Raw genomic sequence first — 57,671 nt, 5'->3', positions numbered from 1 at the left:
CAGTGGGGCACCAGCCATCGCTGATCGCGGCTGATCCCGCATCCGAGAAATTGAAAGCCCCGGCGAGACCGTCTCGCCGGGGCTTTCGTTCATCCATCCACGAACCCAAAGGACGATCTTACGCAGAGCAGCAGAGGAGCAGAGAGGAAAAGAAGAACTGATCGGGCTCACACAGAGTGATCAGAGTCAGCGGAGTACGTAACGGCTTCACTGTTGACTTCGTTAACTCTGTGTGATGCCTTTTAGTTGTCAGTTCCTCTGCGTCTCTGCTGCTATGCGTGAGGCTCCGGCTCAGTTCGCGGCGGGACGGATGGTGGCGGCATCCACCGGATTGCCTTCCAGGTCCAGAACGGTGACTGGAGCGATCGCGCGAACCCGCTCCAGAATCTGCGTCGCGTCGCCCACCACCACGATGGTGGCGCGATCGGGGTTCAGGTACTGGCGCGCTACCCGCTGCACGTCCGCCGCCGTTACGGCCGCGATGCGCTGCGGATACTCCGTCACCGACGACGCGGGCAGCCCCAGCAGCCGCGCCCCGGCAATGCGTCCCGCCACCTGCCCCGACGTCTCGAGCGTGTTGGGGAACGACGAAACCAGGAAGCTCTTGGCCTGGTCCAGCTCCGCCTGCGGCACGGCCTCGTCGCGGATGCGGCGCAGCTGCGTCACCAGCTCCGAAAGCGCGCTGTCCGTCACCGCCGTGCGCACCTCGGTGTTTGCGCGATAGTCGCCGCCGCCCAGCAGACGGGCGTAGCGCGAACGCGAGCTGTACGTCCACCCGTGCTCGCCGCGAAGGACGCGCTCCAGCCGCGACTCGCCGCTGGCGCCCAAGATCATGTTGAGCACCTGTGCGGCGTAGTAGTCCGGGCTGTTCGCGGACAGCCCCGGATTGCCCACCAGGATGGAGCTCTGCACCGAGCCGGGACGGTTCACCAGCAGAATCTCCGCGCGCTCGTGCGCCGGCGGGACGGGAAAGGTGTCCGTCGGGGCCGCGCCGCCGGTCCACGCGCCGAACGCCGCGCGGGCCATCTGCTCCGCCCGCGCCGGCGTCACGTCGCCGGAGACCACGAGCATGGCGTTGGCGGGAACGAAGTGCCTGCGGTGCCACGCGGCCAGGTCCTCACGGGTGATGGCCGTCACCGAGGCCGGGGTGGCGCGCCGCCCGTACGGATGCTGGGCGCCGAACAGCCGCTCCTCGAAGGTGCGGCTGGCCAGGTAGCCGGAGTTGCCCTGCGCCGCGCGAAGCCCGGCCAGCTGCTGCGCCCGCACCGTCTGCAGCTCCTGCTCGGCGAACGCCGGGTGCAGCGCCACGTCGCTCAGCAGCTCGAACGCCATCTGCAGCTGGTCGCTCAGCATGCTGGCGGACACGGTCAGGTTGTCCTGGTCCGCGCCTGCACCCAGCACCCCGCCGACGCCCTCCACCTGCTCGGCGATCTGCGTGGCGCTGCGCGTGGCCGTTCCCTTGTCCAGCATGGACGCGACGATGGAGGCCGTGCCCAGCCGCTGCGCGGGGTCCGCGCCGGTGCCGGAGCGGATGTACAGATCCAGGTTCACCAGCGGAAGCGAGTGGTTTTCCACCACCAGCAGCCGCATGCCGTTGGGAAGCGTGCGCTCCGTGAACGGCGGAAACTGGATGGGCCGCGCCGGAAGCGCCGGCGGCGGCGTGGTCTGCTGCGCGGCGGCGGGCAGCGCCGTCCCCGCCAGGACGATCGCCAGCGCGGCCGCGCGGTGCATCATGGATGTCGTCACGGAGGTCCTCACTGGGTGCGGCCGGGGAGGGTGATCACCACCGCGCGGTTCTGCGGGGTGAGGTACTGGCGCGCCACACGGTTCACGTCGGCCACGGACACCGCCAGGTAGCGGTCCAGGTCGGTGCGCAGCGCGGCCGGATCATCAAAGTACAGGGCGTAGCGCTGCAGCGTTTCGGCCTTGCCCATGGCCGTCTGCAGGGTGCGGACGAACCGCGCGCGGTACTGGTTGCGGGCGCGGGAAAGCTCCGCCTCGGTCACGCCTTCGCGGACGATGCGGGCGATTTCCTCGTCCGTGATCGTTTCCAGACGGGCGGCGTCCACGCCGGGGTTGGCGCGCACGTGCACCAGAAAGACGCCCGGGCCGCGGCGCGTGTCGGACTGCGTGACGGCGAAGGCGGCCGCGCGCTCCGTGCGCACCAGCCGCTGGTTGAGCCGCGAACTGCGCCCGCCGCCCAGGATGACGCTCAGCAGGTCCAGCGCGTAGCTGTCCTTGTCGCCCACGGCCACCGAGCCGTATGCCGCCATGAAGGCGGGGAGGGTGGCGTTGGGATCGCTGATGGTGTCGCGCCGGGGCAGCCCCGAGAACGGCTGCGGACACTCCGGGCGGGGCGGCGTTTCCACCCGCGGAATGCCGCCGAAGTACTGCTGCACCATCTGCCGCGCCGCCGCCGGATCAAAGTCGCCGACCAGCGTCAGGGTGGCGTTGTTGGGCGCGTAGTAGGTGCGAAAGAACTGCTGCACGTCTTCAATGCGCGCGGCGTTCAGGTCATCCATGCTGCCGATGACCTCATGCGCGTACGGAAAGCAGCCTTCGGTGCTGTACAGGCCGGTGGAGGTGGCGGCCAGCAGCGAGCGGGTGTACGGGGCGTTGTCCACCCGCAGGCGCCGCTCTTCCTTGACGATTTCCTGCTGGTTGGCGAGCTGCGCGGGCTCGACCTTGAGCGAGCGCATGCGGTCGCTTTCCAGCCACAGCGCCAGGTTGAGCCGGTTGGGCGGCACGACCTGGTAGTAGTTGGTGCGGTCTTCGGCGGTGGACGCGTTGAGCCCGGTGGCGCCGGCGCCCTGCAGCAGGCGCGAGTGGTCGCCCTTGGGCGCGTTGGCCGAGCCCTCGAACATCATGTGCTCGAAGAGGTGGGCAAAGCCGGTGCGGCCCTGCCGCTCGTTCCGGCTGCCGACGTCGTACCAGAGGTTGACGGCGACGACGGGCGTGTTGCGGTCCGGCGCCAGCACGACGCGCAGGCCGTTCTCCAGCCGGTACGTCTCAAAGGGGAAGTTGACGGACGACGCGCTCTGGGCGGCCGCGGAAGTCGCGGCGCCCATCAGCACGAGCGCCGCCGCGAGCCCGCGGACGGGGGATGGAATCATGCAGCCTCCATCGGAGTGAGCCGCGGCGGGCGCGCCGAGAACCGGCGGGGCCCGTGGGCGCGGCGGATGTCCCGCCCGTCTCCGTCCACAGCCGGATCATGAGAGACCGGTGGCGGACGGAGATCGCGGGGAGAAAAACAAGTTGGGGCGGGATGCGTGTGCGATCAAGCCCGCCCGGCCAGGGGCGCGTGCTCCGCGAGCGCGGCGCGGTAGATGATGGCGGTGCGCGCGGCCATCCGTTCCGCCGTAAACCGGCCCCGCACTCTGGCCCGTCCCGCGCGGCTCCATCGCGCCAGCGCGGCCGGATCCGCCAGCGCGCCGCCGATCGCCCGCGCCAGCGCGCTCGCGTCCCCCGCGGGCACAAGACGCCCCGTCCGCCCCTCGCGCACGGCCTCCGCCGTCCCGCACACGTCCGTGCCGATCACCGGCACCCCCGCCGCCATCGCCTCCAGCGCGACCAGGGGCAATCCCTCGAACAGCGAGGGCAGGATGCACAGCTCCGCCGCGCCCATCAGTTCCGGCACGTCGTCGCGCGATCCCGTGATCCGCACCGCGTCGCTGATCCCCATCCGCCTCGCGCTCTCTTCCATCGAGGCGCGCAGCGGGCCATCGCCCACCCACACGAAGCGGGCGCGCGGCTCCGCGGCCATGATCGCGGGGACGGCGTCCATCAGGTGCGCGTGCCCCTTCTGCTCGGTGAAGCGCGCCACGGTCAGCAGAATGCGCGCGTCCGCCGGCAGATCCAGCTCCGCCCGCATCTCGTCCGCCGAGCGTCGCGGGGGGCGGGGACGCGCGATGCCGTTGTGGACCACGCGCAGCACGCGGGGCGGAAAGCCGGCCGCGGCGTAGCTGTCCCGCGCCGCGCGCGATACGCAGATGATGCGGGCGCAGCGGGCGGCGACGGCGGCGTGCTCACCCCTCTGCTTGTCGTCGGTGATGACGTAGGGCAGGTGCTCCGTGCGGATGACGGGAATGCCGGCGAGCGGCCCCGTGTACACCGCGTGGTGCCCCTCCCAGCCGACGCCCGCGTGCACGTGCAGCAGGCCGACATCGTTCGACCGCATCCACTCGGCGAAGGGCTGTTCGTCCCACGCGGCGCGGACGGTGATGGCGGCCGCGTTGATCCCCGCCGCCGCGGCGCGCGCGAGCAGCCGGTCGCCTTCCGCGGAGGGCGGGCAGACGAGCGAGACCCGGTGCGTGCGGCGCAGCGCGCGGGCCAGCGTGAGCATGTGCCGCCCGACGCCCGAGGGCTCCAGGCTGTCGGTGATGAGGCAGACGTGGGGGTGCATTCCGTCCGTGTGAGAGAGATGTCCGGGCCGCGCCCTGCCGCAGACACCGCGCCACGCGCCGCCATTCGTGCGCGTGGCCGGGCCTGGTGCGCGGGAAAGCCTGGGAACTGCCGTTTCACACGGAGGTCACGGAGGATGCACGGAGGTCACGGAGGAACAGCAACAGAAAAGATCACGCAGAGCAGCAGAGGAAGAGCAAGAACAACATCAACAATGCTTTGATTTGTTCTCTGCTTCTCTGCTGCTCTGCGTGAGGCTCTCCTTTCTTCTTTTCCTCCGTGACCTCCGTGTCTCCTCCGTGACCTCCGTGTGAAACGGCAGTTCCTTTCGACGGATTATGTACGTGCGCTGGCGTCAGATGGGCGGGCGCGGAACACGAGGCGTACAAACCTTGTGCACAGTGACAGTGGGGGCACACCGCTTGCCTCGCGCCCACCCTCCAGTCTGCGGACGAGCGGAGCGGCGACCCTGCCATTCCGGCCCCGGCCGCACGCGCCCCCGGCCCCAAGACCACGCATGCAGAAGGCTTCCACCGGCCCTTCCGGCGATCGCCCATCCAGCTCTGACCTGCTCTGCTTTTCGCACCTGCGCTGGGATTTCGTCACCCAGCGGCCGCAGCACCTGCTGAGCCGGTTTGCCCGGGAACGGCGCGTGTTCTACTGGGAAGAGCCGGTCTACGACACCGGCGAGGCCTGGCTGGACGTAAGCCCGCGCGCCGACGGGCTGACGGTGGTGATTCCGCACCTGCCGTGGCGCGATCCGGAAGCCAACGACGCCGCGCAGCGCGTGCTGCTGGACGCCTTCATGGACGAGCAGGGGATCGGGGCGCACGTGGCCTGGTTCTACACGCCCATGGCGCTCGGCTTCGCGGGGCACCTGTCGCCGCTGGCCACGGTCTACGACTGCATGGACGAGCTTTCGGCCTTTCTCTACGCGCCACCGGAACTGCTGGAGCGCGAGGCGGAGCTGCTGCGGCGCGCGGACCTGGTGTTTACCGGCGGGCCCAGCCTGTACGAGGCCAAGCACGGCCGCCATCCCTCCGTCCACCTCTTTCCCAGCAGCATCGACACGGCGCACTTCGGCCGCGCGCGGGGATTGAAGGATGCCGATCCGGCGGACCAGGCGGGGATCGCGCATCCGCGCATCGGCTTCTTCGGCGTGCTGGACGAACGGTTCGATCCGGAGCTGGTGCGCGACATCGCCGCGGCACGGCCCGAGTGGCAGCTGGTGCTCATCGGGCCCGTGGTGAAGATCGACGAGGACGCGCTCCCGAAGGCGGAGAACATCCACTACCTGGGCGGCAAGTCGTACGGCGAGCTTCCCGAGTACCTGGCCGGGTGGGACGTGGCGGCGCTCTTCTTTGCCATCAACGAATCCACGCGCTTCATCAGCCCCACCAAGACGCCGGAGTACCTGGCCGCCGGCCGCCCCGTGGTGTCGTCGCCCATCGTGGACGTGGAGCGCACCTGGGCGCGCGACGCCATGGTGCGCATCGCCGCGGACGCGGACGCCTGGGTGCGCGCCATCGAATCGCTGCTGGAGATGGACGGCGCGGAGCGCGAGGCGTGGCTGGAACGGGTGGATCGCGCCCTCGCCCGCAGTTCGTGGGACCAGACGTATCACGAGATGCGCGCGCTGCTGGACGGCGCCGCGGAAGGCAGGGAGTGGGATGCGTCCGCCGATGGGGTGGAGCAGGAGAGCGGGCTCGCGGCGGCGGCGGGGGACTGAGATGTTCGATTATCTGATCGTAGGCGCCGGGTTCGCCGGCAGCGTGCTGGCGGAGCGGCTGGCCGTGGGCGCGGGCAAGCGCGTGCTGGTGGTGGACAAGCGCAACCACATCGGCGGCAACGCGTACGACCATTACAACGACGACGGCATCCTCGTCCACCGCTACGGGCCGCACATCTTTCACACCAACGCGCGCGAGGTGTGGGAGTACCTGAGCCGCTTTACCGAGTGGCGCCCGTACGAACACCGCGTGCGCGCCAGCGTGGACGGCATGCTGGTGCCCATGCCCATCAACCTGGACACCATCAACGCACTCTACGGGCTCTCGCTCACCAGCTTTGAGCTGGACGAGTTCTTTCGCTCCGTCGCCGAGCCGCGGGAGGAGATCGTCACCTCCGAGGACGTGGTGGTGAGCAAGGTGGGGCGCGAGCTGTACGAAAAATTCTTTCGCAACTACACGCGCAAGCAGTGGGGGATGGACCCGTCGGAGCTGGACGCGCAGGTCACCGCGCGAGTGCCCACGCGCACCAACCGCGACGACCGGTACTTTCTGGATACGTACCAGGCCATGCCGCTGCACGGCTACACCCGCATGTTCGAGAACATGCTTTCGCATCCCAACATCAAGGTGATGCTGAACACGGACTACCGGGAGGTCGAGGGGCTGATTCCGTACGGCGAGGTGATCTACACCGGGCCGGTGGATGAGTACTTCGACTGCCGCTTCGGAAAGCTGCCGTACCGGTCGCTCACCTTCCGCCACGAGACGGTCAACACCGAGTGGCACCAGACGGCGCCGGTGGTCAACTATCCCAACGAGCATCCGTACACGCGCTGCACCGAGTTCAAGTACCTGACGGGGCAGCAGCATCCGCGTACGAGCATCGTATTCGAGTACCCGGGCGACGAGGGCGACCCGTACTATCCGGTACCGCGGCCGGAAAACGCGGAACTGTACCGCCGCTACAAGGAGCTTGCGGACGAGACGGAGGGCGTGTGGTTCGTGGGGCGCTTGGCTACGTACCGGTACTACAACATGGACCAGGTGGTGGCGCAGGCGCTGACCACGTTCCGCAAGATCATGGGGACCAAGGTGCCGGGCCGCCCGCCGTCCGTTACCGCCCGCCGCGCCATCGCCGACCAGCCCCTCGCCGGCTCCGCGGGCGACTGAGCGCTTCCGGTCGATGAACGTCGGTAAACCAACGGGACCCGCCGCGCGAGATTCGCGCGGCGGGTGTCGTGCTTTCAGGGGGATGATGTCGGCGCGTTCCTCGGGCTTGGTGCGGTCCTCCGGCGGGAGGCCCCTCCCCGCTCCCCTCCCGGCCTCCCGGCCGACGCAGAAGCGCGGAGAGGGGAGAACGGCGGGACGGTTCGTTTCGGATGGTGCCGTGCGTTGGAGAGGCCCCCTCTCCCCGGCCCTCTCCCCCGCTCCGCGGGAGAAAGGGAGACCTCATCATGGGCGCCGGCCTGCGGCTTGTTTCCGCGATCCGGAGGCAGTTGAAGCCCCGAACCGGATGCGCCAGCAGCCGGTGTCGGGGGTTCCCGCTGTTTGAGCAGCGGATTCATTCGCTCCAGAGACTCGCGGCTGCACCCTAATCCGCCTCCCAGAACCGATCTCTCCGCCCGCCCCAACCCTCCCCCAGTCTTTTTTGGGGGAGGGTGGGCCGGTGGTGCCGGCCCGGGTGGGGGCCGCCCGTGAAGCCCGCCATCTGCCCCGAATCGATTCGCTCGCCTTTCACCATCCACTCCGTCCGAAACTCCGCGGTGCGCGCGCGGGTACGTCCATTGCTTTGATGATGATCGATCGCTGATTTCCCGCAGTCCCGCAGGATCAATGAAAACGCATCTCCTTCGCCGCGCCGCCGCGGCTGCCCTGCTGGTGACGGCCGCCGGCACGTCGTCCGCCGCCGCGCTGGACGCGCAGACGCGCCCCGGCACGCGCACCCCGGCGACAACGGGCCGCGCACCCGCCGCGCGTCCTCCCGCGACGGGCCGCGCTCCGGCGCGTACCCCGGCGGACACGCGCCCGGCCGCCGCGCCGCGCACGCAGGCCCGCAACCCGCTGGCCCGCGTACGCTCGGCCGCCATGGACCGCGGCGGCTACGCGGTGGTGGTGGACCTGGACGCCAACCAGCTGTACTTCGCCAAGGGCCGGCGCGCGCTCTGGTCCGCCCCGGTGGCCACCGGAACCGGCCTGCGCGTGGAGCACGACCGCGGCGAGTGGGACTTCGCCACGCCCAACGGCGCGTTTCACGTGGCGTACAAGGAGCGCGAGCCGGACTGGATCGCCCCCGACTGGTACTTCGTGGAGAACGGGCTGCGCGTGCCGGCCGCCAACGCCTCCGCGCGCCGCTTTACCCGCGGGCTGGGCGCGGCCGCGGTGTACATCGGCCAAGGGCTGGCAATCCATGGAACCGACAAGCCGGAACTGCTGGGGCAGCGCGTGTCGCACGGCTGCATCCGGCTGAGCAACGAGGACGCGCTTCGCCTGTTTCACAACGTGCAGGTGGGGACGGAGATCATCCTGGTGGGCGGGCGCGATCCGCAGCCCGCGCCCGCGCGCCGCGCCGCATCCACCCCGTCGCGCCGCGGCGACCGCACCGGCCCGCCGCCGCGCGATCCGTGGATCGTGGAGATGGAGCGCGAAGATACGGACGCGCTGCTGGGCAGGCTGGATGAGGAGCTGTTCACCGCTGCGGCCGTGAGCGGCGCGGAATCACGCTGGCACCAGACGGCGAGCGTTCTGCTGTTCCGTGGCGTAAAGGATGAGGACGAGGCCGCGCTGGCCGGGCTGATCACCCGCTACGCACGGATGGGTTCGGGCGCGCTGCGCGATGAGTACGCCACCTACGTGACGGACGCGTACGCGCAGGGGCCGCTGCGCACCCTCTCGGCGATGAGCCGCCTGGACCGCGCGAGCCGCGACCGCGCATCGGCCGCCATCGTGGAGGGCTCGCTGGCGCTGTACCCGGGCGACATGAACGCGGCCTCGGCGCCGTGGCCCACGCGCCGCGCCCCGCGCACCGCCGTCCGCCGCGCCGACCAGCGCACATGGGACGCGCTGCAGTCCGCGGAGAACGCATACCGCACCCGCCACGGCCTGGCCGTCCGCGCCCGCGAGTAGCCGCCGCGGATCATCATCATCGACAAGGAGCCCTCTCCGCTGGACGGAGGGGGCTCCTTCTGCTTCACCGATGCGGATCGTCATCCCCCGAATCCGTTCGGCTGATGACGGGTGGTGTAGCAGGCGTGCGCCTCCCGGAGCCTGTCACCGTTCTTGCTTGATCGCGGCCCGGGGAACGTGGGTGGACACACCGGGTGAGGGGGCGCATGGCGCAGATGAACGGGATGGCGGGGCAGGCGGGCGCGGCGGCACGCAGCGCGGCGCGGGAGGCCGCGCCCTGGGTGGAGCGGCTGGCGCGCATCGGGTACGCGGCGCGCGGTGCGGTCTACGTGATCCTGGGGATCATCGCGGGGCAGGCGGCACTGGGAAAGCGCGGCGTGACGGACCAGCGCGGCGTGTTCGCGGAAATCCTGAGCCGGCCGGGCGGCAAGTTCATGCTGGGGATCGTGGCGCTGGGGCTGCTGGGATACGCGTTGTGGCGCTTCGTGGCGGCGACGATGAATCCGGAGGGCGACGGCGCCGGAAAGCGCGCCGCGTTCGCCGTGAGCGCGGTCATCCACACGGGGCTGGCGATCTCCGCGGCGCGGATGGCCATGTCGTCCACGTCCGGCGGGGGCGGCAACGGCGCCACTTCGCTGACGGCAAAGGTGATGGATGCGCCCGGCGGGCAGTGGCTGGTGGCGCTCGCCGGACTGATCATCGCGGGGTTCGGCGTCCAGCAGTTGATCCACGCGTGGAAGGCGGAGTTGGACAAGCGGCTGGACCTGTCGCGCCTGGAGTCCAACACGCGGCAGGCGGCGATCGCCGCGGCGCGCGCGGGGCTGGCGGCGCGCGGTGTGGTGTTCGTGGTGATGGGCTTTTTTCTGGTCCAGGCCGCGCTGCACCGCAATCCCGGCGAATCGCGCGGGATGGATGGCGCGCTGGAGGCTCTGCACGGCACGGCGTATGGCCCGTGGGTGCTGGGACTGGTGGCGCTGGGATTGATCGGCTTCGGCGTGACGCAGTTTCTGAACGCGCGCTACCGCCGCATCCAGCCCGCCTGACCGCCGGCGGAGGAACGGAGCCCCGACACGACGCCTGCGTGCGACGTGTCGGGGTTTTCGTCGTTCTGATTTCCCGGCGGGCGGCGCTGTACTGCTGCTGGCGGTACTCGGGAGAGTGCCGCGCGGTTGGAGAGGCCCCCTCTACCCGGCCCTCTCCCCGTGCAAACAGACGCACGGAGAGGGGAACTGCGACTCATCTCGTTTCGGATGGTTTGGCTCGGCCGCGGGCACCCCTCTCCCCCCGGCCCCCTCTCCCGCAAGCGGGAGAGGGGGAGACCTCAGCGCGGGGCGGAGTACACCGCGACTGGCACGCTGCGTGGCAGTTGAAGCCCCGAACCGGACGCGCCAGCGGCCGGGTGTCGGGGTTCCCGCTGTTGGAGCGGCGGATTCATTCGCTCCCGATACCCGCCGCCCTGCCCATCTCCATCGCCTGCACCGAACCATCCGCCCCGCCCAACCCTCCCCCAGTCTTTTTTGGGGGAGGGTGGGCCGGTGGTGCCGGCCCGGGTGGGGGCCGCCGTGAAGCCCGCCCGTCCTACCCGATCTCATCAACGTAACTGTCGATGCTCCCATCAACCCACCCCGTTCGCGTGCGGCGCCCGTCGGCGGCGTAGGCTGTTTCCCGACACACGCGTCGGCGGCGGGCGATTAGCTTTGTCGGGGAAGCGACCCCGCGTCAGCGGTGCCGGCGATGGCAGGAAGCGGCTGATGGCCGCGTGGATAGCGAGTTGCGGTTCATCATCCCCATGCCCGCCGGGGAAAATTGGCGCCGCGGCGTCACGCTGGTCATGCGGTGACGGGAAATCACAAAGACAGGAGCAACATCATGTCGACCAGAATCCGCGTGCTGCTGGCGGACGACCACGCGGTGCTCCGCAGCGGCCTCGAGGCGCTGCTCGCGCTGGAGGACGACGTGGAAGTGGTGGGACAGGCCGGAACCGGGGAGGAAGCGGTGGAAAAGACCCGCCTTCTGCGCCCCGACGTGGTGGTGATGGACCTTGCCATGCCGGAGATGGACGGGCTGGAGGCCACGCGCCGCATCGCCGCGCTCGCGCTGGAAACGCACGTGCTGGTGTTGACGTCTCAGACGGAAGAAGAGTACCTGGTGCCGGTGCTTGAGGCGGGCGCCAGCGGCTTCGTGCGCAAGACGAGCGCGGACGTGGATCTGCTGCAGGCGATCCGCACGGTGGCGGGAGGCGAGGTGTTTCTGTATCCCAGCGCCACGCGGGTTCTGCTGAGCAAGTACCAGCAGGCCCGCGAGCCGCAGAACCCCGGCCCGCTGGCCAAGCTGAGCGACCGCGAGCGCGAGGTGCTCACCCTGACGGCCGAGGGCTACAGCTCCGCCGAGGTGGGCAAGAAGCTGTTTCTCTCCCCCAAGACCGTCGACACGTACCGCGCCCGCATGATGCAGAAGCTCGGCCTTTCACACCGCGCCGAACTCGTGCGCCTCGCGCTGGAAACGGGGATGCTCAAGACCAACTGACGCGATTCAGGGTCGGTGGATGACGGAAAACGGGGCGCTGCGCAAACCGATGCGCGGCGCCCCGTTCTCTATTCTCGACGGCCGGAAGGCCTCCGCGACATCTCCCAACCTTCCGCCACGCCGACCCGTGCTGTCACTCGACGGCCCGCCGCCGCAGTCCACGAAGGTGGACTTTGCGCCGTTGTTGCCGCGACTTCGGTCGCCTCGGAGCTCGCCCATCCGACGAGATCTACAGACGCGATCAGATGAACGTCATCAATCACCGATGCTTATCCCGACAGCTCAGCGAAGCTCATCCAACAGGGAAGAAGACGCGCATCTCGACAGCTCAACGATGACGGTCAGAGCACCTGGCCGAGCACGTCCACCGGCGTGACGATCCCGAGCAGCATCCCGTGATCCACCACCAGCAGCTGATTCACCCGCCCGCGCAGAAACCGGCGCACCACCTCCGCCAGCGGCTCGTCTGAGCCGACGGTGTCGCCAACGGGACCCATCACGTCGCGCACCCGCAGCACATCCGCGCGTGCCGCGGTCCGCTCGTCCTCGTCCGATCGCGAATCGTCGCCCTCCACGAGAACGAGGGCACGGTCCGCGCCGAACGCCATGCGCGTAACGTCCGCCTGCGTGGCCAAGCCCAGCACCTTGCCCGCGGGATCCAGCACCGGCGCGGAGCGGATGCCGGAATCCAGCAGCGTCTGCGCGAGTTCGCGTACCGTCATCTCGGGAACGACGGTCACCATCTGCATCTGCATCACGTCGCGGACGCGGCCCGCCCGCAGTGCCCGCGCGGTCATCGCGTTCATCTCGCCTGCCTTCTCCCGCCACTCGTGCGCGGACCGCATGCCCGCCGCTGCTGATCACAAGGTGGCGGACCGCGTCCGTCCGCGGAGCCGGGAGCCCGCCGGGGACCGTGTGGGGAGGAACCCGCGCCCGCCGCCGCCATCCGCCCCGGCGCCTGTCCGCCGCGCGCCTCTATCCGCCTGCCTCGCCCCGGTTTAGCTTTTCGGTTCACCTTTTCGCCACCGCCCATCCGAATGTCATCGTCTCCGGAACCGGCTTCGCCGCTGGACCCCGCGCTGGTGCGGCTGCTGCAGGTAGTGGCCGTCGCCGCGAACGAATCCACCAGCCTGGAGGGCGCGCTGCGCACCTGCCTGGCCGCCGTCTGCGAGCACACCGGGTGGCGCGCCGGCCATGCACTGATGGTACAGCCCGGCGGCGCGCTGGCCGCCGCGGACGTGTGGCACTGCACGGATGCGGCGCGTCTTGAGCGGTTCCGCACCGCGCTGCGCGACACACCGGTGGCAGAAGAGGGTGGGCTGGCCGGCCACGTGGCGCGGACGGGCCAGCCCGCGTGGATGGAGGACGTGGCGAACCTGCCGGGCGCGGTGGGCGCCGCCGCGGCCGGGGCGGGGATCCGCGCGGCGGCCGCGTTCCCCGTGCGCGTGGGGCAGGAAACCGCGGGGGTGCTGGAGTTCTTCAGCGAGCAGCCGCTGATGCCGCGCCCCGCGCTGCTGGACGCGATGGTGGCCGTGGGCGCGCAGGTGGGGCGCGTGATCGAGCGGGCGCGCGCGGAGGCGGCGCTGCGCCTGTCGGAGGCCAAGTTCGCCGGCATCATCTCCATCTCCTCCGACGCCATCGTTTCGGTGGATGAGGAGCAGCGCATCACCTTCTTCAACCAGGGCGCGGAAAACACCTTCGGCTACGCGGTGGACGAGGTGATGGGGCAGCCGCTGGAGATGCTGCTGCCCGACGCCTTTCGCGCCGCGCACGCGGCGCAGGTGCGGGGGTTTGGCGAGTCGCCGGTGGCGGCGCGGCGGATGGGGGAGCGCGGACAGATCAGTGGGCGGCGCAAGACGGGTGAGGTGTTTCCCGCCGACGCGTCCATCAGCAAGATCGAAGTGGGCGGACAACGGATCTACACCGCCGTACTTCGCGACGTCACCGAGCGCGTGGAGGCGGAGGAGGCGCTGGCCCGCCAAGCGGAGGAACTGGCGCGGTCCAACGCGGAGCTGGAGCAGTTTGCCTACGTGGCTTCGCACGATCTGCAGGAGCCGCTGCGGATGGTGGCCAGCTACACGCAGCTGCTGGCCCGCCGCTACGGCGGCCGGCTGGATGAGGACGCGCACGAGTTCATCGGCTACGCGGTGGACGGCGTGCAGCGCATGCAGGCGCTGATCAGCGATCTGCTGGCCTATTCGCGCGTGGGCAGCCGCGGCGGAACGATGGACCGCACGGACCTGAACGCGGTGCTCGCGCGCACGCTGGACGGGCTGGGGCAGGCGATTGAGGAAAGCGGCGCGCAGGTGACGGCGGACACACTTCCCGTCGTGACCGGGGACGCAGTGCAGCTCGGGCAGGTGCTGCAGAACCTGGTGGCCAACGCCGTCAAGTTCCACGGAGACGCGCCGCCGCGGGTGCACGTGGGCGCGGAGCGGAACGGGGCGGAATGGGTCATCCGCGTGCGCGACAACGGCATCGGCATCGCGCCGGAATACGCGCAGCGCATCTTCGTCATCTTTCAGCGCCTGCACACGCGCGCCGAGTACCCGGGCACGGGCATTGGCCTGAGCATCTGCAAGAAGATCGTGGAACGCCACGGCGGGCGCATCTGGGTGGAAAGCGCCCCGGACGGCGGTTCGGTCTTCTCCTTCACTCTTCCCGCCACGTCCGAAGCGGAATGACGCGCATGGAATCGCTTCCCATCGAAGTACTGCTGGTGGAAGACAACCCCGGCGACGTGCGGCTGACGCGCGAGGCGCTCAAGGAGGGCAAGGTGCGGAACAACCTGTCCGTGGCGCCGGACGGGGTGGAGGCGCTGGCCTTTCTGCGGCGGGAAGGGCGCTACGCGGACGCGCCGCGGCCGGACGTGATCCTGCTGGACCTCAATCTTCCCAAGAAGGACGGGCGCGAGGTGCTGGAGGAGATCAAGGGCGATCCGGCGCTGCGCAGCATTCCGGTGGTGATTCTCACCAGTTCGCAGGCGGAACGCGACATCGCCCAGGCATACGCACTTCACGCCAACTGCTATATCACCAAGCCGGTGGACCTGGACCAGTTCATCACCGTGGTCAAGTCCATCGAGGACTTCTGGTTCACCATCGTGAAGCTGCCCCCGGAGCACCGGGCGTGAGCGCCGTCCGCATCCTGCTGGTGGAAGACAATCCGGGCGACGCGCGGCTGCTGCGCGAATCGCTGCGGGAGGCGCATTCGCTGGATTTCGCGCTGTCGCACGCGGAAACGCTGGCCGCCGGGCTGCGCGCGCTGGAGGGCGGCGCGACGGACGTGGTGCTGCTGGACCTTTCCCTTCCCGACGCGCACGGCATCGAGACGGTGGAGCGCATGCTGGCCGCCGCGCCCGCGCTCCCCATCATCGTGCTGAGCGGGCTGGCGGACGAAACGGTGGCCGTGCACGCTGTGCAGGCGGGGGCGCAGGACTACCTGGTGAAGGGATCGGTGGATGGCGCCACGCTGGCCCGCGCCATCCGTTACGCCATGCAGCGCAAGCGGTTGGAGGGTGAGCGCGCCCTTCTGCTGCGCAACGAGCAGGAGGCCCGCGCCGCCGCCGAGGCCGCCGTACGGGCGCGCGACGAGGTGCTGCGCATCGTGGCGCACGACATCGGCAATTCGTTGAGCGCGGTGAAGATCCATGCGATGGTGCTGGAGCGCACCCTTTCCGCCGATCCCGCGCAGGACGAGGCGCGCAAACGCACGCAGGCCATCCGCCACCTGACGGGGCAGATGGACCGGCTGCGGCAGGACTTGCTGGACGTGGCGGCGATCGAGGCGGGGCGCCTGTCGTTCGAGCCGGACGAGGTGGCGTTGGAGGAGGTGGTGCGCGACGTGGCGGAAGCCGTGTCGGAGACGGCGGCGGAGAAGGGGCTGGCGCTGGAGATCGCGATTCCGCCGGAGCTTGCGCCGCTGTGGGTGGACCGCGAGCGGCTGCACCAGGTGCTTTTCAACCTGATGGGGAACGCGGCCAAGTTCACGCCGGCGGGCGGGCGCATCACTGTGAGCGCGGCGGAGGAGGGGGAGATGGTGCGCGTGTCCGTGGCGGATACCGGACCGGGGATTCCCGCGGAGCACCTGGCGCAGGTGTTTGACCGGTTCTGGCAGGCGCGCAGCACGCGGCGGGCGGGCGCGGGGCTGGGGCTGGCGATCGCGCGCGGGATCGTGCAGGCGCACGGCGGGGAGATGGAGGTGCGGAGCGAGCCCGGCGCTGGCGCCGTCTTCTCGTTCACCATCCCCCGCGCCTGAGCCCCGGGACCGCAGTTTCCGCCATCGCTGAGAAACCCCGCGCGGAGCACCGGCGCGGGGTTTCTGCGTTTCTGCGGATGATCAGTTCCGGGTGACTGGCTTTAATGCGCGTCGCCGGCTGTGGCCCTCACCCCGCGTGCTGCGCACGACGACCCTCTCCCACGAACGGATGTGGGAGAGGGAGCACACCCCAGATCGTCGCGGAGCCAGAGTGCGGTTTAAGCCGAACCGCACGCGCCAGCGCTTCCCGCTGGTAGAGAGGCGGATCATCCGCTCAACGGATTCCGCTCACGGGTGAACACCTCGCCTGCCACCGCGAACCGTCCGCCGCGTGAGGGCGGTTGAGACCGTCTCCCGCCGCGATCGCCGCCCCGTCAGGAAGGCGCCGCACCCCGTGTGGGGCGCGGTTGGGACGTGCTATGGTGCGGGTTCAATCCGCGGCTCGTGCGGGTCTGCCTGAGGAGTATCCGCTCCGACGCGCCCATACACGATGTGGTGGTATCGTAATCTACGGTAGCTTATATTATCACTTAGGCCGTCATCCATCCCCGGAGGGTCCACATGTTGCCTGTTGAGCTAAGAACGCCCAACGAGATCACGCGGCTGGTCGCGGCGCGTGTCCGCGAACTGCGGCTGAATCGCGGATGGACGCAGCAGGAACTGGCGGACCGTGCGGGAGTCACGCTGGCCACGTACCGCCGCTTCGAGCGCACGGGACGGATCGCCTTCGACCGGCTGCTCAAGATTGCCGTGGTATTGGACGCGCGTTCGGGTTTCGACCAGCTGTTCACGTTGCCGCCGGCCCGTTCTCTGGCGGAACTCGCGGCTCGCAGCGAGCCCATGACCCGTCAGCGGGGAAGGCGGCGCCTTGCAGAACCTTGATGTGCGGCTGAACTGGGGGGATGCGGAGGTGGCCGTAGGAACGCTCGCCAGTGATCGCGGGCGGACCTACTTCGCGCGTTCGTGAAGCGGTGGATGGCTGGCCCCGCTTTGCGAAAGCGGCCGGCGTGCCCGCGCAGAACACACGGCAGATTCGCGAGCTGCTCGGCAGACGGGTGGGATGACAACAGAAGCGAGGGGCGCCGGACGGCGCCCCTCGCTCTTTAACCGACCCGCGGAATCCTGCTGCCGTGCGGCGGACCGCATGCGGGGGCGGCGCCGGTGGCTGGGGTTGAACCAGCGTCCAATCGGGCCCGTGCCGATCGCTCTACCACGCTGAGCTACACCGGAACCGCCTCCGCATGCGTGCTTCGATACCTGGGGTCGAACCAGGGTCCACCCGGTTAAGAGCCGGGCGCTCTACCACGCTGAGCTACATCGAAGCATCTGTCGCCGCGCCTTTCGGCTTCCCCGAATAATAACCGAGCCGCTTCAGAAATCCAGCCAGAAACGGGTTGGCCACCGTCACCCCGTGCACCAGCTCGGGCGTGGGGCGGAAGGCCGCCGCGTAGCCCTGCGGCCGCGGCGCCGTCCACCCGGTCTTTTCGGCATCAACCCCGTGCCTCTCGCATGCCGCCAGCACCGTGGCGCGCGTGCACTCCGCATCCCCCGCCAGCACCTCCCACGGCAGTGGCAGCTCGTTCCACACGGCCAGGTTGGGGTCCGGCGCCGAGCCGGAATGCTGGTGCCACGCCGCCACGTCCCCCGCAATCAGCCGCATCGCCTTTCCCGGCAGCGTGCGGTCAAGCAGGTCTTCCATCCCCAGCGCGTACAGCAGCCCGATCCAGTTGTCGCGCGCGGTGTTCCACGCGCCGGCCGTGTTGTTCCACGTCGTGAAGTCGTTGCCGCGCGCAACCACCATCGTGGCGCGGTTGATCGTGGACGCGGACCACAGCTCGGCCAGCAGACCCGCGACCTCCTGCAGGATGGAGAACCACCGCCCCAGCAACTGGCCGGCCTGCTCGCCGGAGAGCCGGCTGAAGACGTGCGCGCGCGGGTACGCGTGCGCCACGACCCACCAGTTCGCGCCCGGATTGCGCATGCAGCGCTGAAGCAGCATTTCCGCGACGTTGTCGTATGCCTGCTGCTGGCCCTGGATGGTGAACTCGGAGCGCAGGTTGCGGCGCGCCGTGTAGTAGGCCGCGAAGCACGCCGCGTCCTCGTCCGCCGAGAACTCCTCCCACGACAGGCGCGAAGCGAGCCCCGACTTTCCCACGATCTGCAGTTCGCGCTTCGTGAGCTCGCGGATGAGGGTCGCCAGCTTGGCCTCCATCCGCCCCACCAGCCGGAAGCGCTTGTTGTAGCCGCGGCGGGAAAGGTCAATTCCGAGCGCCGCCCGGTCCTTGGACGGCAGGCGGTTGTCCCTGAAGTCCGTGGCGCCGAACGACACCCCGATCTGCTCCCCGACTTCGCGGACGAACCCCTCCACCGCCCCGGGCTCGGCGCACAGATCGTCGCTCAGCGGGTGAGCGACGTCGAACAGCGCGCGCGCGCGGGCGATCTGGCGGTTGAGCCCCACCGGCCGCGCAAACTCCTCCAGCATGGAGGTATAGCCGAAGACCACCCGCTTCAGTGATCCGCGTGCGGCCGTCTCCAGCGTCGCTGCTTCCGCCGGAGAGAGCCGGTCGCCGAGCACCTCGCGGATCGTTTCGGCGACGTCCTCCGGCCGGCGGCGCGCACTCAGCGATTCGTACAGGGCGCGCATCGGCGTGCGTTCAGCGGTCGGCGAGTCGGACACGGTCGGTTCTCGATGAAGGTGTGCGTGGGATGACGCGAAGCGGAAATTCGGGCGGATACGAGGCGTCAGGCGATTTGATCCTTTGCCGCCAGAGCCGCGCGATCGATGAGGCGCGGCCTACCGTGGCTCGCGCGAGTGATCGCAGGGCGAATCCAGGGGAGCCGGGTTCAGAACATCCTCCCATGAGACGCGGTGGTAGGCCAGTTGAACGTGGGAGCGTGTTTTCGTCCGCGCAAGCGAGGTCATGTAGACGCCCGTGCGCCTTCCTTTCCAGACATGGACGTCCACCACCTGGTGGCTGCACCCCCGGGCGTCGGGAGGCCCGAACTCCCGCATGAGCTGCGCGAGCAGCGCCCGCGCGTCCACGGAATCCGCGCTCAGGCTCACGAATTCAAGGCGCCCCGGATCGCGGGACTGAAACTCTTCACCGGCGTCGCCGAATCGCAGCAGCCGCTGCTTCATTCCGTAGGGAAGTGGTTGCAGCGTATCCAGATACCCTGCGTAGGGAGCGAACGCCACGCCGGGAACGCGCTCCCGCACCTGGGACAGGCGCATCCCGAGCCGCACGTCCTGGGCGAACACCTTTCCGAACGCGGCATCGTGCGGATCTGCCGCCCGGCCGCAGCCGCACAGCACGAGGGCCGCCGCCATCAGGATGGATCGAAGAGCGTAGATCATGATAGATCAAAGACGGCGGGGCGTCGCGCGGCAGGCGGTCCGCTGCCGCGCGGCCATCATCCACGATCACGGATGATCACTCCGGCCGCAACGGGTACGGCGGACAGAATGCCGATCGATCCCGGCGGAGACGCCGTGGACGGACAATCCGCGGACGTCGCGCGGGAACGTCCTCTGCCGATGCGTCGCGCGCGGACGACCGATCAGAACGCGCGTGGCGGGAGATGATGGACAGCCTTCCACACGGGACGCGGCGAGAAAGGGCGGAGACGGGCGCGGCGATCGTCATCCTCCGCCGCACCTTTTTATACCCGTCGCTTGCCGGGGCAGGGGAGGCGGCGTATCGTGGCGGCCACAGAAGAGCGGACACCTTTTCCAAGACTCCCATGACGCTTCGACTTTCCTGCGCGGCCCTGGCCGCGGGCGCGCTGGCGGCCTGCGCGCCCGCCGTGCAGCCCGGGGCCACGACCACCGGCACCGCGACCCTTCCTGCCGGCGCGCCCTCCACCGGCGCGCCGTCGGGCACCACGGTGGCCATGCGCGACTCCATCGACGCCAAGCTGGCGCAGTACACCTCGGTGCGGCTCACCACCGACCTGCCGCTGAGCGCCCGCCAGCGGCAGATGGTTCCGCTGCTGATTCAGGCCGCGCGGGAGATGGATGGCGTCTTCCGCATGCAGACGTACGGCAACCTGGATTCGCTGCTGGCCTCCATCCCCGATCCGCGGCTGCGGCGCTACGCCGAAATCAACTACGGCCCGTGGGACCGCATCGCCAACAACGCGCCCTTCGTCCCGGGCTTCGGCGCCAAGCCGGAGGGGAGCAACCTGTATCCCGCCGGGATGACCAAGACGGAGTTCGACGCGCAGGTGGCGGCGGGCGGCGCGCGCGCGGACTCGCTCAAGAGCCTGTACACGCTGGTGCGCCGCGGGCCGGGCGGGCGGCTGACGGCGGTGCCGTACCACGTGGCGTTCGCGCCGCAGATGCAGCGCGCCGCGGGCTATCTGCGCCAGGCCGCCGCGCTGGCGGACGACGCCGGCCTGCGCCGCTACCTGGAACTGCGCGCCGACGCCCTGCTGACGGACAACTACCAGCCCAGCGACCTGGCCTGGCTGGACATGAAGACCAATCCGCTGGACATCGTCATCGGCCCCATCGAGACGTACGAGGACGCGCTGTACGGCTACAAGGCGGCGTACGAGGCGTACGTTCTGGTCAAGGACCAGGAGTGGAGCCAGCGCCTGTCGCGCTACGCCGCGCTCCTTCCCTCGCTGCAGCGCGCGCTCCCCGTGGCGGAGCAGTTCAAGCGCGAGACGCCGGGCACGGACAGCGACCTGAACGCGTACGACGTGGTGTACTACGCGGGCGAGGCCAACGCCGGCTCCAAGACCATCGCCATCAACCTGCCCAACGACGAAGAGGTGCAGCTGGCCAAGGGTACGCGCCGGTTGCAGCTTCGCAACGCGGTGCAGGCCAAGTTCGACCGCATCCTCGTACCCATCGCCGGGATCCTGATCGCGCCGGACCAGCGGCGGCACGTGACGTTCGACGCGTTCTTCGGCAACACCATGTTCCACGAGGTGGCGCACGGGCTGGGGATCAAGAACACCATCAACAACCGCGGCACGGTGCGCGAGGCGCTGCGCGACCAGGCCAGCGCGCTGGAAGAAGGCAAGGCGGACGTGCTGGGGCTGTGGATGGAAACGCGGCTGCTGGACACGGGCGAGATGCGGGGCGACGTATCGGACAACTACGTGACGTTCCTGGCCAGCATCTTCCGCTCGGTGCGCTTCGGCGCCAGCAGCGCGCACGGCCGGGCCAACATCGCGCGCTTCAACTACTTCAAGGAGCGCGGCGCCTTTTCTCGCGACGCGGCCAGCGGCACGTACCGCGTGGATGCGGCGCGCATGCGGCAGGCGGTGGACGCGCTTTCCGAGCAGATCCTGCGCTACCAGGGCGAGGGCGACTACGCCGGCGTGCAGGCGTTCATGGAGCGCTACGGCCGCATCGACGCCGAACTCCAGGGCGATCTGAACCGCGTAGGCAACGCCGGGATTCCGGTGGACGTCGTCTTCGAGCAGGGCGCCAGCGTGCTGGGATTCTGATCGGCGAATCGCGATCGGGATCGGGTCGGATCCGATGGATGATCGCCTGAGTTGATCGGATGGGTGGATGATGAGCAGGGGCGGGGCGCGATGGCGCTCCGCCCCTGTCGTGTTGTGGATGGTGCTGGGGCGACTGAAGTCGCGGCAACAACGGCGCAAAGTCCGCCTGCGCGGACTGTGAGTTCGAGCTTTGTGCGTATTCACCCACATCGGCGCGGTCGCCGCTCCAGGAGCGAATGAATTCGCGGCTGGAAAAGCACGAAGTCCACCTTCGTGGACTGTGGCGGCGGGTTCCGCGCGTCGGGCCCACGCCGATGCGCGCGTGAGCCGGGAGTGCGGCGTTCAGGCGCGAGTGCGCCGATGGGCGTGAGTGCGTGGAGTCAAGAATTGCCGCCGATCACGGCGTTACGCCGGATGGTCCGCCGGCACCAGTCGATCAGGCTTCGATGTGGCCTGAAATGCAGGTGATCGTCGGGCCGCCGACCCAGATGGTGCCGTCCGCGTCCCGCTCGATGCGCGGCCGGCCGGTGCGGCCCAGGCGCGTGCCCTGGCTGGCGGTGTACGGCGGCGCGGCGCGTCCCGTCTCCACCAGCCACTGCGCGACGGACGCGTTCAGGCTGCCGGTGACGGGGTCCTCGCGCATGGCGCCCTGGTCGTCGCTGAACACGGCGCGCACCTCGTACGCGCACTCCGCGCCCGGCGGGTACAGCCCCACGATGCCGATGTCGAGGCTGCCTTCGCCCGCGTATCCGGAAAAGTCCGGCTCCAGCGCGAGAAGGGCGTCGGCATCCTTCAGCAGCACGCCCACCCATCCCGGCCCGTTGTCCACCCACCGCGCCTCGATGATCTCGCCGCGGCTGATCCCCAGCACCCCGGCCACCAGCGCCACGAACGATTCCTCGACCGGGCCGGAGCGCAGCAGCGGCGGCGCGGCGAACGCCAGCCCGTGCTCGCCGCGCCGGATGGGCACCAGCCCCGCGCCGCACTCCTGCACGATGCGCCCGGGATTGTGCGGCGTGCCTCCGGCCGTGAGCCACGCGTGGCAGCTTCCGAGCGTGGGATGCCCCGCGAACGGCAGCTCGCGCACGAGCGAAAAGATGCGCACGCGGTAGTCGGCTTCCGGCGTGGTGGGCGGAAGCAGAAACGTGGTTTCCGACAGGTTCGTCCAACTGGAGATCCGCGCCATTTCCTCTGTGGAAAGCCCCTCGCCATCCAGCACCACCGCAAGCGGGTTCCCCAGAAACGGCGTCGGCGAAAACACGTCCACCTGCTGGTATCGGCGAATCATCTCTCAGCCCTCGGTGGTCGGAAGTTGGATGTCGATGGAGGAGGAGGCAGTCGGATCACGCTACCGCATGCACTGGCTCCTGATTGCCGTGCAGGCGGCATCACTCGTTTCCTGTCAGCGCCGATCCCAAGTCCCGCACCGTGAGGTCGACCCAGCGGAGCATCCGATCCACCTCCGTGGCCGGGTTCTGCAACTGGCTCAACCACAGCTTGAGCTTCGCGATCCGCACCAGCCCTTCCGCAATCAGCACACGGACAAATGCGCGGTCCTTGTCGCGGAACGCCACCAGCTTGCTCGCGGCAAGGTCGTGCGCCTCAATGCACCGGCCCTCCATCTGATTGGTTCCCGCGTTCCGCAGGGAGACGGTGCGCGCCTCCCATCCTCTGGGCAGGCAGGCCGCGTCGATGGTAAGCCCGTGCACGTAAAAGCCATGCGTGCGATGGAAGTGCGAATCTTCTCCGAGCGCGGCATCGATGCGATCCGCGGCTTCCGGATCGCCCGAGCCCGGCGCGATGTCGGCTTCAAGCGACTGGCGCAGATCGGCGGGTGCGTCCGGGTACTGTCCAAGGATCGATTGCGATCCAAAGACGATGACCACCTCCTCGCGCGTGACGTCGCACGCGGCGCGGATGGCGTGCTCCAGTTCGCTTCGCGTCATCCGGTGGCCGCCTTTCTCATCAGGTCACGCTCGCGGTCTGTAAGTACGGGGATGAACGGGTTGCTCTGCCGCAGGCGAACGGCGCGCTCCCCCGGGCTCAGCAGCAGGTGCTGAATGCGCGGGATGGACGAGCTTTCCAGCACGTGCAGCCAATCGTCCAGTTCCGCGGCCTCCCGCGGAGACGCCACGTGCAGGCGGTGGACGAGCCAGTTGCGCGCGCGCTTTGGCAGCGACGGGTCGCGGTTCAGCTGGTCAGCGATCCACGCCGCCGAGAGCGCCGCCTGGTGATCACGATCGGCGTGGGTCGCGCGCTTCGGCCCGGCGGTCTGGTGCGCGTCCGCCGATCCATCAATAAAAGTCAGGGGATGAGGACCGAAGACCGGCGTTGCGCCTTGCATCACCGCATGCTCCGCAGGGCTGGCAGTCGCGAGGTCTGCCTCAGTCGTCGCCCGCACCTCGATGGTGGTGTCGTAGCGCGATCCCAGTTCGCCGATCGCGCCCTGGATGGCGGAAGCAAGTTCAGGAAGATCGCGCGCGGCACCGAGCACCGACAGCCGCAGCGGCGCGCCCGGCTCGTCCGGCGCCTCGCTTTCCACGATCCATGCGGCGCGCGGCGTTGAGGACAGGCTGCCGAGCAAGGAACGCAGTTCACCGTGAAGTGCGTCCGTGCGCAGAGTTTCCGCCAGGAACAGCGTCCGCAGCGCGGGCGCGAGCGGGTGGCCGTGCCGGAACCCGAAGCTCTGCCGCGTTCCGGCGCCAACCGCTTCCACGATCCCGCTGCGCTGAAGCTTTGCGACCGCGGCGGACGTGCCGGGAAGCGAGAGGCCGGCGCGCTCCGCGATGGTGGTACGCGCCATCGGCGAATCCGCTCGGCAGAGTTCACGCAGCACGCGCACGTTGGCCTCCGTCCCCAGAATCTCGTTCAGCGGGGCGGTGAAGTGCGATTGCGGGATTCTAGGGTTGCGCATGGGAACCGGAGCAGGTGCTGAATTATACACTACAATATTAATTGTATCTTATTCTTGGATTCCGGCCAGTCCGGAGTTTACCCCTGAAAGCGCGCCGCGCGGGTTGCGGCGGATGGGTTGCGCGCGCACGTTGCGGAATGTCGCTCCTCAGATCATCCCGGCCGCGGGCGGATGCACGTTCGCGGGCGCGGGAACGACACCCATCCACCGGAAGAGGTGCACAGTGGCAGAGCCGACATCCATGTCCGACGCGGAACGCGCAAAGCTGGAGCAGCGGCGCGACCGTCTGATGAAGCTGATGAAGGAAGGCGGCGATGAGATGGAGGCCGACGACCGCGCCGACCTCACCCAGGAATGGAACCGCATCGACAGCCTGCTCAACCGCCGCTGACCACGCCCGGTCCCGTCTTCGCGGCAGATGAGGTGCCGGGACGCGGGCGGCGGAACAAAGGCGCGGAGCAGGTCGCGGCAGAAAAGGGCCGTACACGACATCCACGTGTGCGGCCCTTTTCTCGTGCTCCGGCGCCGCTTCCGGCTTCCTCGAAGCCGCGGAAGCAGCGGCGCGGGCGCGCGTTGGACGGCGTTGCCCGGTCCACTTTCCATCCCTTGCTCCGGGAAACATGTGTTGGCTTAATCTTCGGATTTTGTTCGGTTAGGTTCTGATCAGCCGGGCACGCCCGTGTCGCGGCGGCGGGGCACTTCATCCGGAGAAAAGACCATGGCCGACGTGTATGGAACCCTGTTCGACGACGGCGGGGCCGTGTTCAACGTCCTGCACACGGACTTTGGCGCGGACAGCACCGGGGCGACGGATTCCACGCTCGCGCTGCAGGCCGCGATCGACGCGGCGAGCGCCGTCACGGCCACCAATCCGCGGGGCGGCGGCACCGTGCTCGTCCCCGCCGGGACCTACCTGGTGGGCAACCCGTCGGGCGACGGCGTGACGTACGAGTCCATCCGCATACGGTCGCGGGTGCGCTTTCATCTGGCGTCCGGGGCCACGCTGCTGGCGGCTCCCATTCCGTTTGCCCCCACGGACCGTGACCGCGCCGTCATCGAAACGCGCCAGGGCGACGACGACGTGGTGATCGACGGCGGCGGGACGGTGGACGGCCAGCGCGTGCTGAACCCCGACGGCCGGTTCATCGGCATCCGGATCTGGAGCTCGCGCCGGGCGCGGGTGGCCGGGCTGCACGTGCGCAACATGGCCGCCAACCCCGGCACGCCCAGCAACCCCGCCGGAAACGGCGGCGACGGCGTGCAGATCGGGCTGGAAGGCCGCCTCTCCGGCCAGTACGAGGCGGAAGACGTGATGATCGAGGGCGTGACGGTGGATGGCGTGGACCGCAGCGCCTTTGCCGTCATCTACGGAAAGAACGTCAGCTTCATCGGGTGCGTGGCGCGCAACACCGGCAACGGTACGCACAACAACCCCGGCTCCGGTCTGGACGTCGAGCCCGACGCCGGACCGTGGGTGGCGCGGGACATCCGGGTGATCGGGTGCCACTTCGAGAACAACAACCTGGGCGTCACCCTTTCCGCCAAGGCGCAGCACGTGACGGTGCAGGGATGCACCTTTCGCGGGCACCGCTGGGCCGCGGTGGCCACCAACGGCCGGGGCGTGCTGGTGCAGGGCAACACCATCTTTCTGGAGCGCAACCAGGGCATTCACGTTCACGGCGGGCTCAGCGGCGGCGCGCTGGTGCAGGCCAGCGCGCGCGTCATCGGCAACTCGGTCATCGGCTCGCTGAATGAAAACGAGCGCAACGGCATTCTGATCGACAACTCCACCGACGTGGAGGTGATCGGCAACGAGTTCCGCACCATCCACGGCGCCGCCGTCAACCTTCAGCAGACGCCGGCCGGGGGCGCGGTGGGGAACCTGGAGCGTGTGGTGATCCTGGCCAACAGCATGGTGGACTGCGTGGATCCGTCGCGCACCACCGGGGTCATCCGCCTTCAGTCGGATCCGGCGAACGGGCACCTGCTGCGTGACGTGACCATCGCGCTCAACACCATCTACGACTCGCGCACCGCACCGGCCAACGCGGACCTGGCCATCAGCGTCACCACGGCGACCACGGACGCCGAGCGGGCGACGATCCGTGTCTTTGAGAACATTGTCCGCGGCGTGGCCGCGCTGGGCGCCCCGCGCACCCAGTTCGTAGTGCCCGCCACCATCCCCGCCCAGACCATTCCCGCCAACGGGGTGCAGGATGTGGTGGTGACCGTTCCCGATCTGGGCCTGACGGACCAGGTGAGCCTGAACCCGGTGGGCGGCAGCGGCTTTGGCAACCGCATCGTCGCCACGGTGTTTCCCCTGGCGGCGGACCAGCTGCGCCTGCGGCTGCTGAACACCGACCCCATCAACGCCGTCAGCGTTCCCGCGCGAGACGTGCGGGTGCTCGTCACCAAGAGCTGATACGCGCCCTGAAAAGTGCGTGCATGTTTCTTCTGGCTTCCCTGAAGCAAGCATGCACGGATTGTCTCCGGTGCGATGAGACGCGTGGGCGGATGGATGAAAAACGGCACCCGGCAGAACTCGCCGGGTGCCGTTTTGTTTCGTCCGATCGCGCTCGCCTACCGCGCGGCGGCCGGGGCGGCGGGGCGGGGAGCATCGAGGGCCGGCGGCTGGTCGGCCTTCAGCCAGCGCTCCAGGAACGCGAAGTTGTTGCGGCTGATGAGCAGCGAGCTGGGCCAGTCGTACGCCGCGCCGTGGCGGCCCGGCGGATACAGCCGGAAGTCCACATCCTTGCCCAGCGACGTGAGCCGCGTCAGCAGCTGCATGGTGTGCTGCGGGTGCACGTTGTCATCCAGCAGCGAGTGCACCAGCAGCAGGTGCCCGCGCAGCCGGTCGGCGTGCTCCACCGCCGAGCTGGCCCGGTACCCCGTCAGGTTGTCGGCCAGCAGACCCATGTACCGCTCGGTATAGATGGAGTCGTACAGGCGCCAGTCCGTTACCGCGGAGTTGGCGATCCCCACGGGGAACAGCTCCGGATACAGCTCCATGGCCATCAACGTTGCGTATCCGCCGTAGCTGGTGCCCATGATGGCCACGCGGCCGGCGTCCACGTACGGCAGCGAGGCCAGGTGGCGCGCCGTCTCGGCAAAATCCTGCGCCTCGTACCTGCCCAGGTCGCCGTACACCACCTTCATGAACGCGCTGCCGTAGTTGTTGCTGGCGCGGTTGTTCACGCCCACCACGATGTAGCCCTGCTGCGCCAGCCACTGCGTCCACCCGCTGGCCTGGAACTCGTTGTACACCTGCTGCGAGCCCGGCCCGCCGTAGATGGCGAACACCACCGGGTACTTCTTCGCCGGATCAAACGGCACCGGGCGCACCATCGATCCATCCAGCCGCACGCCGTCGGACGTGGTGAACGAAAAGATCTCCGGCGTGGAGTACTCGTGCGCCGCCAGCCACTGCGCCACCTGCGCGTTTGCCTCCATCGTCCGCACCTTGCCGCGGGCCGTGCTCCACAGCTCCACCTGCCGCGGCTGGCGCAGGTTGCTGTAACGGTCGATGAAGTACGCCGCGTCCGGCGACATGTCGATGGCGTGCCGTCCGGCTTCCTGCGTGATGCGCCGCGAGCCGCCGCCGTTGAAGCGCACCGCGTACAGCTGCCGCTCTACCGGCGAGGCCTGCGTGCCGGTGTAGTAGATGGTCTGCGTACGCGGGTCGATCCCCTCGATGCGCGTGACGCTCCACGGGCCGCGCGTCACCTGGTTGATGAGGCGGCCGGAGTAGTCGTAGCGATAGACGTGCTGAAACCCGTCGCGGTCGGAGATCCAGAAGAACTCCCGCGAGCCGGCGGGAAAGGTGATCATGTTCTCGACGCCGGCGTAGAAGTCGAACACGTCGATCCACGTGCGCGACGACTCGGTGAACACCTGCCGGCGCCCGCCCGTGTTCACGTCGAAAAAGAACAGCTTCATGGTGTTCTGCGCGCGGTTCAGCGTCATGACCGCGAGCGTGTCGGGGCTGCTGGTCCAGTAGATCCGGGGGATGTAGAAGTCGCCCGTTTCTCCCGTTTCCAGCCACACGCGTCCGCCACCGTCCGGCTGCACCACGCCGATGCGCACCCTGGCGTTGGGATCGCCCACGCGCGGATAGGCGATGCTGTCGTATTCCGAGTGCCAGCCGGACAGGTCGCTGAGCTGGGTGATGGGCTCGGCGCTTTCGTCCATCTGCCAGAAGGCGATATGGCGGGAGTCGGGCGACCACTTCCACGCCTGCGCCAGTCCGAACTCCTCCTCGTACACCCAGTCGAAGCGGCCGTTGTACACGCGGCCGGCGGCGTCGCGGGTCAGGCGGCGTTCGGCGCCGGTGGACAGTTCGGTGACGTACAGGTCGCCGCCGCGCTCAAACCCCAGCAGGGTGCCGCTGGGCGAAAGCTCCGCCGTGCCCGCGTCGCGCGTGGCCTGCTTGAGCGAGCGGTCCGCCAGGGAGTAGATGTAGTAGTCCGCGATCCCGGAGCGGCGGAAGATGGGGCGGTAGTTGGCCTGAAAGACCAGATTGCGCGAGTCGCGCGCCCACTGGAAGCTTTCGTACTCGAAAGGTTCGGTGCCGCCGGGAAAGGTGAGGCCCTCGGCGGAAAACAGGAGCGTGTCGCGGCCGGTGGCCGGGTCGTATCCGCGAATGACGTCCTTGCCGTCCGCGCCGCGGTCCAGGAACGAGAAGCGGCGCCCGCCCTCGATCCAGTTTACGCTGCGCGGTCCCGAGCGCCCGGACATGGCGGCGCCGGACTGCAGTGCCTGCTCCAGGGTGGCGAAGCGCTCCTTGCGCTGCGCCTGCAACGCCGCGGGAAGCGCGAGCAGGGCGGCCGCCAGGAGCCATCTACGATGTGTGATCATGGGCAGAAGAGCCGGGTGATGGGGGACGCGCGCCGGTGTGCGCGGCGGACGCGGACACCTGAAACAGCCGCCAGCAAACCTAGACGCGGCGCGGCGGAGGAGCAATCGGAGTTGCTGGATGTTGATGGCCAACAGGGCGGATCGGGATCGAGGCAGAATCTGAAGCGTGAGCCGGCTCGGAGGCCCCTCGCCCGGCCCCTCCCCGTGCAAACAGACGCACGGAGAGGGGAGAACTGCGGACTCGTGCGCTTCGCATGGTGTGGCTCGGCCGCGGGCACCCCTCTCCCCCCGGCCCCCTCTCCCGCAAGCGGGAGAGGGGGAGACCTCAGCGCGGGCACAACCTGCGGAAAGGACCGCCGTTCTTCTGCGTAGTTGAAGCCCCGACTCGTGGACGCGACAGCGGCCACGAGTCGGGGCTTACCGCTGTTTGAGCGGCGGATTCATTCGCTCAGGTGACTATGGGCCGCACGGTTCTTCGGGTCCGCGGACGGTCGCTCATTGCGCCGCACGGTTCTCTCGGTTCCGCGCGATGGCGGCTCATTGCGCCGCGATCCATCAGGTCCGCTCAGACCTTTACGCCACCGCGGGGGGCGTCAGTTCATAGATGCCGATGGAGCGTGGGGCATCATCCTCGCCCACGTTCCACTTGGAAAGCGCGATCCCCCATCCATCCTCCTGCAGCGTCTCCAGCAGCTTGAGGCCCGGCGCGCGGAACGGGTCGGAGAGCAGAACCCGTCCGCCGGGCGCCAGATTTCCCTCAAAGATGCTGCGCAGCGCACCGTGCAGCGTCTCGCCGTACAGCACGTCCGATCCCAGGATGTAATCGTACGTTTCCGCGTCGATCCACGCGGTCCAGTCCGCCAGGCGGTGCTCGATGTCCCCCACACCGTTCCGCTCGCCGTTGCGCCGGCAGATGGACATCGCCATTTCCTGCCCGTCCGTCTGCACCACACGTGCGCCCAGCGACGCGGCCACGATCCCCGGAAGTCCCGTTCCCGCCCCCAGTTCCAGCACGCGCGCGCCCCGCATCTGCTCCGCGCGGCTCGCCACCTCGTGTGCCAGCGCGATGGACGACGGCCAGAGCGCCACTCCGTACGGCAGCGTGCCGCGCAGTTCCTTGAAGAAGAACAGCTCGTCCTCGTGCGTCAGCATGGCGCCGGTGTGCGCGATGGCCCACTCGCGCCCGGCCAGCCGCAGCCGGTACTCCTGAAGCGTGAAGTCCCCCGCCGTGGTGCGCAGGACCTGCGGCTCAAACGTGGTGTTCATTCGTGGATATTTTTTCGGGGCGCAGTCTGCAAACGGCGTCTCACGCGGAGGCCGCGGGGGTCGCGGAGGTCGCGGAGGTCGCGGGGAGCGGCTTCATGCTCTCACCTCTGATCGCCGCATCTTTTCCGAAGATGAAGCCCTGCGCAGTTTCCTTTCCATCCGCGCAGCAGGTCGGAGTGCTGAATCAGATGTGTCGTGATCCGGTTGATGACGGAAGCCGGCCCACGCGAGGCGCGGGCCGGCGATGCATCTCGTGCGAACCGTCAGGGGTGGGCGAAAGGCGGTCGGCGTACACTCCCGCTGGTCAAAGCGGCGGTGCATCAAACGGCGAACGGTTGCGGGGGTGGTGCTCCGGCGCTCCACCGTGCGGACGCCACCCAGCAGTCGCACGGGAGGGCCGGCAAACAACCGCTGGTAGCGGTCGTGCGGCTCAAGTGGGACCACTGCCGCGCTCGGCTGGCCATCCTCGTGCTCAGAACCCGGCGGGCGACACCAGCCGTTGGGGGGGGTACGGGGCAAAGGTCCGGGAAACGGTGCGCAGCCGCGAAGGCAGGCGGACCCACTGCTCCTGGGTCAGAATTCCGCGCGTGATCTCCAGCCCTGAACGTCTGAGGCCGGTTGCCCGCCGGACGAGGTCCTGGAACAGTGGCTGTCTGAGCCCGGCGCCGCCCGGCCCAGTCGCCGCGACCTGAGCGGCGAGCGCGTCGAGGACCGGCCCCAGGCGTTCACCGATGGAATCCGCGGCACTCTGCAACGCCATCGCCTGCTGGGGACTGAGCCGCAGTTCGTCCGGCAGATTCCTTTTGAGCACCTCTCCGGGGATGTTGGGAAGCTGCTGCTCGATGTTCAGCCGGAGGTTCGCGGTCTCCAGCGCCGGATCCCGGCGCGCCGCCGCGATGGTCGCCTCACGGAACGATGCCAGAACCCGGTCGCTGCCCAGAACCACCCGGACCTGAAGGCTCACGGCCAGCGGCGCGCGGTTGAGCATGCTGGCGCCCGCTGGTTGGCCAAACCGCGAATTTACGTCGTAGCGGAAGGTGCGGCTCACGGGGTCGAATTCCCGCACCTGCAGGAGAACGTTGTCTGCGGCAAGCGGCTGCCCCCAACCGCGCAGCCCCGCCGATCCGTTGAGCAGGCGGTCCAGCCCCGCGGTGACGTTCCGGGCCGAAAGCCACAACGTCGTGCGCTTGTGCGATGACCCGTCTATCGTTCGGCCGAACTGCAGGCGCGCGTTCAGATCCAGGCTGGTGGACCAGGCCGTCCTGCAGCTGTTGTGGCCGGCAATCCGGCCGATCTGCCCCCGAAGACAGTCACGGACCCCGGCAGGAGCGCTGCCCAGCAGCGTCTCCATCCCTTCCGCTTCGCGTGATCGTTCCGTCGCCTGGCCGGGGTCAAACACGAAAGCTCTGTCGTTGTTCAGCCCATCCCCGTTTACATCTCCGCGTACCATGGGCGTAAACGGCCGGCCTGATGAAGCCCGGCCGATCAGCCCCACGCTCAGCCAGCCGGACATTCTCCACTCCGCAAACCCATTCAGCGCGTGGCGCGACGCGTAGGGGGCGGGCGCCCACTCTGCCTGAAATGGATCCGATGCCGTGCTCGAGTTTCCACGCCCCGGAACATCGAGCGGGCTGATGCTTTCCCGGGCAGCGGTCCAGGTGTACCCGGCCTCGGCGCGCCACGGCCCCATAAAGCCCAGCGGGCCAAAGAACCGGGAGGCCGTGGCGGTCATCTGCGCGGTTCGGGACCGCCCGCCGGCGCTGATCTCGCGCACCGTCCCGAACTCCGGGAAGCGGCGCGACGCGACAATGGACGCCACTCCGGTCGCCGGATCAACCGCTTCAACCGGAACGAACACCCTCCGCCCCTCCTCGGCGCCGTTGGTGAAGTATGCCTCGGATCGGAGATTACGGTCCACCGCGACCGGCTGCCGGAAGCCGCGGACCCAGCTTCCCGACGCGCTCCAGATCACGCCGTTCTGAAGCAGACCCTGCCCGTGGAGCGATGCGCGCCAAGCCCTCGGGAAGACGAACCCGCGACTGAACGTGGTTGCATGGGGCACAGCGCCGGCCAAGACCGACGAACCATCCGCGCAGCTGGAGGGCACCGAACCCGGGTTTGCGCGGTACGCATCCCACGCGGGGCTCGGTGCCGCTGGTCCCGCGCAGACGAGCTCGGCCGTGCCGGGTCTTCCCGTCTGCGTGAGCGCGGACCCGAGTGCCGCGAAGGGAAGCTCGCCGGAGAAGGCACCGATCCCGCCCTGGATATTGGTGCTTCCCTGTTCACCGCGGTCCCACGGCATGCGGCGCTCGATGGAAAAGCCCAGGCGGGGGCTGAAGATCCAGGCAGAGGGGATCTCCCCGGCGCGCCGGCCGAAGCGTGCTTCGATCCCGGGGTCGGCCGCTTCGCTGGAGAACGTCGTACGCTCCAGCCGGAATCCGTAGTCCAGATCGAAGGGGCCTGGCCGCCAGTGGTCATCCGCGTAGAAAGCAGTCCGGACGGCCGACGTTCGCCGCGGATCGGTCTCCAGCGAACGGATGTATGACGCTGGCCGCCCGACCTCCAGGTCCGACAGGCTCGCGAACGTGAACGTGCCCCGTGAAGGGCCGGCTTCCACCCGGTCCTCCTGTCCCCCCACTTCGCCTCCCAGGCGCAGCCGGTGCTCGCGGTTGGAGGTGACCGCGACGAACTGGTCCGAAATCGTCCAGCGCCGCTGTCGCGTGTCCCGAGGGTCGAACCCTCCTCCAGCGAACCGGAGTGTCACGAGCGATGTCTGGCCTTGTCCGTCTTCGGACGCGACGTTCACCAGTCCAGTCGGGGCACGGTCGGTCTCTGCCCAGCGTCTGGCCGTGCTCGCCACATGCACGTTCAGTTCATGGGCAAGCGTGCCTGAGCCGGAACTGAGTTGCGCGAGGATTCCGAACTCGGATCCGCGCATGTTGATTCCCGTTCCGGCTGCCGCGGCGGGCGAATTGGCTCCGGGAAAGCTGGACTGCTGTCCGTTGAACCGGAGCATCAGCGAGTGGCGGACCGAAAGAACCGCGTCGAGCCGAAGAAGCGCGGACGCGTATCCGCTGGTGGAAGTTCCCCCCTCCTGCTCCGGGCGGATCGTGCGGGTAACCTGCAGAAAGCGCCGGGCGCTGTCTGCGTCTATGCCCAGAAGGGCCAGGCCGGCGGGGTCCAGGGTGCCAAGGGATGAGTTGGGCTCTGCGGTTCTGCGCGTGGAGGCGGCGCCGAACACGAAGAGGCGGTCGCGCACGAGCGCACCGCCGCCACCGGCATCCATCCCCACGTGCGACATGCGGAGTTGAGGCCCGCTGCCTCCCAGCGTAAACCGCGGATCGCGGCGGTCTCCCCGCACCGTCGCTCCCCAGCGGTTTCCGGCGCGCTGCGTCCTGACTTCTACCTGGCCGCCCGTAAAACGCCCGCGTGCAACATCGTAGGTGTTGGTCACCACGTCTGCCGAGCGGATCGCCTCGCGCGGGACCGCCGCGTTTCCGAGGTCCGCCCCATCCATCGTGAGCCGGGTCTGATCGGGCGATTGGCCCGCAATGCTGAAACCCGTTCCCCCCTCCGCCGGCACCCGGCTCATCCCCACCTGGCGGTCGGTCGCGTCACTGAGGGGGTCGGTGCCCAGCGGCTCCGTTCTGAGTGTCACCCCCAGCCTCGACTGGTCCACGGACCCGGGGGTCCACTGCGTTGCTCCCGCCACGGTGAGCCGCGCAACCACGACCCGTACAGGCTCCAGCCCCACTGTCCGAACCGCGAGGATGAAGTCCGCTGTCACTCCCTCGCTCCCAGCGCCGGGATCCGCGATGACGCGCGTTGCCGGTTCATGGCCGGGGGCATCCACGGAAATCAGAAAATGGCCGGACGGAACGGGCAGCTGGACGCGGTAGCCGCCCAGGGTGTCGGTTTCCGCCGCGACCGTCACGCCGCCGTCGTTCGTGACCTGAACGCGCGCCACCCGTGCCGGCGTTCCATCCGGGCCGGAGAGTCTGCCTGCCAGCCACACCCGCCGTTGCCCGAGGGCAGGCGTGGAAAGGAGCACGAGAGCACAGACCAGCACGGCGCCCGCCCAGAACCGCGACAAGCGCCCCGGCACGTTCATCCGTTCAGTTCGCGGAACGTGTACGCGGCGGATCCGGGACCACAGCCAGTTCCACCTGGGTCGTCCCCCTCCGAACGCGGAACAGGTAGCGCTGGCCGGGAACCGCTGCGCGGAAGAACGTCACCCGCTCGGACGTATCCACTCCGTCGATGGACAGGATCTCGTCACCCGCCACGATGCCGGCGCGGGCCGCGGGCGATTCCGGAACGACGCGGGTGACCACCGGGCGGCCGCCGCCCGGGATGGCCACGCCCATGCCGGTGTAAGCCGTTGGAGGCCGCGGGTTCGGGTTGGTCAGCGTGCCGGAACTGCTGTGCTGACCCTGCACCGCCGAAGCCGCCGGCGGGGTCTGCTGAGCGTGCGCGCATCCCGCCGCGAGCGGCAGCAGCGCCAGCGCGGCGGTGAACGTACCGAGTTTCATCCGGGTCTCACCTTCGTGGATGGGGAGTGGCTGTGGAGCGCGCCCGCGCAACGTAGGCGCGGAGGGTGTCGAGCGGCGCGGCGCCCGCAAGCCGGAACTGGTTGATCAGCAGGGTCGGGGTAGAGTGCACCTGCAGGGCGTTTCCCGCGGCCGTGTCGGACGTGAGCGCTTCCGGGACCGCGTTTTCTTTCATGCACGCGTCAAAGCCCGCGGCATCTTCCACGCCGGCCGCCTCGGCGAATCGCGCCCAGGTCCGGCTCCCGATCGAGTCCTGGCCGGCGTACAGCGCGTCATGCATGGCCCAGAAGCGGCCCTGTCTGGCGGCGCACTCGCTGGCGCCCACCGCCGCGACTGCATGAGGATGAATGGCCGCGAGCGGATGGTGACGGTAGACCACCGCGATTTCGTTGGGGAATTCGGCCCTGAGCGTGTCCAGGCGAAGGGCAAGAACGCGGCAGAACGGGCATTGGAAGTCGCTGAATTCGACGATCGTTACCTGGGGGGAGGAGGCGCCGATGCGATGGCCTTCCATGCCGAACTGTGCCCAGTCAGACACGGTGGAGGGAACGGTTGTTCCCTCCACGGACCTCGTGCCGGGAAAGAACTCGCGGCGGACGAGGATGCCGGTAACTACGATTGCGCAGAGTGCAAGGACAACACTGAGCAGATTCTGGAAAGTGTCCCTGTTGGCCATGGGTATGCAGCACCAGGTTTGAACCCCCTCAGCCGAGGGCGGGGCTGTCCCGGCCTCGGCTGAAGTGAGATCTTGTCAGAGGTGCGGGATGTCCTCTCCCCCGGTCGGAATGTTGCAGACCGTGGTGAGGGTGTATCCTCCCGCCCCGCACCTGCCGTTGTGGGACATGCTGGTGCCGCCGTTCGCCCAGCAGTCGCTCGCGTGTTCGGCGATGGCTGCGTGCATGTCCTCACAGCCGCCGAACGATGACGCGGCAGAGGCGGGTGCGGTGAGCGCGAATCCGCCGACCGCGACGACGGTGGCGGCCAGCAGGTTGAACCTGGCTTGCTTCTTCATCGGATATCGTGGGGAGTGAGGTAGGAAAGGCTGCGAGAGAGGTTGATGTACCTGCTCAGTCCTCGGAGGGCGTATGGGAAGCACTCCGGCATTACCGGTCGGAAGACTGTACTCGGACGAGTTCCCAACGTTATCAGCCGGAGAGCAGGCGTGTCAACGCGGCTTTCCGCCAAGGGGATCCGCACGGAATCTGCCATTCTCCGGGCCGTCTCCGACCTCTCCGAACCCCGCCGTCTCCCATCTCCGCCCTCCACACCTGATCCAACGCCCCGCGATGCCGATTCCCCGAACCGTTTCGCGCCACCTGACCGCCGTGCTGCTGCTCCTGGCGGCCGCCGCATGCGGCGTGGAAGCCGACCCCGCGCGGCGCCGCGACGATGCGGCGGAAACCTCCGCTACCCGTGCCGGATCCGATTCCGCGACCAAGCCCTCGTCGGAGAGCCTGGTCGTCGTCACGGCGTCGGGAACACGCACCTTTACGCTCGCGGAGCTCAGGCGCGCGCTGCCCACGGACACCGCCCTCGTGCGCCACGATCCCGCGTACGAGGGCCGTGCAAAGCGTTACGCGGGCGTTCCGCTGGACCGGCTGCTGGCGCTCGCGGGCGTGACGATGTCGGCGGATGAGGTGCTGTACTTCGTGGCGGCAGATGGCTATCGCGCAACCATGGCCCAGTCCGCCGCCGATCCGCGCATCAAGGGGATCATCGCCTTTGCCGACCTGGACGCGCCCGCCGGATCGGCGTGGCAGCCGGTGCGGCACGGGGCGCAGTCCATCTCTCCCGCGCCGTTCTACCTGGTGTGGGGCCAGACGGGCGCCGCCCCCGGCGATACCGCGGATGCGGCGCTCCGGCGGCCGTGGCCATACCAGTTGGCGCGCATCGAGGTGGTGGACCCGCGCAAGCGCTACGACCGCCTTTATCCGACAGGGGTGAGCCGGGATGATCCCGTGTACCGCGGATTTCAGGCGTTCGTCATCGAGAGCCACGGGGGCGACCAGTGCGTCGCGTGCCACGCTCTCAACCGGCAGGGCGGCAGCGTGGGCCCGGAGCTGAACGTGCCGCGCAACATCACCGAATACCGTGACGCGGCCACGCTGGCGGCGTTCATCCGCAACGCCCGCGCATTCCGCGCGGGGACGGCCATGCCGGTGTTCGAGGGCCGGCTCAGCGACCGCGAGATCGAAGACATCCTCGCCTATCTGCGCTGGATGCGCGGCCACAAGGTCCCGCTCGACAGCACCGGGGCAGCGCGGTAGGCCAGCGATCGGCGGGAGCGGAGTTGCATGCGGCCGAACCTGTCCAGAGCGACGGCGGCGAGTCATGCGCCTCAAACACGGAAAGCCCCGACACGGCGTCCACAGGCGCCGTTCGGGGCTTCAACCACGTTGGGGGTTCCGCGCGGGGCTGGGGTGTGCTCCCTCTCCTACATCCGTTCGTGGGAGAGGGTCGTCGTGCGCAGCACGCGGGGTGAGGGCGACGCGCTGTCCAGGCACGCCGTCATCCCGAATCTGGCGGCTGGCTCCATCCATCAAAAGAAAGAACGGGCGGTGGGGAATGATCCCCACCGCCCGTTCCGGTTGCCGTCCTGCGTGCGTCAGTCGCCCTCGACCGGGCAGTAGTCCTCGCCGCAGGTCAGGAGGTTGGTGACGTACTTGTAGCCTATGAACGTCTGGCCGTTCGACGTCACATGCACCCGCAGCGTGAAGCTGCCATCCCCCGGCACCACGCTGAGGGTCTGCGTGGCGCCGGTGCCCAGCGCGTCCGTGCCGCTGGGGTGATAGGGAGATCCGTCCCAGATCACGTACCACTGGTAGGTGTACGTGCCGGTTCCGCCCGTGGCACCTGCCGTGTACGTGTACGGGTTCTCCGTGGTGATCACGGTTTCCCCGTCAGGAGCCACCTCCAGGACCGGGTACAGCGGGCTGCGCACCCCCACGTACTTCACGGACCACGGAGACGTTCGCCCGGACCGCGATGCCCTCACCCGAAGGTAGAACGAGGAGTGGTTGCCCGCGCTGTAGGTGATGCTCTTGGAAGCCGTCGTGCCTGCCGCGGTCCAGTTTACGTTGTCGGTGCTGGTCTGCCATTCGTACGCCACCGCAGGGCTTTCCACATCGCCGCCGGCGCCCACCGCGGACCACGTGTAGGTGCCGGTAAGCTTGACGGAGTCCGGTCCCGAGATCGCGCTGATCACGACGGGCGCCACGACCTTCAGGTGAAAGTGAAACAGGACCTGGCGGGACATGTAGCTGACGCCGCCGACGCTCTGAATGGTGGTGCAGGGCGAACTCCAGCAGAGACCGGGATAGTCTGACCCGCCGCCGGAAGGCCGGTGGGTAAAGGTGATCTTTTCCAGTTGATCGACGGTGTAGATCGTGTCGTGCACGGTTTCGGTGCCGGTCACGAACACGCCCTTCACAAGTCGCTGGTTGTTGTCGAAGTCGCTCCCGCTGACCCAGGTGCCCGATTCGGCGGTGATGGGTGCATGCACGTAGTCCCATTGGATCTGGGTCGTGTTGTCGGAGTCCAGGCGGTAGACGACCCCGATCAGGCCCGAGTAGCCCGTGGCGTTGCTCGGCAGGTCTCCCGCCGCCACGAGCTGCGAAATCGCGGCGCCGGACGGCGCCCACGTAGTGCCGGTCCTGCGGAACTGGCGCCGCACCGATCGCACCCCGTCCGTATAGAGGACGGTGGCCGAGTTCGCCGTTCTGCCCGCGGAAAGCACTCCCGCATTGCGCAGTTCCAGGAAGAGCGGATCGGCGGTAGCCACCTCCAGAATGGCGGCAGCGTCGGCGTCCGACACCGCTTCGGGTCGCGCGGCGTCGGGCTCCGTCGCGGGCGACGGCTGGGTGACGTCGCTGCACGCGGCCAGCAGCAGGGCGAACAGGGCAACAGCTTGTTTCTTCACGAGCTCTCCTTGGGAGTGTGTCCGGACCGCCGGAGAGTGGGATTCCCGGCGGTAAAGCGTGGGGCAAGTAGATCCGTTTCCCGCGTTGCAGCGGATGGACAAGCAATGCTCCTGCATCCTCTGCCGTTGTGTCTCAGGCGGAGCGATGGATCGACGCTGAAGGAGACGCAATCCTCTTCCGCCCGAATCATCTCCACCGCTGCCTGGCGCCGCGGAATCCATTTTCAGACACGCTGGTGCAGGCAGGGTGATGGGTGCCTGAGCCTGCCGCGCGGCGCCGCGCCGGCGTTCATCGCCGGACCGGCCGGGTGTCGACACGTGCATCCGCGCCGCCACGAGAAGCGCGCGGACATTACGGGCGGCGGGGAATGATCCGCCGCCCGTAGTGCACAGCCGCGTGCGTCAGTCGCCTTCGACCGGGCAGTAGTCTTCGCCGCAGGTCATGAGGTTGGTGACGTACTTGTAGCCGACGATGGTCTGCCCGTTGGACGTCACATGCACGCGCAACGTGAAGTTGCCGTCACCCGGCACCACGCTGATGGTCTGCGTAGAACCGGTGCCCAGCATGTTCTCGCCGCTGGGGTGATAGGGAGATCCGTCCCACACCACGTACCACTGGTAGCTGTACGTGCCACTGCCTCCCGAAATACCGGCATCGTACGTGTACGGAATCTGCTGGGTGATCACTGTCTCGCCCTGCGGATCCACCTGAAGCGGCGCGTACATCGGATTCGCGACGGCCACCGCCTTGACCACCCAGGCCGACGTGCGTCCGGACTTGGACGCACGCACGCGCCACGAGAACGACGTCGTGGTGGAGCTGGTGAAGGTGAGCGACTTGGAGCTGCCGCCGCCCATTCCCGTCCAGCTCGCGCCGCCGTCGTAGCTGATCTGCCACTCGTACGTGTAGCCGCTGTCTTCCGAGTTGCCGCCCGAAGCGGAGGTCGTCCAGGTGTACGTGCCCGTCCAGGGGATGTTGGCCGTTCCCGAGATCGGGGCGGCGACGATGGGCGGAATCACCTTGAGGTGATAGGAGAGAAAGACCTGCGCCGAATTCTGGAGCGTGCCGTTGACCCAGACCTGCGTGGAACAGGGCGACCCGCTGCAGCTGCCGTTGAAGGTGGCGCCCCCGCTGTTGTGGTAGAATGTGAAGTTGTTCATGCGGTCGACGGCGAAGATGGTGTCGTTCGCCGTCTGCGTGCCGGCGCTGAACGAGGCCGCCGACCAGGACTGCAGGGCATCGGGCGCGGTGCCCGTGACGAAGTTGCCCGACGAGCCGGATGCCGCGGCGTAGAAGTTCTGCGACAGGCCGGTCCCGACCGCGGAGCCGATCGGCGCGGTGTACGCGCTCGCGCTCATCATGCCATCGGCCTTGTCGGTCTTCTGCAGGCCGGTGACGGCAACCTGGCGCCATTCGCCGGCATTCTTGCGGAACTCGCGCCGCACCGACTGCGTGCCGTTGGTGAACAGCACGTAGGCAAAGTCCCGCGTCCTGCCTTCGGAAAGCACGCCGACGGTGTTCATGGTGCCCGAGGTGAACAGCCGGTCGGTGAGCGCCAGGTTCAGAATGGCGGTCTCGTCGGCGTCCAGAGACGATTCGGGGCGCGATTCCGCGCGTTCGACCGCGGGCGCGGGCTGCGTGACGTCGCTGCACGCGGCCAGCAGCAGGGCGAACAGGGCAACAGCTTGTTTCTTCACGAGCTCTCCTGGGGAGTGTGTCCGGACCGCCGAAGGGTGGGATTTCGGCGGTGAAGCGTGGGTGGGTAGATACGCTTCGCGACTTAATTGTGCGTTGCAGAAGATGGAAAAGCAAGACTTCTGCACCATCTGCTTTTATGTCTCAGGCAGAGCGATTGGTTTGCGCTGAAAGGAAGTGCAATCCTCTTCCGGTCGAATCAACTCTGCCACAGGCTTGTATCCAAGAAATACATTTACAGACATTTTGATGCAATCAGGGTGATGGGTGCCTGAGCCTGCCGGCGCGGCGCCGCGCCGGCGTTCATCGCCGGATCAGCCGGGTGATAGACACGTGCATCCGCGCCGCCACGAGAAGCGCGGACACAGAACGGGCGGCGGGGAGTGATCCCCGCCGCCCGTTCGTGCACCGCCCCGCGTGGACTAGCCTTCGATTTCGCAGTAGTCCTGGCCGCACGTCAGCAGGTTGGTGACGTACTTGTAGCCGTCGATCGTCTGCCCGTTGGAGGTCACCACCACCCGCAGCGTGAAGTTGCCGTCGCCCGGCACCACGCTGATGGACTGCGTGGCGCCCGTGCCCAGCGCCAGCTCACCGCTGGCGTGATAGGGCGAGCCGTCCCAGGTCACGTACCACTGGTAGGTGTAGGTGCCGCTGCCGCCGAAAACGCCCGCGGTGTACGTGTGAACGAACTCGTCGTTGATCACCGTGTCGCCGTCAGGGTTCACCTGAAGGGGCGCGTACAGCGGGTTGGCGACGGTGACGGACTTGGTGGACCATCCCGACGTGCGCCCGGACTTGGAGGCGCGCACCCTCAGCGTGAACGGCGTGGTGGACGAGCTGGTGAAGTTGAGCGTGCGCGATGCGCCGCTCCCCGACAGGGCCGACCAGTTCACGCCGCCGTCGTAGCTGATCTGCCACTCGTACGAGAAGTTGCTGTCGTCCGCGTCGCCGCCCGAAGCCGACGCCGTCCAGGTGAACGCGCCCGTCCAGGGAATGTTCGCGGTTCCCGAAATCGGGCTGATCGTGACCGGGGCCACCACCTTCAGGTGGTAGTACAGAAACACCTGCTGCGAGTTGTGGTAGCTGCCGCCCTGGTAGACCTGCGTGTTGCACGGGCTGATGAAGCACGAGCCCGTGTAGGTTCCGCCGTTCACATAGGTGAACGTGAACTGGTTCAGCTGGTCCACCGAGAAGATGGTGTCGTTCGTGGTCTGCGTGCCCGGCGTAAAGATCGCCTGCGACCAGCGCTGCTGGGGATCCAGCAGGCTGACCGTCACGAAGTTGCCGGACGAGCCGGACGAGGTGGCGTACAGCTGCTGGGTGGGGACGAGGCCCTGATACAGCGTGGCGATGGGCGCGTTGTACGCAGTGGCGTTCATCCTGCCGCCGTCGCCCTTGGGCGTGCTCGAAAGCGGGGTGGCGGAGGATGCCGTCTGGCTCCACGCGCCGGCGTTCTTGCGGAACTCGCGGCGCACCTGCTGGGTGCCGTCGGTGAACATCACGGTGGCGAACTCGGGGGTCCTGCCCTCGGACAGCACGCCCACGCTGTTCATGGTGCCCGAGGTGATGAGCGGGTCGGTCAGGGCCACGGCGAGGATGGCGGACACATCGGCGTCCAGCGACGACTCGGGGCGCGCATCTCCGCTCTCTACCGCCGGTGCCGGCTGGGTGATGTCGCTGCATGCCGCCAGCAGCAGGGCGAACAGGGCAACTGCTTGTTTCTTCACGATCTACTCCTCTAGCCGTGTAGGGGACCCGCCGGGCGGGAGGGAGAGCCCGGCCTGAAGTGCTCGATGTGCACACACTTCACGCCTTTAGTATACCGAATATAAGGCGAAGGGTCAAGCGGGAAACGGCTTGGATTCATGGCCGTTTTGGGACGCTTGCTTCGGGTTCCGGCGAGATGAATCCTCTCCGTTCACCTTTGATCCCAAACGGATTGCTCCTGAGAATCGGGAAACATGTCGTGCACGGTTCAGGACGTTCTCTACAAGATTCGAGGTTGCCACTGGAGAGACGTTTGCGGCAGTCGCCCCCGAGCGCGGAGACACAGTCGCGCCGTGTACGGCGACTCCCTGTCGATGCCGACGCAAACGCCCCGGCACGTCGCGGTTGGCGTCGTCCGGGGCCTTGTGACTGATGGCGGGCGGAATGGGGGTGCGCAGCCGCCGCGCTCCCGGAAAGCAGGTCCTTCACCGGACCAGACGCCGGCGGCAGCGGATTCGGCCGGCGCGGGTGGCGGGTCTGGAAGAGCCAGGATGGTGATACGGCTCGGGAGAAGTTCGGGCTTGCTGGAGCCGGTGGATTCGCCGCAACTACGGCGGAACGTCCCCCGAACCGATGGGGGGCTTCACCTGCACCAGCCAGCGGGAACCGGCACGGATTCCTTGCATCGGGACGACGCGTTGGCGGCGGCGGATCTTTGGTTGGGGGTGGCCTGTCGGCCCGGGCTCGTGCAGCGGGAGGTCGGACCTGCCGTCTGGTCCTCCCCGTCCGGGGCCACACGCCCCAACCGTCCCTACTCCAGCGCGGCGGCCACCTGCTCCACCGTGCGCACCACGTCCGCCACGCCGGCGGGCTTGGCCAGAATCGGCACGCCGGCCTCGCTCAGCATGCGCATGGCTTCCGGGCTGGCCGTGTCGCCGGTAAGGAACACCAGGCGGCGGTCCAGCCCGTCCGTGCGGTCGCGCAGCCGCGCCAGCAGTTCGTCGCCGCTTACACCGGGCATGCGAAGGTCGCTGACGATGGCGTCGTAGCGCACCGCGCCTCCGTCCAGCAGCTCCAGCGCGCGGCTCCCCTCGGTGGCCTCGTCCACCTCGTGCCCGCGCCGCTGAATGGCGCGCACCACCACGCGGCGCACGGCGTCCTCGTCATCCACCACCAGCACGCGAAGCCGGCGCGCGGGCGGGTCCTGCGCCTGCTGCGCGCCCTGGTCCTCGCGGGCGCGGGCGGCGGCGGGAAGGTCGATGCGGATGGCGGTGCCCTTTCCCACCTCGCTGTCCACGCGGATCTCGCCGCCGTGCTCCGCCACGATGGTGTGCACCATCGAAAGCCCCAGCCCCGTTCCCTCGCCCGGCGGCTTGGTAGTGAAGAACGGGTCGAAGATGCGGTCCAGGTACTCCGGCGCGATCCCCGCTCCGGTGTCCACCACGTGCAGCGAGGCGCCCTGCCCCGTGGCGCGCGTCCGCACGACCAGACGGCGGATGGGCGCCATGGTCATGGCCTGCTCGGCGTTCACCAGCAGGTTCAGCAGCACCTGCTCCATCTGCCCGCCGTCCGCCTGCACCGGGGGAAGGTTCTGCGCCAGGTCGTCGCGCACCTCGATGTTGCGGGTGCGCAGCGAGTACGCGCGCGTCTTGAGCACGTGCCGCACGACGTCGTTCAGGTCCACCGTCTGGCGCCGCCCCGCGGACTCCTGCGTGTCGCGGGCAATCAGCCGCAGGTCCGACACGATCTTGGCCATCCGCTCGGTTTCACGGGCGATGGTTTCCAGGTCCTCGCGCTCCCCCTCCGGCCGCGGATCCATCAGCAGCAGGCGGGTAAAGCCCAGCACGGCGCTGAGCGGATTGTTCAGCTCGTGCGCCACCCCGCCGATGAGCGTTCCCAGCCCGGCCAGCCGCTCCACCCGCCGCAGGTGCTGCTCGCGCGCCACCTTTTCCGTGGCGTCCTGAATGATGGTGAACAGCAGCGAGCGCGCGCCATCCTGCACCGCGCCCAGCACCACGTCCACCGGAATGACCACGCCGTCGTTCAAGCGCCGCCGCCGCATGCGCCCGCTCCAGCTTCCCTCGCGCACCACGCACTCCTCCGCCACGCGGATGGCCTCGCGCGCCTCGTCGTCCGGGGTAAAGGTGTCCACCGACAGCCCTTCGCGCTGCTCCGGGTCGTAGCCCAGAATGCGGCCGTGCGCGCCGTTGGCGTATACGATGCGCCCGCCGTCGATCACGCTCACCCCCTGCTCGCGCAGCCCTTCCAGCGCCGAAGCCAGCAGCCGCACCTGCCGCTCGCGGGCCCGCTCTTCGGTGATGTCGCGCGCGATGCCGTGCATTCCCAGCACGCGCCCGTTCTCCACGATGGGAGTGGTGGAAATGCTCAGCAGCCGCTGGTCGCCCGCGGGCCCCAGCACGTGCACCCGCTGCTCCTGCTCATCCCCCTCGCCGCGCAGCGTGCGCTCGAACGCCTCGCGTGACGCCGCCTGGTCGCGCGGCGCCACCAGCGTGCCGAAGTTCTGCCCCAGCAGCTCCTCCGCCGACCGGCCAAGCAGCCGCTCCCCCGCGGGGTTCAGCTCGATCAGCCGCCCTTCCACGTCCAGGGCGAAGATGGCCTGCGGCGCCGCCTGCACCAGCCGCCGGTAGTGCGCCTCGGCCGCCGCCAGCTCCAGCCGCGCCAGCCGCGGCTCCGTCACGTCGCGCTGCACCCCCACGAAGTGCGTAAGCCGCCCGCCGGGTTCGCGCACGGGGCTGATGGAAAGGCGGTTCCAGAACGGCGTTCCGTCGCGGCGGTAGTTGAGCAGGTCCACCGTGGCCGAGCGCTCCTCGGCGATGGCGGCGCGGAGGACGTCGACCGCGGCGGGATCCGTGTCCGGCCCCTGCAGAAAGCGGCAGTTGCGCCCCAGGGCCTCGCTCGCCGGGTAGCCCGTGAGCTCCTCGAACGCCGGGTTCACGTAGACGATGGGGTCGTCCGGCTGGTGCGGATCAGTGATCAGCACGCCCTCGGTGATGGCGGCGATGGCGCGGTCGCGCAGCCGCAGCGTGACCTCGGCCTGCTTGACCTCGGTGACGTCCACCATCACCCCCGCCAGCTCGCGCCGCCCCGCGCTCTCCACCACCCGCACGATGTCGCGCAGCCAGACGATGCGCCCGTCCGCCGCGATCATGCGGTACTCGAAGGTGTGCGCCACCCCGCGGCGGCTGGCGTCCTCGCACAGGGCGAGCGCCCAGTCGCGGTCCTCCGGGTGGATGCGGTCCACCCAGAAGGTGGGTTCGGTGGTCCACCGCGCCACCGGGTAGCCCAGCAGGTGCTCGGCCTCGCGGCTCACGAAGGTGAAGGCCAGCGTGCGCGGGTCGCCCTGCCACACGATGGCGCCCACCGATTCCAGCAGCAGCTGGTAGCGGCGCTCGGCGTCGTGCTGGGCCATCACCGCGCGGTGCCGCTCCACGGCGTAGCGGATGGAGCGCTCCAGCATGGTGGCGTTCAGCCCGGCCTTGGCCAGGTAGTCCGCCGCCCCGGCGCGCATGGCCACCAGGTCCGTTTCGCGGTCGCCCTGGCCGGTGAGGAGGATGACGGGGGGCGTGGCCTCGTCCACCGGCAGGCGGCCCAGAAAGTCCAGCCCGGTCTGCGCGCCCAGCCGGTAGTCCAGCAGAACGACGTCGAACTCGCCGCCGCGCACGGCCTGCAGCCCCGCCGCGTAGGTCTGCGCCCACTCCAGCTGAAAGGCGGCCCCCTCCACGTCGCGCAGCAGGCCGCGGGTGAGCAGGTAGTCGTCCTCGTCGTCCTCCACCAGCAGCACGCGGATGGGCGGGTCCACGATGAGGTTAGTCATCGCTGGGCAGCCCCACGACCTCGATCCAGTACGTGCCGAACCCGCGCATCACCTCCACCAGCCCCGCGTAGGTCATGGGCTTGGTGATGAACGACGCCGCGCCCAGGTCGTAGCTGCGCACGATGTCCTCCTCCGCCTCGCTGGTGGTCATGATGACGACGGGAATGCGGCGCAGTTCGGGGTCGGCCTTGAGCGCCTGCAGCGCCTCGCGCCCGTCCATGCGCGGCATGTTGAGGTCCAGCAGGATCACCCCCGGCCGCGGCGCCGCCGCGGGATCGGCAAAGGGCGGTTCGCGCCGCAGGTACTGCAGCAGTTCCACGCCGTCGTTCACGAAGCGGAGGTCTGCCGCCAGGGCGGACTGCGCCAGCGCGTCGCGGGCCAGCAGGCGGTCGTCTTCGTCGTCGTCCGCCATCAGGATCACGATGGAATCGTTGCGTGCGGTCATCGCACCCCCGTCTGCGCTGAATGGGAAACCGGAAGGGTGACCACGAAGGTGGCTCCCTCGCCGGGCGTGCTGTGCGCCGTGATGCCGCCGCCGTGCCGCTCGGCGATCTTGCGGCAGATGGCCAGGCCGATCCCGGTGCCCTCGTACTCGCGGCGGCCGTGCAGCCGCTCGAACGGGGTGAAGATGCGGTCCAGGTAGCGCTCGTCGAAGCCGATGCCGTTGTCCCGCACGCGGATCGCCGTCATTCCCCCCTCCGCCGGCGCGGCGGTGATCCGCACGACCGGCGCCACCCCGTCGCGGTGGAACTTGAGGGCGTTGGCGATCAGGTTCTGGAGCAGCTGCCGCATCTGCGATGCGTCCGCCTCCACCTGGGGGAGCGCCCCGATCTCCACCCGTGCGCCCGTTTCGTCAATGCGGGCCTGCAGGTCGCCCGCCACCTCGTGCGCGACCTGTTCCAGCGGCACGGGGGCGAAGGGGCGGGCCTGCGAGGTGACGCGGGCAAAGGCCAGCAGGTCCTGGATCAGGCTGCGCATGCGCATGGCGGCGGCCTGCATGCGGCGCAGGTAGTCGGCCCCTTCCTCGCCCAGTCCGGCGGCGTACTGGCTCTGCAGCCGGTCGCCGAACGCCTGGATCTTCCGCAGCGGCTCCTGCAGGTCGTGGCTGGCCACGTACGCAAAGTCCTGCAGCTCGCGGTTGCTGCGCTCCAGCTCGCGCGAGTACGCCTCCAGCTGCCCGCGCGTCTCCAGCCGCTGGGTGATGTCTTCGGTGAACGAGACGAGCCCGCGCGCGCCCCCGTCACGGCCGGGAAGCGGAGCGACGGAAACGCTCACCGGCATCAGCGTTCCGTCGCGGCGCAGGCGCAGCGCCTCCAGCCCGCTGATCTCGGCCCCCGCGAGCACCTGTTCCCGCCGGGTGCGGTGCTCGTCGCGGAACCGCTCGGGGACAAAGGGAACGGGGCGTCCCAGCACCTCGTCCGCCGCCCAGCCGAAGATGCGCTCCGCCGCGGGGTTCCACAGGGTGACGTCGCCCCGCTCGTCCAGGGTGATGATGGCCAGCGGCGACGCGTTCACCAGTGCGCGCAGGGCGTCGCCGGCTTCACGCGCCTCGCGTTCGGCGCGCATCCGGTCGGTGACGTCGCGCAGCACGCCCACGTGAATGCGTTCGCCGCCGCGCCGGTACTCGGCGAACGACGCTTCCAGCGGAATCTCGCGCCCGGTGCGGTGCACGCCGCGGGCTTCGGCGGTGCGGACGCCGGCCAGGTGCCCGGGGGTGTGGCCGGGAAGAAGCAGGCGCACGGGCTGGCCGGCCAGCTCAGGCGCGGCATAGCCGAAGATGGCCTCCGCGGCGGGGTTGGCGAAGCGGATCACGCCCTCGTCGTCGATCGCCAGCACCGCCTCGTTGAGCGTTTCCACCACGGCGCGGTAGCGCTCCTCGCTCTGTCCCAGTTCGGCCACCAGCGCCTGTTCGCGGGCCAGCCGCTGGTCCTGCTGCAGCGCCGCGCCCAGGAGTGTGGCCAGCAGCTGCACGGTGTTGACGTCGGCCTCGCTGAAGGCGTGGGGGCGGCCGCAGGTGACGTGCAGCACGCCGTCGATCCCGTCCACGCCGGCAAAGGGGACGGTGATCACCGAGCGCATTCCCGCCGCGCGGCAGGCGTCGGCGTCGAACCCCACGGCCTCGTCCGTGTCGGCGGCGTGGAACAGCTCCCCGGCGCCCAGGGCGAGGCCGGAGATGCCGGTGCCCAGCGGGTGGCGCGCGCCCACGGTGTGTTCGGCGGTGCCGCAGGCGGCGCGGCACACCATCTCGTTCCCGTCCGGGGTTTCGACCACGGCGGCGTCGGCGCGGGTGAGCAGGCAGGCGCGCAGCACCACTTCGCGCATCACCCTGGGGAGCGTTCCGGCGGCGCTCACGGCCTGCTGTGCATCCACCAGCGCGCGCAGGTACTGCTGCCCGGCGCGCGCCAGGCGGCCCGCGCGGCGCAGGTCGATCTCTGCCTGCGCGCCCGCGGCCAGGTCGGCCAGCGTCTGCACGTCCTCATCGGTCCAGTGGCGCACCCGGGTGTCCACCACGCACAGGGTGCCCAGCGACTCGCCCTCGCTGGTGAGCGGAACGCCCACGTACGCCAGCGAGCCGTTTTCGCTCACGGCCGGGCTGTCGGCCAGCACGGGATTGAGGCGCGCGTCATCCACCACCAGCGGCACGGCCGATTCGAGCGCGTGCTGGCAGTAGGAGTACGCCAGCGGCATTTCGCGGCGGCTGGCCCACGGCTCGCCCAGCCCCACGGCGCTCTTGAAGAACTGCCGGTCCTGGTCGATCAGGCAGACCAGCGCGATGGGCGTGTTCAGCAGCCGCGAGGCCAGGCGCGTAAGCCGGTCGAACGATTCTTCCGGGAGGGTGTCGAGCAGTCCGGTGCGGCCAAGGGCGGCCAGGCGGCCGGGGGCGTGAACGATGGGCGGAGAGGTGAATGGCATGACCGCGGCGGGAAGCGGCGCGTCACCCGGATCCCGTGCGGACGCCGGGGAGGCGCCGCGCAGGGGTCCGGGACGGAGCGCCAGGCGTGAAGCAGGGAACGTATTCGGGGGGACGGAGCGGGGCAACCGGGACATTACGAGGGTGCGTTTCCCGATCCACCGGCGACTGGTGCGGGACGGCGTCCGGTGCGGCCCCGGTTGGGGCCCTCACCCCGCGTGCTGCGCGCGACGACCCTCTCCCACGAACGGATGTGGGAGAGGGAGCACACCCCAGTACCGTGCGTTGCGGACGGTGACGTGCGGCGGCGGGCTCCCCCCTCCCCCCAGCCCCCTCGCCCCGCAAGCGGGGGAGGGGGAGCCGTTCCGCGCGGAGGCGGGTTCGGCGTGCGTCCCGGGCTGCCACTTCGCGGTGGAACGTGCGGTTAGACACCGCGAAGCCAGCCGCCGCGGGCTGCATCCTCAACCCGCTGGCGACCCCAACGCAGTTGAAGCCCCGATCGTGGACGCGCCAGCGGTCATGAGTCCGGGGTTCCCGCTTCTGGAGCGGCGGATTCATTCGCTCCAGACTCGCCGCCGCGACCAACTCCGCTCCCCGCGCCGAATCATCCGCCTCCCCCAACCCTCCCCCAGTCTGTTTTGGGGGAGGGTGGGCCGGTGGTGCCGGCCCGGGTGGGGGCCGCCCGCGAACCCCGCCCGTCACGCCTGATCTGATCCACCGCACTCACGCACTCAGCACCCCGCACTCACGCACCCCGCACTCACGCACTCCCCCTCCTGCCTTGTCCCTCGCACCGGATTTGCGTATTTCCCGCCCGCGAAAATCCCCGCGCGCGCGTCCTGCGCCGCGGCTGGCGGCTATCCCAATCCCTCGCGTGAGGACCCCATGATGCGTTCCGTCCGTGCAAGCCTGCTCGCCCTCACCTGCGCCGCGCTGGCGGCCGGGTGCGCCAAGGAGCCCAATCCCGACATCGAGACTCCGCCCAGCGACGCCGGGCGCGCGGTTCCGCTCACGGCCGACACGGCTCCCATGGGCGCGCCTTCCGCGGCCCCGGCGGCCGGCCCGGTGACGGACGCGAACATGGCCGCCATCGCGTCCGCCTCCAACCAGGACGAGATCCAGACCAGCAACATCGCCCTGCAGAAGGCCACGCGCCCCGAGGTCAAGCAGTTCGCGCAGCGCATGGTGGACGAGCACACCCGTGTGGAGCAGCAGATGCAGCAGGCGCTGCAGGCCAAGGGGCTGCAGCCGCAGGACAACGCGCAGAGCCAGCAGATGAAGCAGGCGATGCAGACCGCCCTCACGCAGCTTCAGGCCGCCACCGCGGAGCAGTTCGACGCGGCGTACCTGGCGCACCAGGTGCAGGCGCACCAGACCACGCTGCAGGCGCTGCGCACCACGCTCATCCCCAACGCGCGCGATCCGCAGCTCAAGCAGATGCTGCAGGCCGTGGAACCGGCCGTCGCCCAGCACCTGCAGATGGCCCAGCAGCTTCAGGCCGGCGCCGCCCCGGCCGCCGCGACCGCCCCCGCCGCCGGGGCTGCTCCCGCCGCCGCGGCCCCGGCCGCCGCGCACTGAGCCCGCCCGTCCCGGCCCGCCGGGACGCGTAGAACATCGAACCGCGGCGGACCCCTTCTGTGGTCCGCCGCGGTTTCGTTGTTGCGGAATCCCCGCGCCATGGCGAGCAGACAGGGCACGGGGCACACGTACGTGGGGATTTCGGGATGGACGTACGCCGGGTGGCGCGGCGTGTTCTATCCCCAGGGGCTGGCCCGCAGGCGCGAGCTGGCCTGGGCCGCTTCGCGGATGAACACCATCGAAATCAACGGCTCCTTCTACTCGCTGCAGCGCCCTTCCAGCTACCGCGCCTGGTACGAGGCGGTGCCGGACGACTTCCGCTTCGCCGTAAAGGGAAGCCGGTTCATCACCCATCTCAAGAAGCTCAAGGACGTGGATGACGCGCTCGCCAACTTCCTGGCCAGCGGCGTCCTGTGCCTGTCGCACAAGCTGGGGCCCGTGCTGTGGCAGTTTCCGGAGCGGATGAAGTTTGATGAAGCCCGCTTCGCGGATTTCCTCGCCCGGCTGCCGCGCACGCACGCCGAGGCGTCCGCCATCGCCCGCGGGCACGACGCGCGGCTGGACGGGCGTGCGTGGACGGAGCCGGAGCACGACGGCCCGATCCGCCACGCGTTCGAGGTGCGCCACCCCGGCTTTCTGTCGCCCGCGTTCGTGGACCTGCTGCGGGCGCACAACGCGGCCTTCGTCTTTGCGGACACGGCGGGAAAGTGGCCGTACGCCGAGGACGTGACGGGCGACTTCGTCTACGTGCGGCTGCACGGCGCGGAGGAACTGTACGCCAGCGGCTACCGCGACGACCAGCTGGACTGGTGGGCGGCGCGCATCCGCGAGTGGCGGCGCGGCCGCCATCCCGGCGACGCGGCGTGCGTGGCCCCGCGCGCTCCGGACGACCCCGCCGGCCGCGACGTGTTCGTGTACTTTGACAACGACGCCAAGGTGCACGCCCCCTTTGACGCCCTGCGTCTCGCCGAGCGCCTCCGCTGACCATGGAAACAGCATGTCTCACACAGAGTCAGCAGAGAACAGATTCAGGGATGATCATCCAGAGCGGCAGGGGGGCCGGTCCGTCCATCCCTGCTGTTGACTCTGTTAACTCTGTGTGATGCTCTTCCGTTGTCCCCGCTGTTCCTCAGTGCCCTCCGTGCATCCTCCGTGACCTCCGTGTGAAACGGCAGTTCCGTCCGGGGATGAGATGAAAAAAAGGGAGGCCGCGCACCACGCGGCCTCCCTTGCTTCTGCATCCAATCCACCGAAAAGGATCGTCAGCCGCCGACAGTCAGCGAGTCCGACGACGTGAGCGGGACGTCGAAGGAACCGCCGCTCACCCGCACCAGCGCGTCCGCCTGGCCATCCACCGTGCCGCGCATCTGCAGGCGGAACGTGCCCTTGACCCGCCCGTCATCCACCGATGTGATGGTCACCGAGCCCGAGCGCGCGGTGACCAGAATCGTGGGATCGGAGGCCAGGACGTCTTCCGACGCGCCGACCCGGAACGTCGCCGCGAACGGGCAGGTCAGCGGCGAACTCGTCACGGCGCAGGTGACGGTGCCCACGGCGGGGCTGGCGATAAACAGCAGCATCCCGTCGTACACGCCTTCTGTTTCCTGCGCCTGCTGCCCGTACACGCGAACGGCCTGGCTGTCCGTAAAGGTCGTGCTCAGCAGGCCGAACGCGTACGTGCCGCTGAAGTAACTGTCCAGCGTCACCGGCCCTTCCGCCGCGAACGCAACCGAGTCCGCCAGCGGCACGCCCCCCGTGTCGATGCGCACGTACGAAAAGCGCATCGAGCCGGAGGGAAACTCCGTGGGCCCGGCGGGATCGCCAAAGCAGGCCGCCATCGCGATCGCGGCGGCAAAGGCGCAACAGATTCGAACCAGCGGAGAACGCATCATCATCGGGAAGTCGGGACCGCGGACCGGCGCCGGCGGGGAACCTCCGCGCCGGCGCTGAATCCTATGCGAACGCGGCGCTCAGCGCGAGCGGCTGAGGCGCGCGGGGCTCATCCGGGAGAGCGAGCCGCCAAGGCCGTCCGTGGAGCTGAGCAGCGGCACGTCGAAGGAGCCGCTGGTGATGCGCGTCACCGTCTGCTCGTCCTCGAACAGGTCGGACATCGTGAACTGGAAGTTGCCTTGAATGCGCTTGTCCGTAATGCTGGTGATGGTCACCGAGCCGGCGCTGCTCAGCAGGATGGCGTCGGCGTCGTCATCCTCGCGGGCGCCGTCGTCGCCCAGCACCAGGATGGCGGACAGCGGGCAGTTCTCGTCGATGATCGCGCAGCTCACGGTGCCCACGGCGGGGTCGGCAACCGAAAAGATCAGGTTATCCACCATCGAGCCGGGGCCGTCCTGCTGGGCGAAGATGTACGCTTCGTCACCCGCCACGTCCTGGGTCCGCTGGCCGAACACCGCGGAGCCCGTGTCGAAGTCGCGGGGCAGCACGTCGCTTTCCGCGTGAAAGCTGCCGGAATAGGCGCCGGAGTACTGAAAGTCCAGCGTGCCGCTGTACCGGCCGGGGCCGGTGGAGTTGTCGTCGCCGCAGGCCGCAAAGGGGAGCAGGGCGGCCAGCATCAGGGCGGGGCGGATGATTGTCTTCATGGGTCTGCAGTCACGTAAATGGACCGGGATGATGCCCGGTCCGCGTGTTCGGACCGGGGGTTCCTACCCGTCGTTCTCGGCGGGCAGGGTAAGGGTGAACGCGGCGCCCGTGGCCGCGCTCCGTGCGGAAAGCTCTCCGCCCATGGCGCGCGCCAGCCGCCGGCTGATGGCCAGCCCCAGCCCGCTGCTGGGCTCTCGCTTGCTGCGGTTGGCCGAAGCCAGCTGCAGAAACTCCTCGAATACCGCTTCTTCGCTCCCGGCGGGAAGGCCGGGGCCGGTGTCGCGCACCTCGATCCAGGTGCGGCGCCCCTCCGTTCCCGCCCGGACGGCGACCGCGCCGTGGTCGGTGAACTTGACCGCGTTGCTCAGCAGGTTCACCAGAATCTGGCGCACCCGGGGCGGGTCCACGCACAGGGTGCGGTCCGCGGCGTCGCCCACGGCGGTGTGCAGCTCCAGCCCCTTGCTGCGCGCCTGCGGCTCCACCGCCACCCTCGCCTCGTCCACCAGGTCGCCCAGGCGCACGGACTCGCAGTGAAACTCCATGCGCCCCGCGTCCAGCTTGGCCAGGTCCAGAATGTCGTTCACCAGCTGCGACAGGTGGCCGCTGACCTGGCTGATGCGCTCCACCATCTCCAGCTGCTGCCCGCTCAGGTCGCCCACGATGCCGTCGGCCAGCAGCTCGCTGTAGCCCACGATGGCGGTAATGGGCGTCCGCAGGTCGTGGCTCATGGCGCTGAAGAACCGTTCGCGCCGCACCGCCGCCTCCGTGAGCGCGGCGTAGGCCCTTGCGTTGGCCAGCGCGGCCGCCGTCTGCGCGGCCAGGCGCTCCACCACGCCGCGCGCCTCCTCGTCCGCGGCGGCGGGGTCGCTCCACGCTACCAGCAGCGCGCCCTCGCAGTCCGCGCCCAGCGGAATGCGCCATCCCGCGCCGGACCCGATCTCCACCCGCCCCGGCTCACCGGCCTCCGCCGCCGCGCGGGCGACGGCTTCCTCGCCGAACGCGGCGCCCGGCGCGGCGAACCCCCGGGTTTCCGGCAGCAGCGGGGTGGCCAGCGCGGCGCCGTCCGCCTCCAGCAGTTCCGGCACGCAGTCCCGCAGCCGGGTCCAGATGCGCTCCGGCTCGGTTTCGCCGGCGATGAGGGCCGCGAATCCGCACACCGCCTCCAGCCGGCGGGCGCGCGACTGCCAGGGAGCCGCTCCGGGGTCCGCCGCGGGGGCGTGGGTGGAGCGGGAGTTGCCGTCGGACATCGCCGTTCTATCCTCGTCGGGCGGTTCTCGTGCCGGCGCGGAACCGGGCGGGTGCGCCGGTGCCGCGTGCGCCGGGTTCGCGCTCCGGCTATCTTGGGGGCCGCACTCCGCCCCGGCAAGCCAACCGCACGCACGAGATGAGCCTACCTCCGCTCCGCCTCAGAAAGAACGAAGACCGCCGCCTGCGCGCGGGACACCTGTGGGTGTTCAGCAACGAGGTGGACGTCGCCGCCACGCCGCTGACGGCCTTTGAGCCCGGCGCGTCGGCGGAGGTGCAGGACGCGCGCGGCGCGCCGCTGGGCACCGCCTTCGTCAACCCGCACTCGCTGATCGCCGCGCGGCTGGTGAGCCGGCAGCGCAACCGCCCGCTGGACGGCGACCTGCTGCGCCGCCGCATCACCCGCGCGCTGGCCCTGCGCGAAGCCGTCTTTCCCGGCCCGTTCTACCGCCTCGTCTTTGGCGAGGGCGACGGGCTCCCGGGCCTCGTCGTGGACCGCTTCGGCCCGCACCTGGTCGTGCAGATCACCACCGCGGGGATGGAGCGCGTGCTGGACGAGGTGATCGGCGCCCTGCGCGAAATCATCAACCCCGCCGGCATTCTGCTGCGCAACGACACCAGCGGCCGCGCGCTGGAGGGGCTGGAATCCTACGTCCGCACCGCCTGGGGTGAGGTCCCCGACACGCTGCGGGTGGAGGAGAACGGCGTCACCTTCGACGCCCCCGTCGCCGGGCAGAAGACCGGCTGGTTCTACGACCACCGGATGAACCGCGCCCGCATGGCCGGCTACGTGCGCGGCCGACGCGTTCTGGACGTCTTCAGCTACGTGGGCGGCTGGGGCGTGCAGGCCGCCGCCGCGGGCGCGTCCGAGGTCGTGTGCGTGGATGCCTCCGCCCCCGCGCTGGAGTGGGTGGCCCGCAACGCCGCGCTCAACGGCGCGGAGGACCGGGTGCGCGCCGTCCGCGCGGACGCGTTCGACGCGCTGGGCCGCATGGCCGCGGACGGCGAGCGTTTCGGCGCCGTCATCCTGGATCCCCCGGCCTTCATCAAGCGCCGCAAGGACGCCAAGGCGGGGGAAGAGGCATATCGCCGCGCGAATACGATGGCGATGGAACTGCTGGAGCCGGACGGCATCCTGGTATCCGCCAGCTGCTCGTACCACCTGCACCGCGACGGGCTGCTGGATGCCATGCTGCGCGCCAGCCGCCGCCTGGGCCGCGACCTTCAGGTGCTGGAGGAAGGGCATCAGGGGCCGGATCACCCCATCCATCCCGCCATCCCCGAGACGGCGTATCTGAAGTCGTTCATCGCGCGGGTGGGATGAACGTCGTTTCCCGAGACGATCTTTCCGGATGATGATCCTCGCCGGCCTGGATGATCTTCCTTGCCGGCATGGGATGACGTTCATCCCCCGTCCCTGATGACAGCGGGCGGGGGATGATCATCCCGCTCAGCGCGCGATCCCGATGCTGACGCCCACGTGAAAGCTCAGCAGGTCGGTGTCGCTGCGGGTGGGGTAGACGGTGATGCTGCCGTCGGGGTTGTCCTGGATGTCGCCTTCGCGCAGGTACTCGGCGCGGCCGTTGTTGTGGTAGCGCACGCCCATGTCGAGGGACACCGGCGACGGGCCGCGGCGCAGGGGCACGTACAGTCCCGCTCCGGCGCCGTAGCTGAAGCTGCCGTCGCTGAAGTTGTTGCTGCTGAACACGTCGTCGCCGTAGTCGATGTCGGATACGGAGGATGAGGTCCACAGCGCGCTGTATCCCACGAAGGCGTTCACGTACGGCTGCAGGTCGCCGTCCGGCACGCCGATCTGCGGCCCCACGCCGAACCACGCGATGTTGTTGGACGTCGTAAGGTCCACCAGCACGCGGCCGCCGATGGTGGGGCTCAGCGGCACGTGCTGGCTCTCGTAGCCGTAGACCAGCAGGCCGGCGTCGGTGCGCAGCGCCAGCCATCCGTCGCGGTCCAGCTTCTGGATGAAGTGGATGTCGCCGCCAAAGCCGCCACGGACGTAGTCGCTGAACTCGCCCTGCGTGCGGGCCGCGGCCAGGCTTCCGCCCACGTAGCCGCCGGTGGGGTACTTTTCGCACTCATGGCGCTCGCAGTCCCAGTCGTCCCAGTCATCCTGGGCGGCGAGGGCGGGGGCGGACAGCAGCAGTGCGGACAGGGCGATCAGGGGCGTGCGCATCGGTTCCTCGCGCGTTGGATTTTCCGTTCGATGGACTGCGCCGGCGGCCAGCGCCGGACGCGGACTGGAAAAGCAACCGGCGCGCCCTCTGCTACCGTTGGGCGATGTAGATGCGCGCCATGCGCTTAGGGATTCAGGGCGGGCGGGCACGCGTTTCCGCCTGACCTCTGGATGGGACAGCCATGCTCCGCGCGGAGCACAGACAAACAATCAGTCGCAATTGCGCGATAGGGAGAATGACCGATGGCGGTGGAAATGACGGGCCGGTACACCGGCAATCTTGGCGTGCAGCTGCAGCACGGCCCCTCCGGCGCGGAAATCCGCACCGCCGCGCCGGTGGACAACGCCGGCGACGGAAGTTCGTTCTCGCCCACGGACCTGCTGGCCGCCTCGCTGGGCGCCTGCATGCTCACCGTGATGGCGATCTACGCCGAGCGGAACGGGATGTCGATGGAGGGATCGCGCTTCTCGCTGGAGAAGCACATGCGCGCCGATCCGCGCCGCGTGGATTCCATCCCCGTCACCCTGCACCTTCCCGCCGCGCTGACGGATGAACAGCGCGAGCGGCTGGAGCGGGTGGCGCTCACCTGTCCCGTGCACCGCAGCCTGCTTCCGGAAATCAGCAAGGACGTCACGTTCGTCTACGAGTAACGCCCCTGCGCCGTCCCCGGATATCGGCGCGGGGCGGGACTCGTCACACTGTCACGCGGAGGACGCGGGGGTTGGCGGGGGTGCGCGGAGGAGGTCGTCGATCACCGTCCCCCGCGCCGACCCATCCCATCCGCACGGCACTGAAGTGTGCTCCCTCTCCCACATCCGTTCGTGGGAGTATTCTCCACCGTCTGCGCCGACCCATGGCGCATGAAACGGGAGCGCAGCATTTATAGATGCGGTGTGCCGGTGCGGAGGTCGT

General features: G+C 69.2%; 42 protein-coding genes, 2 tRNA genes and 2 pseudogenes (1 of these 46 running past the window's edge). 19 read left to right on the top strand and 27 right to left on the bottom strand.

Annotated elements, in window-relative coordinates:
* Nucleotides 1–24: the 3' end of a hypothetical protein gene (locus HNQ61_RS11985; RefSeq protein ID WP_170033163.1), read on the top strand. It extends 528 nt beyond the left edge of the window; only the last 24 of its 552 coding nucleotides appear in the window; its start codon lies off the left edge, out of view; the stop codon is at nucleotides 22–24.
* A 267-nt stretch (nucleotides 25–291) separates the two neighbouring features.
* Here the strand turns inward: HNQ61_RS11985 and HNQ61_RS11980 are convergent, their stop codons facing one another.
* The 3 genes from HNQ61_RS11980 to HNQ61_RS11970 all read right to left on the bottom strand — a co-directional run bounded on the left by HNQ61_RS11980 (nucleotide 292) and on the right by HNQ61_RS11970 (nucleotide 4,402).
* Nucleotides 292–1,746 (bottom strand): insulinase family protein, encoded by a 1,455-nt coding sequence (locus HNQ61_RS11980; protein ID WP_170033161.1) that lies wholly within the window; start codon nucleotides 1,744–1,746, stop codon nucleotides 292–294.
* 8 nt (nucleotides 1,747–1,754) lie between these two features.
* Nucleotides 1,755–3,113 carry a M16 family metallopeptidase gene (locus HNQ61_RS11975; protein ID WP_170033159.1) on the bottom strand — a complete coding sequence of 453 codons (1,359 nt, stop codon included), beginning with the start codon at nucleotides 3,111–3,113 and terminating at the stop codon, nucleotides 1,755–1,757.
* A gap of 164 nt (nucleotides 3,114–3,277) precedes the next feature.
* Nucleotides 3,278–4,402 (bottom strand): glycosyltransferase family 4 protein, encoded by a 1,125-nt coding sequence (locus tag HNQ61_RS11970; protein WP_170033157.1) that lies wholly within the window; start codon nucleotides 4,400–4,402, stop codon nucleotides 3,278–3,280.
* A 516-nt stretch (nucleotides 4,403–4,918) separates the two neighbouring features.
* Here HNQ61_RS11970 and HNQ61_RS11965 point away from each other — a divergent pair.
* The 5 genes from HNQ61_RS11965 to HNQ61_RS11945 all read left to right on the top strand — a co-directional run bounded on the left by HNQ61_RS11965 (nucleotide 4,919) and on the right by HNQ61_RS11945 (nucleotide 11,780).
* Nucleotides 4,919–6,130 (top strand): glycosyltransferase, encoded by a 1,212-nt coding sequence (locus HNQ61_RS11965; RefSeq protein WP_170033155.1) that lies wholly within the window; start codon nucleotides 4,919–4,921, stop codon nucleotides 6,128–6,130.
* Nucleotide 6,131: 1 nt separating this feature from the next.
* Nucleotides 6,132–7,301 (top strand): UDP-galactopyranose mutase, encoded by a 1,170-nt coding sequence (gene glf / locus HNQ61_RS11960; RefSeq protein ID WP_170033153.1) that lies wholly within the window; start codon nucleotides 6,132–6,134, stop codon nucleotides 7,299–7,301.
* A 663-nt stretch (nucleotides 7,302–7,964) separates the two neighbouring features.
* Complete coding sequence (locus HNQ61_RS11955; protein WP_170033151.1) at nucleotides 7,965–9,254, top strand: L,D-transpeptidase; 1,290 nt, start codon at nucleotides 7,965–7,967, stop codon at nucleotides 9,252–9,254.
* Between the two features lie 206 nt (nucleotides 9,255–9,460).
* Entirely contained in the window at nucleotides 9,461–10,297 is an 837-nt protein-coding gene (locus tag HNQ61_RS11950) for a DUF1206 domain-containing protein (RefSeq protein ID WP_205761309.1), read from the top strand.
* A gap of 826 nt (nucleotides 10,298–11,123) precedes the next feature.
* Nucleotides 11,124–11,780, top strand: a complete 657-nt coding sequence (locus tag HNQ61_RS11945) for a response regulator (protein ID WP_205761308.1) — start codon at nucleotides 11,124–11,126, stop codon at nucleotides 11,778–11,780.
* Between the two features lie 341 nt (nucleotides 11,781–12,121).
* Here HNQ61_RS11945 and HNQ61_RS11940 read toward each other — a convergent pair whose 3' ends face one another.
* Nucleotides 12,122–12,586 (bottom strand): CBS domain-containing protein, encoded by a 465-nt coding sequence (locus HNQ61_RS11940; RefSeq protein WP_170033149.1) that lies wholly within the window; start codon nucleotides 12,584–12,586, stop codon nucleotides 12,122–12,124.
* A gap of 231 nt (nucleotides 12,587–12,817) precedes the next feature.
* Between HNQ61_RS11940 and HNQ61_RS11935 the strand changes: the two are divergent.
* From HNQ61_RS11935 to HNQ61_RS11920, 5 genes and pseudogenes are all read left to right on the top strand, one after another.
* Nucleotides 12,818–13,981 (top strand): annotated as a pseudogene (locus HNQ61_RS11935) (sensor histidine kinase); the annotation flags it as partial.
* An 81-nt stretch (nucleotides 13,982–14,062) separates the two neighbouring features.
* Nucleotides 14,063–14,464: pseudogene (locus tag HNQ61_RS29965) on the top strand (sensor histidine kinase); the annotation flags it as partial.
* On the top strand, nucleotides 14,461–14,913 hold the full coding sequence (locus HNQ61_RS11930; protein ID WP_170033147.1) for a response regulator: 453 nt from the start codon (nucleotides 14,461–14,463) through the stop codon (nucleotides 14,911–14,913). The pseudogene HNQ61_RS29965 and the gene HNQ61_RS11930, both read left to right, overlap by 4 nt.
* The gene (locus tag HNQ61_RS11925) at nucleotides 14,910–16,037 is read left to right on the top strand and encodes an ATP-binding protein (protein WP_170033145.1); all 1,128 of its coding nucleotides are present in this window, start codon (nucleotides 14,910–14,912) and stop codon (nucleotides 16,035–16,037) included. The genes HNQ61_RS11930 and HNQ61_RS11925 overlap by 4 nt, the downstream gene beginning before the upstream one ends.
* A gap of 561 nt (nucleotides 16,038–16,598) precedes the next feature.
* Nucleotides 16,599–16,919 carry a helix-turn-helix domain-containing protein gene (locus HNQ61_RS11920; RefSeq protein WP_170033143.1) on the top strand — a complete coding sequence of 107 codons (321 nt, stop codon included), beginning with the start codon at nucleotides 16,599–16,601 and terminating at the stop codon, nucleotides 16,917–16,919.
* A gap of 274 nt (nucleotides 16,920–17,193) precedes the next feature.
* Here the strand turns inward: HNQ61_RS11920 and HNQ61_RS11915 are convergent.
* The 4 genes from HNQ61_RS11915 to HNQ61_RS11900 form a co-directional block, all read right to left on the bottom strand.
* A tRNA-Pro gene (locus tag HNQ61_RS11915) sits at nucleotides 17,194–17,266 on the bottom strand.
* A gap of 19 nt (nucleotides 17,267–17,285) precedes the next feature.
* Nucleotides 17,286–17,359, bottom strand: a tRNA-Lys gene (locus HNQ61_RS11910).
* A complete protein-coding gene (locus HNQ61_RS11905) occupies nucleotides 17,350–18,714 on the bottom strand; it encodes a hypothetical protein (protein ID WP_205761307.1) in 1,365 nt (454 codons plus the stop codon). The genes HNQ61_RS11910 and HNQ61_RS11905 overlap by 10 nt, the downstream gene beginning before the upstream one ends.
* A gap of 117 nt (nucleotides 18,715–18,831) precedes the next feature.
* Nucleotides 18,832–19,392: a hypothetical protein gene (locus tag HNQ61_RS11900; protein WP_170033141.1), complete on the bottom strand. Its 561-nt coding sequence runs from the start codon at nucleotides 19,390–19,392 to the stop codon at nucleotides 18,832–18,834.
* Nucleotides 19,393–19,778: 386 nt separating this feature from the next.
* On the opposite strand from HNQ61_RS11900, the gene HNQ61_RS11895 reads away from it, so the two are divergent.
* Entirely contained in the window at nucleotides 19,779–21,497 is a 1,719-nt protein-coding gene (locus HNQ61_RS11895) for a dipeptidyl-peptidase 3 family protein (RefSeq protein WP_170033139.1), read from the top strand.
* 436 nt (nucleotides 21,498–21,933) lie between these two features.
* Here HNQ61_RS11895 and HNQ61_RS11890 read toward each other — a convergent pair whose 3' ends face one another.
* From HNQ61_RS11890 to HNQ61_RS11880, 3 genes are all read right to left on the bottom strand, one after another.
* On the bottom strand, nucleotides 21,934–22,785 hold the full coding sequence (locus tag HNQ61_RS11890; RefSeq protein ID WP_170033137.1) for a PhzF family phenazine biosynthesis protein: 852 nt from the start codon (nucleotides 22,783–22,785) through the stop codon (nucleotides 21,934–21,936).
* A gap of 100 nt (nucleotides 22,786–22,885) precedes the next feature.
* Nucleotides 22,886–23,443 carry a DUF6036 family nucleotidyltransferase gene (locus HNQ61_RS11885; RefSeq protein ID WP_170033135.1) on the bottom strand — a complete coding sequence of 186 codons (558 nt, stop codon included), beginning with the start codon at nucleotides 23,441–23,443 and terminating at the stop codon, nucleotides 22,886–22,888.
* Entirely contained in the window at nucleotides 23,440–24,411 is a 972-nt protein-coding gene (locus HNQ61_RS11880) for a winged helix-turn-helix domain-containing protein (protein ID WP_170033133.1), read from the bottom strand. Before HNQ61_RS11880 ends, HNQ61_RS11885 begins: the two co-directional genes overlap by 4 nt.
* A 241-nt stretch (nucleotides 24,412–24,652) precedes the next feature.
* On the opposite strand from HNQ61_RS11880, the gene HNQ61_RS11875 reads away from it, so the two are divergent.
* Both HNQ61_RS11875 and HNQ61_RS11870 read left to right on the top strand, forming a co-directional pair.
* Nucleotides 24,653–24,802: a hypothetical protein gene (locus HNQ61_RS11875; protein WP_170033131.1), complete on the top strand. Its 150-nt coding sequence runs from the start codon at nucleotides 24,653–24,655 to the stop codon at nucleotides 24,800–24,802.
* Nucleotides 24,803–25,129: 327 nt separating this feature from the next.
* On the top strand, nucleotides 25,130–26,833 hold the full coding sequence (locus HNQ61_RS11870) for a glycosyl hydrolase family 28-related protein (RefSeq protein WP_170033129.1): 1,704 nt from the start codon (nucleotides 25,130–25,132) through the stop codon (nucleotides 26,831–26,833).
* A gap of 158 nt (nucleotides 26,834–26,991) precedes the next feature.
* On the opposite strand, the gene HNQ61_RS11865 is transcribed toward HNQ61_RS11870, so the two are convergent.
* The 6 genes from HNQ61_RS11865 to HNQ61_RS11840 form a co-directional block, all read right to left on the bottom strand.
* The gene (locus HNQ61_RS11865) at nucleotides 26,992–29,265 is read right to left on the bottom strand and encodes a S9 family peptidase (RefSeq protein WP_205761306.1); all 2,274 of its coding nucleotides are present in this window, start codon (nucleotides 29,263–29,265) and stop codon (nucleotides 26,992–26,994) included.
* Nucleotides 29,266–29,838: 573 nt separating this feature from the next.
* Complete coding sequence (locus HNQ61_RS11860; protein ID WP_170033127.1) at nucleotides 29,839–30,531, bottom strand: class I SAM-dependent methyltransferase; 693 nt, start codon at nucleotides 30,529–30,531, stop codon at nucleotides 29,839–29,841.
* A gap of 472 nt (nucleotides 30,532–31,003) precedes the next feature.
* Nucleotides 31,004–34,642 carry a TonB-dependent receptor gene (locus HNQ61_RS11855; RefSeq protein ID WP_170033125.1) on the bottom strand — a complete coding sequence of 1,213 codons (3,639 nt, stop codon included), beginning with the start codon at nucleotides 34,640–34,642 and terminating at the stop codon, nucleotides 31,004–31,006.
* A gap of 4 nt (nucleotides 34,643–34,646) precedes the next feature.
* Nucleotides 34,647–35,063, bottom strand: a complete 417-nt coding sequence (locus HNQ61_RS11850) for a PDZ domain-containing protein (protein WP_170033123.1) — start codon at nucleotides 35,061–35,063, stop codon at nucleotides 34,647–34,649.
* Nucleotides 35,064–35,070: 7 nt separating this feature from the next.
* Nucleotides 35,071–35,757, bottom strand: coding sequence for a DsbA family protein (locus HNQ61_RS11845; protein ID WP_170033121.1), 687 nt, complete (start codon nucleotides 35,755–35,757; stop codon nucleotides 35,071–35,073).
* Nucleotides 35,758–35,832: 75 nt separating this feature from the next.
* Complete coding sequence (locus HNQ61_RS11840; protein ID WP_170033119.1) at nucleotides 35,833–36,093, bottom strand: hypothetical protein; 261 nt, start codon at nucleotides 36,091–36,093, stop codon at nucleotides 35,833–35,835.
* A 274-nt stretch (nucleotides 36,094–36,367) separates the two neighbouring features.
* Here HNQ61_RS11840 and HNQ61_RS11835 point away from each other — a divergent pair, with 274 nt between their 5' ends.
* A complete protein-coding gene (locus HNQ61_RS11835) occupies nucleotides 36,368–37,348 on the top strand; it encodes a c-type cytochrome (RefSeq protein WP_170033117.1) in 981 nt (326 codons plus the stop codon).
* A gap of 338 nt (nucleotides 37,349–37,686) precedes the next feature.
* Here HNQ61_RS11835 and HNQ61_RS11830 read toward each other — a convergent pair whose 3' ends face one another.
* From HNQ61_RS11830 to HNQ61_RS11805, 6 genes are all read right to left on the bottom strand, one after another.
* Nucleotides 37,687–39,000, bottom strand: a complete 1,314-nt coding sequence (locus tag HNQ61_RS11830; protein ID WP_170033115.1) for a hypothetical protein — start codon at nucleotides 38,998–39,000, stop codon at nucleotides 37,687–37,689.
* Between the two features lie 402 nt (nucleotides 39,001–39,402).
* Nucleotides 39,403–40,698: a hypothetical protein gene (locus HNQ61_RS11825; protein WP_170033113.1), complete on the bottom strand. Its 1,296-nt coding sequence runs from the start codon at nucleotides 40,696–40,698 to the stop codon at nucleotides 39,403–39,405.
* A 420-nt stretch (nucleotides 40,699–41,118) separates the two neighbouring features.
* Nucleotides 41,119–42,423, bottom strand: a complete 1,305-nt coding sequence (locus HNQ61_RS11820; protein ID WP_170033111.1) for a hypothetical protein — start codon at nucleotides 42,421–42,423, stop codon at nucleotides 41,119–41,121.
* Between the two features lie 791 nt (nucleotides 42,424–43,214).
* Complete coding sequence (locus tag HNQ61_RS11815) at nucleotides 43,215–46,238, bottom strand: PAS domain S-box protein (protein ID WP_170033109.1); 3,024 nt, start codon at nucleotides 46,236–46,238, stop codon at nucleotides 43,215–43,217.
* Nucleotides 46,231–46,683 (bottom strand): response regulator, encoded by a 453-nt coding sequence (locus HNQ61_RS11810; RefSeq protein ID WP_170033107.1) that lies wholly within the window; start codon nucleotides 46,681–46,683, stop codon nucleotides 46,231–46,233. Before HNQ61_RS11810 ends, HNQ61_RS11815 begins: the two co-directional genes overlap by 8 nt.
* A complete protein-coding gene (locus HNQ61_RS11805; RefSeq protein ID WP_170033105.1) occupies nucleotides 46,680–49,151 on the bottom strand; it encodes a PAS domain S-box protein in 2,472 nt (823 codons plus the stop codon). Before HNQ61_RS11805 ends, HNQ61_RS11810 begins: the two co-directional genes overlap by 4 nt.
* Before the next feature lie 883 nt (nucleotides 49,152–50,034).
* Here HNQ61_RS11805 and HNQ61_RS11800 point away from each other — a divergent pair.
* Entirely contained in the window at nucleotides 50,035–50,727 is a 693-nt protein-coding gene (locus HNQ61_RS11800) for a DUF4142 domain-containing protein (protein ID WP_170033103.1), read from the top strand.
* A 99-nt stretch (nucleotides 50,728–50,826) separates the two neighbouring features.
* Entirely contained in the window at nucleotides 50,827–51,711 is an 885-nt protein-coding gene (locus HNQ61_RS11795) for a DUF72 domain-containing protein (protein ID WP_170033101.1), read from the top strand.
* A gap of 278 nt (nucleotides 51,712–51,989) precedes the next feature.
* Here HNQ61_RS11795 and HNQ61_RS11790 read toward each other — a convergent pair whose 3' ends face one another.
* The 3 genes from HNQ61_RS11790 to HNQ61_RS11780 form a co-directional block, all read right to left on the bottom strand.
* Nucleotides 51,990–52,619 (bottom strand): hypothetical protein, encoded by a 630-nt coding sequence (locus HNQ61_RS11790; protein ID WP_221305264.1) that lies wholly within the window; start codon nucleotides 52,617–52,619, stop codon nucleotides 51,990–51,992.
* Between the two features lie 78 nt (nucleotides 52,620–52,697).
* Nucleotides 52,698–53,321 carry a hypothetical protein gene (locus HNQ61_RS11785; RefSeq protein WP_170033097.1) on the bottom strand — a complete coding sequence of 208 codons (624 nt, stop codon included), beginning with the start codon at nucleotides 53,319–53,321 and terminating at the stop codon, nucleotides 52,698–52,700.
* Between the two features lie 63 nt (nucleotides 53,322–53,384).
* Complete coding sequence (locus HNQ61_RS11780) at nucleotides 53,385–54,569, bottom strand: sensor histidine kinase (RefSeq protein WP_170033095.1); 1,185 nt, start codon at nucleotides 54,567–54,569, stop codon at nucleotides 53,385–53,387.
* A 137-nt stretch (nucleotides 54,570–54,706) separates the two neighbouring features.
* On the opposite strand from HNQ61_RS11780, the gene HNQ61_RS11775 reads away from it, so the two are divergent.
* A complete protein-coding gene (locus tag HNQ61_RS11775) occupies nucleotides 54,707–55,891 on the top strand; it encodes a class I SAM-dependent rRNA methyltransferase (protein WP_170033093.1) in 1,185 nt (394 codons plus the stop codon).
* Between the two features lie 126 nt (nucleotides 55,892–56,017).
* Here the strand turns inward: HNQ61_RS11775 and HNQ61_RS11770 are convergent, their stop codons facing one another.
* Nucleotides 56,018–56,758, bottom strand: coding sequence for an outer membrane beta-barrel protein (locus HNQ61_RS11770; protein WP_170033091.1), 741 nt, complete (start codon nucleotides 56,756–56,758; stop codon nucleotides 56,018–56,020).
* A 243-nt stretch (nucleotides 56,759–57,001) separates the two neighbouring features.
* Here HNQ61_RS11770 and HNQ61_RS11765 point away from each other — a divergent pair, with 243 nt between their 5' ends.
* Entirely contained in the window at nucleotides 57,002–57,409 is a 408-nt protein-coding gene (locus HNQ61_RS11765; RefSeq protein ID WP_170033089.1) for an OsmC family protein, read from the top strand.
* Nucleotides 57,410–57,671: the final 262 nt, after the last annotated feature.

Origin of the sequence: Longimicrobium terrae, assembly GCF_014202995.1 — a bacterium.
Taxonomy (GTDB): domain Bacteria; phylum Gemmatimonadota; class Gemmatimonadetes; order Longimicrobiales; family Longimicrobiaceae; genus Longimicrobium; species Longimicrobium terrae.
Note: the sequence above shows the minus strand (reverse complement) of the source record. Positions and strands in the feature narration are given on the sequence as shown.

Excerpts from the sequence above, each read along its gene's own strand:
- HNQ61_RS11890 (WP_170033137.1), bottom strand. The coding sequence starts at position 22,785 with ATGATTCGCCGATACCAGCAGGTGGACGTGTTTTCGCCGACGCCGTTT.
- HNQ61_RS11930 (WP_170033147.1), top strand. The coding sequence starts at position 14,461 with ATGACGCGCATGGAATCGCTTCCCATCGAAGTACTGCTGGTGGAAGAC.
- HNQ61_RS11835 (WP_170033117.1), top strand. The coding sequence starts at position 36,368 with ATGCCGATTCCCCGAACCGTTTCGCGCCACCTGACCGCCGTGCTGCTG.
- HNQ61_RS11765 (WP_170033089.1), top strand. The coding sequence starts at position 57,002 with ATGGCGGTGGAAATGACGGGCCGGTACACCGGCAATCTTGGCGTGCAG.
- HNQ61_RS11895 (WP_170033139.1), top strand. The coding sequence starts at position 19,779 with ATGACGCTTCGACTTTCCTGCGCGGCCCTGGCCGCGGGCGCGCTGGCG.
- HNQ61_RS11845 (WP_170033121.1), bottom strand. The coding sequence starts at position 35,757 with ATGGCCAACAGGGACACTTTCCAGAATCTGCTCAGTGTTGTCCTTGCA.
- HNQ61_RS11885 (WP_170033135.1), bottom strand. The coding sequence starts at position 23,443 with ATGACGCGAAGCGAACTGGAGCACGCCATCCGCGCCGCGTGCGACGTC.
- HNQ61_RS11840 (WP_170033119.1), bottom strand. The coding sequence starts at position 36,093 with ATGAAGAAGCAAGCCAGGTTCAACCTGCTGGCCGCCACCGTCGTCGCG.
- HNQ61_RS11970 (WP_170033157.1), bottom strand. The coding sequence starts at position 4,402 with ATGCACCCCCACGTCTGCCTCATCACCGACAGCCTGGAGCCCTCGGGC.
- HNQ61_RS11870 (WP_170033129.1), top strand. The coding sequence starts at position 25,130 with ATGGCCGACGTGTATGGAACCCTGTTCGACGACGGCGGGGCCGTGTTC.
- HNQ61_RS11815 (WP_170033109.1), bottom strand. The coding sequence starts at position 46,238 with ATGACTAACCTCATCGTGGACCCGCCCATCCGCGTGCTGCTGGTGGAG.
- HNQ61_RS11810 (WP_170033107.1), bottom strand. The coding sequence starts at position 46,683 with ATGACCGCACGCAACGATTCCATCGTGATCCTGATGGCGGACGACGAC.
- HNQ61_RS11955 (WP_170033151.1), top strand. The coding sequence starts at position 7,965 with ATGAAAACGCATCTCCTTCGCCGCGCCGCCGCGGCTGCCCTGCTGGTG.
- glf (WP_170033153.1), top strand. The coding sequence starts at position 6,132 with ATGTTCGATTATCTGATCGTAGGCGCCGGGTTCGCCGGCAGCGTGCTG.
- HNQ61_RS11865 (WP_205761306.1), bottom strand. The coding sequence starts at position 29,265 with ATGATCACACATCGTAGATGGCTCCTGGCGGCCGCCCTGCTCGCGCTT.
- HNQ61_RS11800 (WP_170033103.1), top strand. The coding sequence starts at position 50,035 with ATGATGCGTTCCGTCCGTGCAAGCCTGCTCGCCCTCACCTGCGCCGCG.
- HNQ61_RS11775 (WP_170033093.1), top strand. The coding sequence starts at position 54,707 with ATGAGCCTACCTCCGCTCCGCCTCAGAAAGAACGAAGACCGCCGCCTG.
- HNQ61_RS11790 (WP_221305264.1), bottom strand. The coding sequence starts at position 52,619 with ATGATGCGTTCTCCGCTGGTTCGAATCTGTTGCGCCTTTGCCGCCGCG.
- HNQ61_RS11975 (WP_170033159.1), bottom strand. The coding sequence starts at position 3,113 with ATGATTCCATCCCCCGTCCGCGGGCTCGCGGCGGCGCTCGTGCTGATG.
- HNQ61_RS11875 (WP_170033131.1), top strand. The coding sequence starts at position 24,653 with ATGTCCGACGCGGAACGCGCAAAGCTGGAGCAGCGGCGCGACCGTCTG.
- HNQ61_RS11860 (WP_170033127.1), bottom strand. The coding sequence starts at position 30,531 with ATGAACACCACGTTTGAGCCGCAGGTCCTGCGCACCACGGCGGGGGAC.
- HNQ61_RS11770 (WP_170033091.1), bottom strand. The coding sequence starts at position 56,758 with ATGCGCACGCCCCTGATCGCCCTGTCCGCACTGCTGCTGTCCGCCCCC.
- HNQ61_RS11805 (WP_170033105.1), bottom strand. The coding sequence starts at position 49,151 with ATGCCATTCACCTCTCCGCCCATCGTTCACGCCCCCGGCCGCCTGGCC.
- HNQ61_RS11940 (WP_170033149.1), bottom strand. The coding sequence starts at position 12,586 with ATGAACGCGATGACCGCGCGGGCACTGCGGGCGGGCCGCGTCCGCGAC.
- HNQ61_RS11900 (WP_170033141.1), bottom strand. The coding sequence starts at position 19,392 with ATGATCTACGCTCTTCGATCCATCCTGATGGCGGCGGCCCTCGTGCTG.
- HNQ61_RS11880 (WP_170033133.1), bottom strand. The coding sequence starts at position 24,411 with ATGCGCAACCCTAGAATCCCGCAATCGCACTTCACCGCCCCGCTGAAC.
- HNQ61_RS11780 (WP_170033095.1), bottom strand. The coding sequence starts at position 54,569 with ATGTCCGACGGCAACTCCCGCTCCACCCACGCCCCCGCGGCGGACCCC.
- HNQ61_RS11965 (WP_170033155.1), top strand. The coding sequence starts at position 4,919 with ATGCAGAAGGCTTCCACCGGCCCTTCCGGCGATCGCCCATCCAGCTCT.
- HNQ61_RS11850 (WP_170033123.1), bottom strand. The coding sequence starts at position 35,063 with ATGAAACTCGGTACGTTCACCGCCGCGCTGGCGCTGCTGCCGCTCGCG.
- HNQ61_RS11945 (WP_205761308.1), top strand. The coding sequence starts at position 11,124 with ATGTCGACCAGAATCCGCGTGCTGCTGGCGGACGACCACGCGGTGCTC.
- HNQ61_RS11785 (WP_170033097.1), bottom strand. The coding sequence starts at position 53,321 with ATGAAGACAATCATCCGCCCCGCCCTGATGCTGGCCGCCCTGCTCCCC.
- HNQ61_RS11855 (WP_170033125.1), bottom strand. The coding sequence starts at position 34,642 with ATGAACGTGCCGGGGCGCTTGTCGCGGTTCTGGGCGGGCGCCGTGCTG.
- HNQ61_RS11950 (WP_205761309.1), top strand. The coding sequence starts at position 9,461 with ATGGCGCAGATGAACGGGATGGCGGGGCAGGCGGGCGCGGCGGCACGC.
- HNQ61_RS11795 (WP_170033101.1), top strand. The coding sequence starts at position 50,827 with ATGGCGAGCAGACAGGGCACGGGGCACACGTACGTGGGGATTTCGGGA.
- HNQ61_RS11920 (WP_170033143.1), top strand. The coding sequence starts at position 16,599 with ATGTTGCCTGTTGAGCTAAGAACGCCCAACGAGATCACGCGGCTGGTC.